Raw genomic sequence first — 55932 nt, forward strand, 5'->3', positions numbered from 1 at the left:
GTAGGGCTCTGGGCGTTCCTCCGCTTCACCCGGGCCGGCGAAGGCATGACCGCCGTGGGCCTCAATGAAACGGGCGCCCTGTTCTCGGGCTTGCGGACCCGCTGGTTCAAGGTAGTGGCCTTCGCCCTCTCCGGCCTGCTGGCCGGCGTCGCCGGGGTCCTCGTGATTGCACAGGCCGGCGCGGCGTCGTCCTTCGGCCTCGGAAGCGACCTCCTGCTGCCGGGCATCGCCGCCGCCATCGTCGGCGGAACCGCTATCACCGGCGGCATCACCAACCCGATCAACATCGTCTTCGGCGCCCTGACCGTGGCGCTCGTGCCGATCGGCGCGGCCGCCGTGGGCGTAACCCCCCAGGCGCAAAGCCTGGTCTATGGCCTGGTCATTATCGCCGCGGTGGCGCTTACCATGGGCCGGGGCCACAACGAAGTGGTCAAATAACACTGACCAACAGCCTCTAAAACAACTCCGTCCGCCGCAACGCCGCGGGGACGTCCCTACCCTTTCCGAAAGGCACCCCATGTCAGTCCTGAAATCCCTCCAGCCGCAAGAGGTGTTCTCATTCTTCGAAACCCTCGCCGGCATCCCCCGCGGCTCCGGCAACGAAAAGGAGGTCGCCGACTGGGTGGTCAACTTCGCCCGGGACCGCGGGCTGGAAGCCACCCAAGACGACCTGCACTGCGTCCTGGTCAAGAAGTCGGGCCAGCACGGACTGGAAGACGCTCCGCCGCTCATCCTCCACGGCCACCTGGACATGGTGTGCGAGAAGGAGGACGGCGTGGTACACGACTTCGAGCAGGACCCGATCGAGCTCCTCATCGACGGTGATTTCGTCACCGCCAACGGCACCTCACTGGGCGCCGACAACGGCATCGGTGTCTCCTACATCCTGGCCCTCCTCGATTCCAAGGACATTCCGCACCCTCCCCTCGAGGCCGTCCTGACCGCGATGGAGGAAAAGGGAAAGGTGGGAGCCGCCAGTTTCGACACGTCTAGGCTGACCGGCAAGCGGATGATCGACTTCAACTGGATCACCGACAAAGAAATCCTCGCCGGCTGCAGCGGTGACATCACGTTCACAGTGGACATCCCGGCCGAGTGGGAGCCGGCCCCGGCCACGCACCCGGAGGCCGTGCTGCTCAAGGTCCGGGGCCTGTCCGGCGGGCACTGCGAATTCGACATCCACCTCGAGCGCGCCAACGCCGTCCTGGTCCTGGCCCGCGCGCTCAACGCCCTGCTCTCGCAGTACGACGTGAAGATCTCGGATCCGCACGGCGGCGCCCAGAACAACGCCATCCCCATGGATGCACAGGCCATCCTGCTGGTGCGCCCCGAAGATGCCGAGGGCGTGCGCTCCGTCATCTCCGAGCTTGAGGCAGCGCTGCAGAACGAATACAGGTTGGCAGACCCGGACCTGCGCCTCGAGCTGGAGCCGGCGGAATCGCCGGAGCGGGTCTTTTCCTCTGCGGCTGCGGCGCGCTTCGCCCGCCTGACGGCGCTCGTACCCAACGGTGTCCTCAGCTGGAGCCTGACCGTTCCTGGCATCGTGGAAAGCTCGAACAACCTCGGTACCGTGCGGACCACTCCCGACGGCGCCCGGCTGATGTCCACGATCACAGCGGCAGTAACCTCACGCAAGCACGAGATCCTGGACCGCGTCCGCGCCCTTGCCGCCCTGGCGGGCGGAGGCGTCCGGGTGGAGGAATACGGGCTGGACGCGGCCGAATTCCCGTACCGGCCCGATTCACCGCTGCTGAAGACGGCGCGGGAAGCGTTCAGCGACGTCATGGGCCACGACGCCGACGTCCACGTCTCCCAGTGCAGCCTGGAACTTGGCATGTTCAGCGAGAAGATTCCCGGCCTGGACATCATCTCCATCGGCACCGAGCTGCACGATCTGCACTCCCCCAAGGAAACCGTCAACCACACCTCGGTGACCCGGGTATGGCCCCTCGTCAAAGAGGTCGTCTCCCGGCTGAAGTAAGCGTAGAAGGTAAGCGCGCACGGCGCGTGGCTGCAAGGGCCTGACCCCGGTATTGAACCGGGGTCAGGCCCTTGAGCTTTGTGGAGATCTTTGCCAGGAACCCCTGACCGCAAGGCGCATCAAGACAACGGACCGCCGCGGGGGAAGTGAGAGAGCGTTGGCTCAGAACCCGCCTTAGGTGAGAGAGCGTTGGCCCAAAACCCGCATTAGGTGAGAGAGCGTCCCGGGGTGGAAGAGCCGGATCACCCGTGCCGGCCCCCCTTCCGCCGCCGTCCTGTCTTGCTGTGTGGTCCCGCTTGCTGGCGTCCCGGCTCCGACGCCGTTTGGTCCAGCCGCACACACAAGAGGGAGGCCCGGGCAACCTTTCGGTTGTCCGGGCCTCCCTCGCCGCAGGTGGTGCAGGTCAGCTCGACTCCAGGTTCTCCCGTACGGCGGCCAGGAACCGGGCGCCGGTGGCGCCGTCGATGGCGCGGTGGTCGCAGGTGAGGGTGAGCCTCGCCCGCGGCCGCCAGGCGCCGTTGCCGTCGTCGGTGTGGACGAACTGCTGGCGCGTAGCGCCGACGGCAAGGATGGCAACCTGGGGCACATTGAGGATGGCATCGAAGCCGTCGATCCCCATCATGCCCAGGTTGGAGACGGTAAACGTACCGTCCGTAACGTCGTCCATGGTGAGCTTGCCGTCACGGGCGCGCTGGACGATATCCCGGCGCGCAGCGGCCAGGCCCGCGACGTCGAGTGACGCAGCATCCTTGATCACGGGAACCACCAGACCGGCCGGAGTGTCGACGGCCATGCCGACATTGACGCGCTCGAATTGAGTGACCGTCTCGTCGGCGTAGTGCGCGTTCAGCGCAGGATGCTCACGCAGTGCCGCCGCGCAGGCAGCGAGGATGGCATCGGTGACCGTGGCGCCGGGGCTGCGCTCCTTGACCAGGAGCGCAGCGCCCATGTCCGCCTCAACGGCAAGGTGGAAGGCAGGCGCCTCCCACGCGGCAACCATGCGCCGCGCGGCAGTGCGCCTGATTCCCTTAAGCGGGACGACAGTCCTGCCCTCTTCCTCGACAGTTGTCACCGTCCGACCTGGGCCAGGCCCCGGGCCTTTCCGGCGCAGCCGTACAGCTCCATCTTCTCGATGGTCGCCTGGATCATGCGCTCCCGGCCCTCCGCCATCGCGTCCTCAAGCTGCCGGTCCCCCTGCGACCAGACAGCCTCAATGCCCGAACGGAACGCCAGGCGCAGGTCCGTGTCCGCATTGAACTTGTGCACACCGGCAGCCATGGCGGCGCGGATCTCGTCATCCGGGACGCCTGAGGCGCCGTGGAGGACCAGCGGAATGCCTACGGCCGCCTCGATCTCCTTGACCCGCTGGATGTCCAGGGGCTGCGCGGTCGCCAGCGGAACACCGTGCACGATTCCCACCGAAATGGCGAGGAAGTCGACCCCGGTCTCCGCAACGAAACGCTCCGCCTCGGCGACGTTCGTGTAGTAGGACTGCCAGTCGACCTGCTGGTCGGCGTCGGGAATCTTCCCCAGCTCGGCCTCTACGGGAATGCCGAAGGAGTGGGCCACCTCCACCACCTTGCGGGTGGTGCGGATGTTCTCCTCGAACGGAAGATGCGCGCCGTCATACATGATGGACGTGAAGCCAAGCTTGATGGCCTCGAAGACTTCCTCCCACGGCCCGTGGTCCAGGTGGATCACGTATTCCGCGTCGGACTCCTCAGCGATGCGGCGCGTCATCTCGTAGGCCTTCTTGATGCCCATGTGCGGCACAATCGCCCGGCCCACCTGGAGGAAGACCGGGGACTTGGCACGTTCGGCGGCCCTGACGAGCGCCTCCGTGGTCTCCTCGTTGTGCATGTTGAATGCACCGACTGCGTACGCGCCCTCGGACGCTTCTTTGATGATCTGGCGTGGATCGACCTGTGGCATAACCGTTCCTCTTCCTTGCCCTGGACCGTCAGGCGGTCTCGATGTAGGCGATCAGGGTGCGGACGTCCACCGTTTCACCTTCGGGGACGACGATTTCGGCCAGGGTGCCGGTGGCCGGGGACTCCAGGGTCTCCTCGACCTTCTCAGCCTCGACTTCGGCCAGCGGCTCGTCCTCGGTGACGGTGTCGCCGACGCTCTTGAGCCAGGTGGTGATGGTGCCTTCGCTCATGCCCATTCCCCACTGGGGCAGCAGGACCTCAACTCGTGCCATGTTCTTTTTCTCCTTGCTTTGGTGTTCTTTTAGGGGGTGTCACATGCGCGGTGCGGGCGATGTGAGTTCGTTGTTCAGGGTGTTCGCCATGAGTCCCGTGACCCGGCGGACGGCGTCCTCGATCTTGGTCCGGTTCGGGTAGAGCTGCTTCTCGAGGGCGGGGCTGAACGGGATCTGGGTATCGGGCGTAGTGACGCGCATGATCGGGGCCCGAAGGGACTCGAACGCTTCCTCGGCCACGATGGCGGAAATTTCGGCCGCGGCGGAGCAGGTGCGGTGTGCCGGGTCGGCGATGACCAGCCGGCCGGTGCGCTGCACGGACCGGATCACTGCTTCGGAGTCGAACGGGACAAGGGTGCGCGGGTCGATGACCTCGACCGAAACGCCTTCCCCCGCCAGCGTTTCGGCTGCTGCGAGGGCTTCCGGAACGGCGCTGGAAATCGCGACGACGGTCACATCGTCACCGGTGCGGGCCACGTTGGCCTGGCCGAACGGGATCTTGTATTCCTCTTCCGGCACCTCGCCCTTGCTGCCCCAGAGCATGCAGGCCTCAAAGGTCAGGACCGGATCGTCTGAATCCACGGCGGTGCGCAGCAGGCCCTTGGCGTCATACGGGTTGGACGGAACGATGATCTTCAGCCCGGGAACGTTCATGAACATCGGGTAGGGCCGGTCCGAGTGGTGGGCGCCGGTGTTCAGGCCATAGAACATGGCCGAACGGAACACCACCGGGATGGACGCCTGGCCGCCGAACATGTACCGGTTCTTGGCGGCCTGGTTCACGAACTGGTCCATCGCCATGTAGAGGAAGCTCGAGTACGAGAGGTCGACGATGGGACGCAGCCCGGTCATTGCGGCGCCGATCGCGGCCCCGACGATGACTTCCTCGGAAATCGGGGTGTTGCGGATGCGGTTGGCCCCGAACATCTCCAGGAAGTCGCCCTTGTCCTTGCGCGACTTGCCGGCGCCGGTGGTGCCGTAAACGTTGGCTTCGACGTCCTCGCCAATAATGACGACCCGGTCGTCGGCCTCCATGGCCTCGCGCTGGGCTGCGCCGATGGCGCCAAGGTAGCTCATGACAGTCATGCGATTGCTCCGATCGGCTCGGTGTAGAGGTCTTTGAAGGCGACGCTGGGGTCCGGGTAGGGGCTCTCGTCCGTGAAGCGGACGGCTTCGTCCACCTCGGCCAGGACTTCCGCTTCCAGGGCGTCGAGTTCCTCGGCCGTGGCGATCCCTTCGCGCTCGAGGTACTGGCGGAACAGGACGATGGGGTCGCGTTCGACCCACGCGGCCTTTTCTTCGGCGTTGCGGTAGTCGGTGCCCAGGCGCAGGCCTTCGGAGTGCTCGTTGAACCGGTAGGTGACCACTTCCACCAGGGAGGGGCCCTCGCCCCGGCGGGCACGGTCGACGGCGGCCGTGACCGCTTCGAATACCGCGAGCACGTCCTGGCCGTCCTCCACCCGGACGCCCGGCATACCGAAGCCGGCGGCGCGATCCGCGATCACGCCGGAGGTCACCGTGTGGGCGGGGGTGGACAGCGCATACTGGTTGTTCTCGCAGAGGAACACCACGGGCAGGTCCCATACGCCGGAGATGTTCATGGCCTCATACAGGCAGCCCTGGTTCGCGGCGCCGTCGCCGAAGAACGCCAAGGAAACCTTGCCGTTGCCCAGCACCTTGCTGGAGAGTGCAGCGCCGGTGGCGATGGGAATCGAGGATCCGACAATGCCGGACTCTCCGAGGCTTCCGACGGCGAAATCGGCCAGGTGCAGCGACCCGCCCTTGCCCTGGCACACGCCCGTGGCCTTGCCCACCAGCTCGGCCATGAGCGGTCCCAGCGGGGAGCCCTTTCCGATCGGGTGGCCGTGGCTGCGGTGGTTGCCGGACATGTAGTCCCCGTCGCCGAGTGCCATACACGCACCGACCACCTGTGCTTCCTGCCCGATGCTGGTGTGCACGGTGCCAGGGATCTGGCCGCGCTTGACCATCTTGGATGCCCGCTCGTCAAACCGGCGGATACGCAACATGCGCCGCTGCATCTCCAGCAATTCCTGCGATGAAAGACCCATCACGGTTCCTCTCTGAGTAAATATTCAAGCTATGAATTCTAATTCTATTGGTGGGTAGCCGAACTGGCAATAGCTTTGGTCGTTCAAGCTGCCCCTACTTAGCGGGGATTCCCCTAGGAGCTCTTGAAGGGCTCCAAAAGGGCGTCGATGCGCGGCAGCACGAGGGTCGGCTGCCGCTCGGGAGGCAGCAGGCCCGCCATCTCCACCGTGGCCTCCCCCGTGAGGACCAGTGCCGAATCGATGCCGGCGTCCACCGCCATGGCGATGTCGGTCTGCAGCCGGTCCCCCACCATGACGCAGTCCTGCCCGGGCAGCCCCAGGACGTCCAGGGCGGTCTGCAGCATAACCCCGGCCGGTTTCCCGACGTTCGCCTCGCATTTCACCCCGGTGCACGCCTCGATGGCGGCGATGACGGCGGCCGCATCAGGCTCTCCGCGGCCCATCGGCATGGGGCAGTAGGCGTCTGGGTTCGTCGCCACCAGGCGTGCCCGACGGTGCTGCCACAGCGCGTCAAAGGCAATCTGGAGCTTGCGGTAATCGAAGCGCCGGTCATAGCTCGCCACCACCACGTCGATCTCCCGGGGATCTTCTGTGAGCCGGAAGCCGGACGAGCGGATGGCATCCTGGAGCGGCTCTTCGCCGATGACGAAAACTCCCGCCCCCGGAGCCTCCTTCCGCAGCCACGCAACGATGGTGACCAGCGGGTTCACAATGCGGTTGACGGGAGTGGGCAGGCCCAGCCGGGTCAGTTTGTCCGCGTACATCTGCGGGTTCTTCGTGGGGTTGTTGGACAGAAACAGTGTTTCCCGTCCGGCATCCCGAAGGCCGTGCACCAGCTCCGCGGCACCCGGCAGCAGCTCGTCGCCGAGGTAGATGGTGCCGTCCAGGTCGAAAAGGTAGCCTGCGTAAGCCCGCACGGGCCTGGCGGTCAGGGTGGTCGGCGCCGTCATCGGGTTGCCTCCGCAAGTTTGGCGAATACCGCCCGGTTGGCCGGATAGATATCGCGGTAGACGTCATAAAGCCGCTCATAGGCTGCGGCGGCGGCGGGCCGGGGCTCGTAGGACAGCCCGGTTCCGCTCATGGCCTTCGCGGCAGTGTCCACGGAATCGTGGATGCCGACGGCGGCCGCGGCCAGCATTCCCGCGCCGAGGCAGGTGCTCTCCGGGTCGCGCACCACGGACACGCTGCGCTGCATCACGTCGGCGATGATCTGGCACCATACGGGGCTGCGGGATCCGCCGCCCAGGGCAACCACCTCGGCCACCGGCTCTGCGAGCGCCTTTTCCGCGCCCGTCGTCAGGAGCCGCTGTTCGAACGCGAGGCCCTCAAGCAGCGCCCGGTACACGTGCGCCTTGCCGTGAATGCCCGCCAGGCCCACCAGGGCACCGCGCGCATTGTGGTCCCAGTATGGGGTGAGGGCACCTGTCCAGTACGGCAGCGCCAGCAGGCCTTCCGAACCCGGGGGCAACGCTGCCGCCGCGGTTTCCAGTATCTGCTCGGGGCTCAGCCCCAGGCCGAGTCCCTGGGCGTCGAGCCCGGAAAACTTCTCGACGAACCAGCCCAGGTTGATGGTCCCGCCGCCGATGAAGGTCTCAAGGGTATAGGCTCCCGGGACCGCGGCGGAGAGTGTCCTGTACTCCCGCGCATGGGAATAGTGGTCCGAGAAGGTCCCCGAGACGATCCCGCTGCCCAGGTTGAGGTAGGCCCGGCCGCCCGTGGTGGCGCCGGCACCCAGCTGCGCGCACTGCCCGTCCCCGGCGCCGGCCACGACGGCGACTCCCGACGGCAGGCCCAGGCGCGCGGCGGCGTCGTCCGTCAAATTGCCAAGGACGCTGCCGGGTGGCCGGAGCCCGCTGAGCTGACCGCGGTGGAGCCCCACCGCGGCGACCAGGCCGTCGTCGTAATCGAAGGTGGACATGTCCACCAGACCCAGCGGATCCGCGGAAGCCCACGAGGTGAGCCAGGCGCCGGTGAGGCGCTGGACCAGGAACCCGTGGACATCCACTACCTTGCCGATGCGTGCCATGGTGTCCGGTTCATTGGCCGCGAGCCAGTGCAGCTTGTACCAGGCCGGCGTGGGGTTGGCAGGCTTACCGGTGAGGCGGTGCACCTCGTCGGTGCCGAAGGCAGCCACCTCCGCGGTGGCACGGGTGTCGAGCCACAGCATTGCCGGCCGGAGCGGAATGCCGTCGTCGTCCAGGCAGACAAAGCTTTCCCGCTGATGGGTGATGCTGAGGGCGCCGATGCGGGAGGTGTCCACCGTCTGGGCTGCCCGCCGGATCGCTTCAGCCGAGGCAGTCCACCAGTCCTCCGCGTTCTGCTCGCCCCAGCCGGGCCGGGGCTGGCTGAGGCCGAAGGCGCAGCGCGCCTGCGAGAGCGCTTCACCGCGGGCGTTCCACACCACGGCCTTCGCGGCCGTGGTGGAACAGTCGACGCCGATCACATAGTCAGGCTGCATGGGTTCAGTTCCTTCCCGCTTCGGCAGCGGCGGCGGCGCGGGCGGCGCGCTCGAGCACCTCGTCCACGTCGGCGTCTTCCCACCAGCCGAGGAGCGTCAGCATGTCCACCACCGTGAAGCGGTTGCGCATCAGGGCGCAGTTCTCCACCGCCCAGCGGCCCAGTTCGGCGTCCACCGAGGGCTCGAGGCCGGACAGCGTGACGGCGGCGCCGGCGCCCGCGAGCGCCCCGGCGAGGGAGTCTGCGGGCCGGACGAGTCCGCGGAGTTCGTCCTGGACGTCCGCCCAGCCCTCCAGCAGCGCGCCGACGCGCGGGAGCCCGCGCCCGACGGTGTCCAGTTTGGCGGAGTAGTCGCGCCAGCATTCTTCGGCCACGCGCAAGGTCGGATCGACGCGCTCGAAGGCGGTGAGGACCTTGCGCCTGGCGGGTCCGTGGTCCAGCGCTGCCACGTCTGGGCGGGTGCCGGGCGCCGCGGCGAGCCTCTCGAACAGCATGTCCCAGGCGCTGGCGGCGATGACGGAACCGGCCCCCACCTGGGCGCCGTGGAAACCGATGGGCTCGTCGTGGGCGCCGTGGTACTGGTCGAGCATGTGGCTGATCAGGTGTTCGACGCCGGAAAGGACCGCGGTGGTCCCGGCGACGCCGGTGACGATGCCGCGCAGGGCCAGCGCGCGGGCGAGGGCGCCAACGGATTCCGGCTCCGCCTCCCGGACGCCGGCGCTCCAGCTTTCCAGGTCCTTGCCCACCATGCCGAGCAGGCGGACGGCGCTGGGCTTGTAGGTCGGGTCGGTGCCGACCAGGGAGGCGAGCTTCCAGTCCGCCGGGGCAACCAGCATGGACGTCATTTCACCGAACCCGGCACGGTTCATGGCTTCGGGCGCCTCTGCGATGACGTCTGTGTCGGAGATGACGGCGTCGGGCCAGCATGAGGGGATGGTGCGCTTCACACCGTCCCGCAGGACGACGGAGACGTCGTCGGTGTAACCGTCCACGGAGGCCGCCGTCTGTACTGACACCAGGACCGGCGTGGTTCCGGCAGCCCCGGCGCGCTGGACGGCCACCTTTGCGATGTCGCTGATGGTTCCGCCGCCGACGGCGACCACGGCATCCGCGCCAAGGACCACGCCGGCAGCCTCGTCCAGCACGCTGTCCACGACATGCAGTTCGGCGTGCCCGTCGTCGAGCACGGTCCGGACCACGGCGAACCTGGCCGCGAGCTGGGCCTGGATGAGGTCTTTGACGTCCTCCCCGGAGCGTACGATCCGGGTACGGTCCACCAGGAGCGAGACCCGGGGCCGCTGGCCTTCCGGCTGTGCCGGAAGGAGCCGGGTGACCTCGTCGGCCACGGCCGCGACGGCGCCGGGGCCGATGATGAGCTGCCGGAGTCCGCAGGGGGCGAGGGTCCGGTCGGGGTCGGCCTCGGCGAGCAGTTCCTCTATGGGCTCTACGACATAGGTGTCGGTGGTCATGATGTCCTCTCGGAACAGGGACGCGCCGTCAGGCGCCGTGTCGGGAGCGGCTGGCCCGGTCGGTCAGGACGGCGATGATGATCGCGACGCCGATGACCACCGGCTGCAGGTTCGGGGAAACGTTCAGCAATGACATGCCGTTGTTCAGGACGCCGATAATGAGGAGTCCGATGAAGGTGTTCAGCATGCCGCCGGAGCCGCCGGAGAGGCTTGCGCCGCCGATCACGACGACGGCAATGACGTTCAGGAGGTCGGCTGTACCGGCCGTGGGCTGGGCAGAGTCGAGCCGGGAGCCGACAATGACCCCGGCGAGGGCTGCGAGGAAGCCTGCCACCACGTACACGCCGATCTTAATGCGTGTGACGTTGAGCCCGGAGAGGCGCGCCACTTCGGCGTTCCCGCCGATGGCATAGAGGGCGCGGCCGGAAGGACGGAAGCGGAGCCAGTACGCCGCGATGAGGAACGTGGCCACCATGAGGAGGCCCTCAAGCGGGAGACCCAGGATGTCGTTGCTGGTGATGGCCAGGTACCACTCCGGGAAGCCGTTGATCGGGTTGCCGTTGGTGAGGTAGAGCGCCAGGCCGGCAGCTGCGGACATCGTGGCCAGGGTGGCCACGAAGGGCTGGATGCGGCCGTAGGTCGAGAGCACGCCGTTGATGAAGCCCACCGCGGCGCCGACGGCAAGACCGAGGATGACGCACAGCTCGAACGGCAGGCCGGCGGAACGGTACAGCCAGGCGCTGGTCATGAGCGACAGGGCCAGCGTGGACCCCACGGACAGGTCGATGCCGCCGATGAGGATGACCAGGGCTGCACCAACGGCCATGATGCCGATGTCCGCGTTTTGCGTGATCACGTTGGAGAGGTTGCGCCACGTGAGGAAGTACGGCGACATGATGGACAGCGCGACCATCACGGCGACGAGGCCGATGAGCGGCCCCGGCACGCGGCGGAGCACACTGGCGGCAACCCCGCCCGGGCCGCGGCCGGCTGCCCCGTCCCGCCTGCTGTCCGTTCCCGAGCCTTCCGGGGCCGGGCCTCCGCGTCCTGAGGACCTCTTTTGGATGGAGTGATCCGTTGTGGTTCGCATGGCTGCTGCTCTTTCTACTGCTGGGAACTAAGGGGGGAGGCCGTTGATTCCGAAGAGTGCACGGCGAGTGACATGACGGACTCCGGGGTCGCTTCGCCCCGGCGGAGGATTCCTTTTTGCCGGCCCTGCGACATCACCAGGACCCGGTGCGAGAGCCCCAGGACCTCGTCAAGCTCGGAGGAGACGACAATGACGGACATCCCTTCAGCCGCGAGGGAGCGGATGATTTCGTAGATGGCCATCTTGGCGCCGACGTCGACGCCGCGGGTGGGCTCGTCGATGATGAGGACCTTCGGATCCTTGACCAGCCATTTGCCGATCAGGACCTTCTGCTGGTTGCCGCCGGACATCGACTTCACCGGGAGGGCCATGTTGCCGCGGACATCGAGGCGCCGCGCCTGCGCCCCGGCGACGTCACGCACCAGCTTGCGGGTGATGAGGCCCTTCCGGGCGAGGTCGCGCTCCCAGGGAAGGGTTACGTTTTCCTCTGCCGTGCGGTCCAGGTTGAGGCCTTGGCCCTTGCGGTCCTCAGGAACCATCACCACTCCGGCGCGGATTGCCGACTGGGGGCTGCTGCAGGGAAGCTTGCGGCCCTCCAGGAGGACTTCGCCCGAATCCGGCCGGTCCACACCTGCGATGGCCCGGACCACCTCGGTCCGTCCTGCACCGACGAGGCCCGCAATCCCGAGGACTTCTCCGGCCGCCAGTTCGAAGTTGATGTCCGCGAACACGCCGCGCCGCCCGAGATCCCTGACCTCCAGCACGGTGGTTTCGCGGCTGGGCTGCGGCGGAACGTGCTCGTAGGTGAACTCGCGTCCCACCATCGCGTTGATGATCTTTCCCTTGTCCACGTCGCCCGAGCTCCAGGACTGCACCCGTGAACCGTCGCGCAGGCACACGATTTCGTCGGCCACCTCCCGGACCTCGTCGAGGCGGTGGGAGATGTAGACGACGCCGGCGCCCGCGGCCCGCAGGGCGCGGATCCGGTCGAGGACGTGCTCGGTCTCTGACTCGCCCAGGGAAGCCGACGGCTCGTCGAAGACGACATACCGCGGGCGGCGGCTGAGGGCCTTCGCGATCTCGATTTCCTGCTGCATGGCCATCGAGAGGCCGCGGACGGGGCGGCGGACGTCGAGAGCCACGCCGAGTGAATCCAGGACCTTCCGGGACTCGCGGCGGACAAGGTCCCAGTCCACCCGGCCGAAGCGGCGCGGGAGGCGTCCAAGGAAAATGTTCTCGGCAACGGAGAGGTCCTGGATGAGGCGCGTCTCCTGGTGGATCAGCGCCACACCCTGCCGGAGGGCCTCGGCGGGGCTGGACGGGGCGTACTCCGCCCCGTCCAGCCGCATGGTGCCGCCGTCGGGCTTCACCACGCCGGTGATGATCGAGCTGAGCGTGGACTTGCCTGCGCCGTTCTCGCCCACGAGTCCGACGACCGTGCCCGGTGCGACCCGGAAATCGACTGATTTCAGGACGGTCACCCCGGAGTAGGCCTTCATCAGGCCCGTGCCCTCGAGGCCGGCAGAAACTGGTTGAGTGGTCATGGCAGGATCACTTGAAGGACTGGGCGTCCGGGCCGTAGAAGTCCTCGACCTTGTGTTTGGTGACCGTTTCCTTGTTGATCAGCACCGTGTCCTGATACTGCTCCTTCGGGATGTCCTGGCCTTTGCCTTCGATGAGCGCGACGGCGTTCTGCACGGCGAGCTGGCCCATCATGTAGGGCTGCTGCGCCATGGTGGCCTGGGTCAGTCCGCTGGCCACCGCATCGAACATGGTGGGGAAGCCGTCGATGCCCACGGAGAAGATCTTCTTGCCCGAGGCCTTGGCTGCCTTGGACGCACCGAGGGACATCGCGTCGCTCTCGCCGAACACGGCCTTGAGATTGGGGTGCGCCGTGAGGATGTTCTGGGTGGCCTTGTACGCTTCCGTTTCGTCCCAGTTGGCGGTTTCCTCGGCGACGACCTTGATCTCCGGCGTCTCCTTGAGGGCCTTCTGGCACCCTTCCGTGCGCTGGATTTCCGCGGTGGAACCGAGCACGCCGTGAAGGATAGCGATCTCCCCTGAGCCGCCGATCTGCTCAAACATCCACGTGCAGAGCTCGTACGCGGCCTTGACGCTGTCCGTGGCGATGTAAGTGGCGAGGTCGCCCTGGCCGGATTCGGGCCGCTGGTCCACCGCAACGACGGGCACATCGGCCTTGTTGGCGGCACGGACGCCCGCGGCTGCTGCCGTCGAGTCCTGGGAGGTGAAGATCAGGGCGCCGATCTCCTTGGTCAGGAGGTCGTTGACCTGCTTGACCTGGGCGGAGGAGTCGTTGTTGGCGGAAGTGATGTTGACCTCGTAGCCGAGCTTCTTGGCTTCATCCTTGATGCCGGCCACCTCTGCCACGTAGAAGAGGGACTTCTGGTCCGCGACGGATACGCCGATCACCTTCTTCTCGCCACCGGCTGCGGGGCTCCCGCCGCCCGTGCCGCACGCGGCGAGGGAAAACGCGGTGAGGGCTGCCGTGAGGGCTGCGCCGCCCCAACGGAGCGTCTTGCTGGAAGTCATCTTTGTCTCCTCATGCCGAGCGACATCCTGTCGCTGAAATTTTTATTCAGTAGCTCAATTACTATGCATCTGATGATGAGGCCTAGATCACACCACTGTCAAGATGGCAGCGCGCCGGGGACTTGAGGCGACTGCAAGCAGGGTGGCCGGAGACAGAAAAAGGCGGGTGCCGCCGTCGTACGTTTGAAGTACGACGGCGGCACCCGCCTTTTTGCCGGCCGCTTACCCGAAGAGCGCGGCCACCCGGGTCAGTGTCTGGAAAATGCCGTAGGCGAGCGGGATCCCCACGAGGATCCACGCGATGGCGAGCTTCCCGGCGGAAACCTTGACGGGCGCCTGCGCGCCGGACGTGTATTCGGTACTCATTTTCAGGCCTCCAGTGCAGCTTCGGATTCCCGGCGGTCCGGGCGGGGTTCGTGGAACCGGTGGTCAACGGGCTTCACCATCAGGTTCGCCAGGAAGCCGATCACCAGCAGGGCCACCATGGTCAGCAGCGCCGGCTGGTAGGACGCGGCATCCAGCTCGCCCGGCTTGCCCTGCGCATCCAGGAACGCGTTGACGATCAGCGGACCGGCCACGCCGGCGGCGGACCAGGCGGTCAGCAGCCGGCCATGGATGGCGCCCACCTGGAAGGTCCCAAACAGGTCCCGCAGGTACGCCGGAACGGTGGCGAAACCGCCGCCGTAGAAGGAGATGATCACGAAGGCCAGCGCCACGTAGAGAACAGTGGTGCTGGAGCCGGCCAGCGCCAGCACCGTGTACAGCAGGGCGCCCACGCCCAGGTAGACCATGTAGATCCGCTTGCGGCCGGTGATGTCGGACGTGGAGGACCATACAAACCGTCCAGCCATGTTGCCGATGGAGAGCAGGCCCACAAAACCTGCGGCGACGGCGGCGCTGACTCCGGAGACGCCGTCGGACTGGCGGAAGAAGTCCTGGATCATCGGCGCTGCCTGCTCCAGGATGCCGATGCCGGCGGTGACGTTGCAGAACAGGACGATCCAGACCAGCCAGAACTGCTTGGTCTTGATGGCATTCTTGGCCGAGACATTCTCCGTGGTGACCAGCGCGGCCTTCTTGACCTTGGCGGGGTCGAAGCCTGCCGGCGCCCAGCCCGGCGCCGGGACTTTGATGGTGAAGGCGCCAAACAGCATGTACGCGAGGTAGATAACCCCGAGGGTGAGGAAGAGCTTGCCGACTGCGTCCCCGCTCGCCACCCAGCCTTGGGCGCCCGAGTTGGGATCGTACATCTTCAGCAGCGCCGTGGAGACCGGGCTGGCGATCAGCGCGCCGCCGCCGAAGCCCATGATCGCCATGCCGGTGGCCAGGCCCGGCCGGTCCGGGAACCACTTGATCAGGGTGGACACCGGCGAGATGTAGCCGATGCCCAGGCCAATGCCGCCCACGACGCCGTAACCCAGGTAGACCAGCCACAGCTGATGGGTGAAGATGCCCAGCGAGCCGATGAGGAAGCCACTGGCCCAGAACACCGCGGACGTGAACATGGCCTTGCGCGGGCCCTGCGTGTCCACCCATGTGCCCATGATCGCGGCGGAAAGCCCCAGCATCACGATCGCGATGGAGAAGATGACACCGATTTCGGTCAGGCTGGCCTCGAAGTGCTTCACCAGCGCCGTCTTGTACACGCTGGTGGCGTAGGCCTGGCCAATGCACAGATGGACCGCGAGCGCCGCCGGCGGGACCAGCCAGCGGTTAAAGCCCGGCGGGGCAATAGAGTGGTCACGGTCCAGTAATCCCATAGATGCTCCCGTTGCTTGATGACGTCACTGTCAGATGGATCCAGAGGCTTAAGACCCCTCTCGGGCCGGGCCTACCGGCCATCATCCGACAGATCATCAGCAAACGTACCATTGCCGCGCCGAGCGGTAGCGATTTTACGACGAACGGTTGCTGTCCGGTGCCGCACGTGGCGTGCGGCCCACGGGTTTCAGTTCCTCGGCCATGCGCAGTGCGTCATTGAAGGAGACTCCGTCCAGGCGCTCCACCAACCCCTTGGCCTGGCGGACCACTCTCCGCGTACGCGACGGCGCATCCTCCGCCACCGCATCCAGGACGGTGTTCAAGCGTTCCTGGGCCGCCGCGTCGATCGGCGCCGACTCGTTGCCAAGCCAGGTGCCGGCGTCCTGCAGTAAACCGTTCAGCGCGTCCTGGACCTCCGGCCTCTTCGATGCGAGCAGCGCCAGCGCGGGGCTGGCCGCCGTAAACTCCGCCCACCAGGCTCCCAGTCCGGGGAGCTCGCGGAACCTTCCTTCCCGGAAAGCGCGCATCGCTTCGAAGCTGTCCGCCTGTGCCGCCTTCTCCGGCCCGCCGGCGGCGCTGCCCATGAACAGCCTTTCCAGGCTGCAGTCCAGCTGCGGGAAACCCCGGAACACCCCGTGCAGTTCCCAGTCACCATCCCCGGACTCGTCGCCGGACCACCGCCGGTTGATGGTGATGGCCGGCGTGTCCACCAGCTCATCAGTGGTGGTGGTGAACGCCTCCGTGCCTATGCTGTCGTCATTGTTCCCAAAGCTGCCGTACCAGATGAGCTGCCAGCCGGACATGGCATTTTTTACCGCGGCACGCACCGAGGACGCTGCCGATTCCTTCACCACGTCCACCGCGTCCTTGATCTGCTGCGGCGTCGGTGCGGCCAGGGCGTGCTGGAAGCTGGCCGCCACCTTCACGACCGCGAGATGGACCGCGTCCACGAACGCCGAATATCCGGTATCGGCCAGGCTGTCCGGCCAGCCGTCCTCCTCCATCACTGAAACCACCACACCGGCAATAGCGGGAACGTCGTCGGCACCGAGCAACGAGCGCAGGCCTGCGTCGTTAATGGGGATGGGTTTGAGCTTGGTGGACCAGCGGCCTACGGCTTCCGGAATGGGCACGTCATCGCCGGCGTCCACGTCTGTATCGCCGAGGTTCCCGTGACTGCCGTTGCTGGACACGATCGTGGGTGACCCGATGAGGCCTGAGCCGGCCTCGACGGCGAAATTGTCGCCGTCGACCTTGAAGAACACGGTCCAGATGTACGGCTCGGCGTTTCCCCAGCCGTCGCCTTCATCGTGGCAGTGCAGCTCCTGCAGGACTGTTTCGAGGTTCAGTGTGGAGCGCACCGGACTACTCCCCCGTGCCGTCGCCGAGCGCCTGCTGGTCCTTGCCGTCCACGAGCGGCCGGTGCACGGGCCGGCGGATCTGCCGGCGGGCGGTCGACTGGACATGCGGCAGGTCTGCAGTGACGGTGAGTCCCGAAACGGCTGATCCCTCACACCGTCCAGAGGAGCTCAGCTGGCTGGTGAAGCACATCCGCCCGGCCCCGTAATGGGTGCTGCCGAAGATGCCGAAAGAGAAAGCCCACCACGTATAGAGGGTGCCGTTCTCACAGCCTTTCAAATGGCTGGCCAGGCCGTACCCGGTCTCCTCGACCCAACTGAAGTCATAACACCACTTGGTCACCTGGCGGGTACAGGTATCGAACCACTCCCACGGCCAACCGCCGGGGCACCAGTAGCGCTCGGTAACAACAACTTGCTGCGGCATTGCCGCCTCCTGAGACAAATATGCGCGCCTCCGGCGCCGGGCCTGCCGCCAGGGGGACGGCGGATCGCGCGCGTGTTGGATTACAGCCGGTTCCTGCGACGGAACCGCGGCAGGCGAAAATGCCTGTTCAGGAAGGCTGCACGCTGTTCGCAGCCCGTGCACGGCGGAATGCCGGCCAACTGTGTCATGTCTTTGACCGCATCGCCCAGTCCGATGGTCTCGCCACCGGTAATCCGAAACAGGGTTATGCGCCGGTCCTGCCAATGGCGTGATCTCGCGGGCCACTCGCGGAAGTTTTGCTGGACCATTGCCCATCCTTACGGACACCATGCGGGGTGGTTTTTTGCCCTCCGGCTACCGCCCCGGTTGAAATCTTCCTCGCGGCCGGAGGTCCCGTCAACAGTTTTTCCATCGATTTACTAAAGTCATCGCACACTCTTATTTAGGCCCACCAGCTTGCCCTACGGAAACACTTGCCATCGGGCTCAACGGTGACGGCCCCCAACCCCGCGCGGGCTCGCGGAGCGGGAACACGTACGCCCGGCAGTCCCTGCGCACAAGCGGCCCGGAGGCCCATAAGCGGCGGTCGCGAACACCGCCCAAGCAGTCCACGGCCGTTCATGCCCGACGGCGCCTGAGCTGGGCCGACACAGTTCCGGGACCGGACCCGCAGTGTGATAGTCGGTAGGTATGCTTCCTGAATCCAAGCCTTCCGTGCCGGCATCCGGCGCCGAAGAACGCAACGCCCGCATCGCCGTCACCCTGTTTCCCCTCCTGATTCTCGCCGGAGGAGCAATCGCCCTTGCGTCGCCGTCGTCCTTCACCGGGCTGGCGCTGTGGATCAGCCCCCTGCTGGGAGTGATCATGTTCGGCATGGGCCTGACGCTGACGCCGCCGGACTTCGCCATTATTGCCAAGCGGCCCGTGCCGGTGGTCATCGGCGTGGTGGCGCAGTACGCGGTCATGCCGTTCCTCGGCTGGCTGATCGCGGCGGCGCTGGGACTGCCGCCCGCACTGGCCGCCGGCGTCATCCTGGTGGGCTGCTGCCCCGGCGGCACGGCGTCCAACGTGGTGTCCTACCTGGCCAAGGGCGACGTAGCACTGTCCGTGGCGATGACCACTGTGTCCACCCTGATCGCCCCGCTGCTGACGCCGGTCCTGGCGCTGTGGCTGGCCGGGCAGTACATGCCCGTGGACGCCGGCGCGATGGCGTGGTCCATTGCCCAGATCGTGCTCTTCCCGGTGCTGTTCGGCCTGGTGATCCGGCGCTTCGCCCCCGGCCTGGTGACCAAGGCCCTGCCGGCCCTGCCCTGGATTTCGGTGCTCGCGATCACCCTGGTGGTCACCGCCGTCGTGGCCGGCAGCGCGAAGGCGATCTTCGCCGCAGGCCTGCTGGTGCTCGCCGCGGTGGTCCTCCACAACGGCCTGGGTTACGCGCTGGGCTACGGCGCCGCCCGGCTGTTCAGGCTGCCGGTCCCGTCCCGCCGCACCACCGCCATCGAGGTGGGCATGCAGAACTCCGGACTCGCCGCCGGACTGGCACGGCAGTACCTCACCCCGGAGGCCGCCCTGCCCGGCGCCATTTTCTCCGTGTGGCACAACGTCTCCGGTGCGGTGCTGGCAGCCTACTGGCGCCGCCGAGGCGCCCAGGCTGAGCGCACCGGCGAGCCGGCTCCGGTGGCCGTCACGGAGTAGGCACCTGCGTGCGGGTCAGCCCTCGCAGGCCACCCCGTCGCCGTCGCCGTCCAGGCCCGATCGGTAGCCGGGCGATCCGGCAATAAGTGGCGCCGCACCGGCGTCGTATACTGCCGCGCAGTTGGCGTAGTACACCGTCGCGGTCCCGGCGGCTGCCACCGACGCCGGCGCCAGCTGGCCCGGGCAACCGGCCAGGATGCCCGCGACCGCATCGTGTTCGGCCTGCGTGACCCACAGGCCGTAGCGCGCCTTGACCGAGACCTGCCGGGCCACGTATTCACAGCGGAAGTCCTTGTTGGACGGCAGCCAGGTGGCCGCGTCGCCGTCGCCCTTTTGCTGATTGGTGGGTCCGTCCGTGGCCTGGAGGTTCAGCGGATCATTGGCGAACGCGGTCCGCACCTCCGTGCTCAGCTGCTGCGCGCCCTTCTGCCAGGCGTCGCTGAGAGCCACCACGTGGTCGATCTGGACAGCGCTGCTGGTGGTGGTGCCGCGGACAAAGCTGATCAGGGTGCCGGTGTACGGGTCGGCGAGGGTGCCGGACTGGACCTTGCACGGGACGCTGTTGACGTACGTGATGTCCGTCAGGTCGCGGTTGAGGATGTCATTGCGTGTGTCGCAGCCGTTCTGGTCCACGTCTGCCCAGGTGGGCCCGAACAGCGAGCGCTCGTAGCCGGTCTTTGGCGCCCGGCCCTTGACGGGGAGGGTGGCCAGAAGGTCGGCGGCCTCGACCGCCTGTCCGGCGTCCGGCGTCGTGCTTTCCGCAAGCGCCGGCGCACCCGCACTGAAGAACCCCACGAACAGGGAAAGTACGACGGCGGCGGCGCCCCTTTTCGCGGTCAGCAGCGCGCGGGTGCCGGGCAGGGAGCGGTGGTTGGGCATGGCAGGTTCCCCCAGGTAGGTGCCGGAAAGTGGTGTCCGGCGCGGACGTATCCGTCCTGCGCCAGCGACGATCCTACTGGGGGTCTTCCTGCGAAACGGGCCGTTTTGGCCGCCCTTGTCGAATCCTTCCCGACTCCTGCGCGGATCCTGCGCTGTGCGGTATCCGCCGGCCGCCGAAAACGGCCCTGCCCCGCATAAGCGGTGCGGGGCGGCGCCGTTCATGTGGGGCAGGACCGGTTTTGGCGGTTAGCCCACGTCTGCGACGAAGGCCGCGCGGCGGGCGTCCAGCGCAACTGCGGTACCGCCGTCGAACGCTTCCGCGAACCTCCGGTAGGACATGACCAGGTGCCGGTACATCGCCTCCTCCGCCCGTGCGGGGTCGCAGGCACGGATGGCTTCGGAGACCTGGCGGTGCTCCTCGATGGTGATGGTGCCGTCAACGTCGGCCGGGTAGAGCCGGAACAGATGCAGGTGGCAGTGAGTCTGGCCGAAAGCGTTGTTGATGATGCCGTTGCCGGACGCGCCAAGAATGAGTTCGTGGAAGTGCGTATCGTGCGCCACCAGGTCCCGCCGGATGTCACCGCCCGAACCGCTGCGGGCGCGGAAGTCATCCAGTTCACCGTCCAGCCGCCGGGCAGGATTATCGAGCCGGTCCACGGCCGCGGCCCGGGCTGCCCAGGGCTCCACCAGGAGCCTGAATTCAAACAGGTCCCGCAGTCCGCCGGCGTCGAGCAGGGCCGTGGTGCTGTAGCCACGTCCCGAAGTCGCAACCACCAGGTTGTCCCCCTGCAGCCGCTGCAGCGCCTCGCGCACCGGGGTGGGCGAGACACCCAGTTCGCGCGCGACGGCGTCGATGCTCACCTTCGTCCCGGGCGGAATCCGGTTGTCCAGGATCCGGTCCTTAAGCGCCTCATACACACCCTGCGCCGGACGCTGCCTCCGCACCGCGTCTGAGATTGCCACGCTGCAACCTTTCTCAAGAAGTTCCACACCGCTCTTGCAATGTGACACCCATCATATATAGTTTTTTCACGAATCCTATATTTTTTGATTCGGAGGCAGCTGTCACGGCCTCCACCCCCACTCTTTCACTTTCACCTGGTTTTTCCGCGGCAGACCCGTCTGCCACCGCATCCATATCCCGTTCAAAGGAGAACCCCATGACCAGCACCGCACGCAAGATCCTGCGCGGAGCCCACCTGTCCGTCGCTGCCGCGGCGGCCCTAGCCCTCGCCGGCTGCGGCGTGGGCGGGCCGGTTGACGCCGGCAAGAAGCAGGAAGTTGCGGCAGCCGCCAGTGAGGGGCGCACCCTCAAGCTCGCCCACGTCTATGACGCTGCCCATCCCGTCGAAAAGTGCGGCGTGGCCACCCTCAAGGAAGAGCTGGCCGGAAGCGGCATCAACATCCAGAGCTATCCGAGCGGCCAGCTGGGCAGCGAAGCCCAGGCGCTCGAACAGGTGGCCGGCGGCGCGCTGGACATGTCTATCGCCGGCCCCTCCTTCCTTGGCGTATGGCACGAACCGGCTGCGGTGCTCGACGGCGCCTACCTCTTCGACGGCGTGGACCACTTTGCGCAGACCCTCGAAGGCGACACCTTGAAGCGGATCTACAGCGAACTCAAGGAAAAGTCGGGGCTGCAGGTCCTTTCCGGCTGGTACTACGGCACCCGCCACGTCACCTCTAACAAGCCCATCACGACCCCGGAGGACATGAAGGGCCTCAAGATCCGGACCCCGGACGCGCCGCAGTACATGCTCAACACCAAGATCATGGGCGGCACCGCAACCCCGATGGCGCTCGGAGAGGTCTACCTGGGCCTGCAGCAGGGCGTTATCGATGCCCAGGAAAATCCGGTCCCCACCATCGCCACGTCCAAGTTCAACGAAGTCCAGAAGTACATCAACCTCACCGGCCACCTGGTGCAGGCCGTCAACGTGGTCACCAGCGCATCCATCTATGACTCCCTGGACGAAGCACAGAAGACCGCCCTCGACGGCGCCATGGATGCTGCCTCCGCGAGCGTGCGCAAGTGCGTCGAAACGGCTGAGCAGGAAACTCTGGACAAGTGGAAGAAGGATGGCAGCATCACGGTCAATGAAAACGTGGACCGCGCCGCCTTCATGGAGCAGGCCCGCGAAGCCCTTCCCGGACAGGTGTCCTGGGGCGAGCTCTACAAGGAAATCCAGGCCAGCAAGTGACCGCCCAGCTCACCAATCCTGCGCCCCAGGCCCCCGCCGTGATCCCGGAGCATCCCGACCAGCCTGACTTCCTGGAATCCCGTAACCGGGCCATCCGGGCCCTGGTCAATGCCGAACGCGTCCTGGCGGCAGGCTTCCTGGCCCTGGTCTTCTTCCTTGTCCTGAGCCAAGTGGCCAGCCGCTACATCTTCGCCAGTCCGCTCACGTGGACCGAAGAGCTGGCCCGCTTCGCCCTGGTCTGGCTGACTTTCATCAGCGCCGGCTTCGTGATGGCCCGCAGGCTTCACGTCACCGTGGACCTGCTGGCCGCGAAGCTGGGCAAGCGTGCAGCACTGGTGATGGATTCCTTCGCCATGCTGGTGGTGCTGGCCGTTTCGGGCGCCATGGCCTATGCAGGCATGGAGTTCGCCCTCGCCGCCGCCCGGCTGAAGGCACCAGCCACCCAGTTGCCCATGTCCTGGGTGTACACGGCTGCGGCAGTCGGGTTCGGACTGATCTTCATCCACGGCCTGCTTAATACCTACGTCAACCTCAAGCATCCAGCGCAGGTGCCCGGCGCCATGGACAACCTTGAAAAAGAAGCCTTCTGAGGACCCGCCATGACACTTCCCCTCATGCTCGCCGCCCTGCTGGGGCTGCTTGCCCTCCGCGTGCCGGTGGCCGTCGCCCTCTTGGTGCCCGCCCTGGCCTATGTGCTCCTGGATCCATCCGCGACCCTGGGCATCGCCGTCCAGCAGACCACCTCCGGGGTCAACAACTTCGCCATCCTTGCCGTTCCGCTGTTCATCCTGCTGGGCAACGTGGCCAACGTCTCCGGCGTCTCGGACCGCCTCTATACCGCTGCCGTAGCCTACCTTGGCCACATCCGCGGCAGCCTGGGCTACGTCAACATCGCCACCAGCTTCGGCTTTTCCTGGATGAGCGGGGCGGCCATCGCTGACGCGGCCGCCATGGGCAAAATCCAGGTGCCGGCCATGAAGAAACGCGGCTACACCGAGGAGTTCGGCGTGGGCATCACGGGAGCTTCCTCCCTGATTGCACCGATGATTCCGCCGAGCATCCCCGCCATCATCTACGCCGTCACTGCCGGAGTGTCGGTGGGCGCCCTTTTCATGGCGGGCATCGTGCCGGCGATGATCCTGATCGGCTGCCTGTGCGTCATGGTCTGGTGGGTCACCCGCAAGGAGCACCATCTGGTGATGCCGCGCTCCAGCTGGGCCGAACGGGGCAAGTCGCTCCTGGGCGCCCTCCCCGCCTTCGGTGCCGGCGTGGTGATCCTCGGCGGGATCCTCAGCGGCATCTTCACTCCCACCGAAGCCTCCGGCATTGGCGTCCTGTACATCTTCGTCCTGGCGCTGCTCTACAAGTCCCTGACGTGGCGCAAGACCTACCGCATCCTGCTCGGATCAGTGGAGACCGCAGGATCCGTACTGCTGATCGTGGCCGCGGCCTCGCTGTTCGGCTGGGTCCTGGCCCGCGAACAGGCCCCGCAGCTGGCTGCCAACTTCATCCTGGGCTTCACGGACCATCCCATAGTGTTCCTGATCCTGGTCAATCTCCTATTGCTGGTGATCGGCTGCGTCCTGGAACCCACGGCAGCCATCCTCATCCTTGTCCCCGTGCTGGGTCCCGTCGCGGAAACGTTCGGCCTCAGCCCCATCCACTTCGGCGTGGTGGTTATCTTCAACCTGTTGATCGGACTGCTGACACCTCCCGTGGGCCTGGTGCTGTTCGTCCTCTCCAGCGTGACCAAGGTACCCGTCCCCCGGGTCATCAAGGGCGTCATGCCCTTCTTCATCCCCATGCTCGCCACCCTGGTGATCATCACTTTCGTCCCGGCGCTCAGCCTTTGGCTGCCCACGCTGCTCGGCTTCCACTAACCTCCCGAAAGGCGGACACCATGTCCAGAATCAGCTCCATCACCACCCAGGACCTCCGGTTCCCCACATCCCTGGAACTCGACGGTTCAGATGCCGTCAACGTGGACCCCGACTACTCCGCCGCCTACGTCACGATCACCGCGGACGACGGCGAAACTGGCCACGGCTTCGTGTTCACCTGCGGCCGGGGCAACGAAATCATCACCGCGGCCATCGAATCCTACGGGCGGCTCCTGGTGGGCCGGGACACCGACGACCTGGTCAACGACCTGGGCGCCGCCTCCCGCCGCCTGGTCCACGATTCCCAGCTGCGCTGGCTCGGACCCGAAAAAGGCGTCTCCCACATGGCCTGCGGAGCGCTGGTCAACGCCCTCTGGGACATGCGGGCCAAGCGCGAAGGCAAACCCCTGTGGTTGCTCCTGGCCGAAATGCCGGCCGAGGAGATCGTCAACGCCATCGACTTCACCCACATCCAGAACGCCCTCACGCCCACTGAAGCACTGGAAATCCTCCGCCGCGGCTCGGCCGGCAAGGAGGCCCGCATCGCGGAACTGCTGCAGCATGGCTACCCCGCGTACACCACCTCCCCCGGATGGCTGGGCTACAGCGACGAGAAGCTGGTCCGGCTCAGCAAGGAGGCAGTGGCCGACGGTTTCGGCCTGATCAAACTCAAGGTGGGCGGCAGCCTCGAGGACGACCGGCGCCGGATGCGCCTTGCCCGCGAAGCGGTGGGCCCCGACGTCCGGATCGCCATCGACGCGAACCAGCGCTGGGAGGTGGGGGAAGCCATCGACTGGGTCAACGGCCTGGCCGAATTCAACCCGTGGTGGATCGAAGAACCCACCAGCACCGACGACATCCTGGGCCATGCGGACATCCGCAAGGGCGTCTTCCCCGTCAAGGTGGCCACCGGCGAGGCCGTGGCCAACCGGATCGTCTTCAAGCAGCTCCTGCAGGCCGGTGCCATCGATGTGGTGCAGATTGACTCCACCCGTGTGGCCGGCGTCAACGAAAACCTCGCTACCCTCCTCTTGGCCGCCCGCTTCGACACCCCCGTGTGTCCCCATGCAGGCGGCGTGGGCCTGTGCGAACTGGTCCAGCACTTCTCCTTCTTCGACTACGCTGCCGTCTCAGGCACCACGGACAACCGCATGATCGAATACGTAGACCACCTCCACGAGCACTTCATGGACCCGGTAAGGATCGACGGCGGTCGCTACCTTGCGCCGCGGCTGCCCGGTTCCGGGGCTGAAATGCTGCCGGAATCCCGCGAACGCTGGACATTTCCCACGGGACAGGGCTGGCTGGAGATCGGCGACCGTGCCGCCGTCACCGCGGGGGCCGGCAAATGACCGGCACGGCGGGGACCCTCGCCCATTCGCCCAGCACGGCCGCCCAGGCGGAGCAGCAGATCATCGCCGCCCACCGAGCCTATGAAAAGTCCCGTGATGCCGAGCCGGCGGTCCGGGGGGCGTGGCTTGAGGCTATCGCCGCGGGTCTTGAAGCCAACGCGGACGAACTGGTGGTCCTAGGCATGGCGGACACCCACCTCGATGAAGGCAGGCTCCGGTTCGAGCTGCGCCGCACGGTGTTCCAGCTTCGGCTCATGGCCGCCGAAGTGCTCCGCGGCGAACCGCTGGGTGCCACCATCGACCATGCCGATCCGGACTGGGGCATGGGCCCGCGGCCGGACATCCGCCGGGTCAACGTGCCTCTGGGCGTGGTGGGCGTGTTTGGCGCGTCCAACTTCCCGTTCGCGTTCAGTGTGATGGGCGGCGACTCCGCTTCGGCACTGGCGGCTGGCTGTGCGGTGGTGCACAAGATTCATGAAGGCCATCTCCGGCTGGCGCTGCGGACCGGCGAGGTTGTGGCCGACGCGCTGGCCGGCGCCGGTGCCCCCGCGGGCCTCTTCTCCACCATCACCGGCCGCGCCGCCGCCGAACTGCTGGTTGATCATCCCCTGGTCAAGGCCATCGGCTTCACCGGCTCCACCGCCGGCGGCCGGGCACTGTTCGACCGCGCCAACCGCCGGCCGGAACCGATTCCCTTCTACGGCGAACTGGGCAGCATCAATCCTGTGTTCGTCACCGAGAAGGCCTGGGCCGCCCGGCGGGATGAGATCCTGGCCGGCTATGCAGCTTCCTTCACGCTGGGGATGGGCCAGTTCTGCACCAAGCCAGGGCTGATCTTTGTGCCGGAAACGGACACGGACGACGTCGGCACCGCCTTGGGCGGCTACCTCGCGGATAAGCCGCGGTTCCCGCTCCTCAGCCCCAAGCTCCGGGAAGGCTACGACGAGGCCCTTGCCGAAGTCGCGGGCAGCGAGGGCGTGAAAGTCCTGGTGCCCGGTGACCGGTCCGAGGCGCCCGCTCCCACGGTCCTCGCAACCACTGCAGAGGCCGTCAGGGCCAATCAGGAACTGCTGGCCCAGGAGATGTTCGGCCCTGCCACGGTTGTTATCCGCTACCGGCCCGGCACGGACCTTGCCTCCCTCGCGGAGCTGCTGGAAGGCCAGCTGACCGCCACGGTCCAGGCGGAACCGGACGAGGAACTCGCTGCCCTCACTACCGTGCTCCGCGAGCGGGCAGGCCGGCTCCTGTGGAACGCCTGGCCTACCGGGGTGACCGTCAGCTATGCCCAGCAGCACGGTGGTCCCTACCCGGCCACAACGGCGCCGGGCACCACCTCGGTGGGGACCGCCGCCGTCGGACGCTTTCTGCGGCCGGTGGCCTACGACTCCTTCCCTGAACCGCAGCTGCCGCCGCCCCTGCGCGACGCCAACCCGTGGGGGATCATCCGCCGGGTGGACGGCGTGTGGGAGCCGGCCGCGAAGGGCGGTAAGTGATGCCGCGCATGACGGACATCCTGCCCGCCGGATTCGCTGCCGGCCATTGGGTGGGCCGGGTCTGGGACCCTGCCACGGCAGGGCCGCGCGTGGTGATGGTGACGCCCGGGGCGGACGGTGACGCCGCCGTCGTCGACATCACCCGTGCCGCACCCACCGTGGCGGGGCTGCTGGACCATCCCGATCCCGTGGCGGTCCTGGACCAGGCGGAAGAAACCCAGCGCTGGCGGCTGGCGGACCTGGTGGCGGCATCCCGCGAGCATGACCCGGCGCGGCCGCACCTGCTGGCGCCCGTGGACCTGCAGGTGGTCAAGGCGTGCGGCGTCACGTTCGTGGACAGCATGGTGGAGCGGGTGATCGAAGAACGCTGTGCCGGGGATGCGTCGCGGGCGGCGGAGGTCCGTGCCCAGGTGGCGGAAGCGTTGGGAGGAAGTATCGGCGACCTGCGGCCGGGGTCCCCCCAGGCCGCGCACGCCAAGGACGTGCTGTTGCGGCAGGGCATGTGGTCGCAGTACCTGGAGGTGGGGATCGGGCCGGATCCGGAGGTCTTCACCAAGGCGCCGGTGCTGTCCTCGGTGGGATACGGTTCGCGGATCGGCATTCCGTCCTTTTCCGCGTGGAACAATCCCGAACCCGAACTGGTCCTGCTGGCCGATTCACGGGGGCGGCTCCGCGGGGCGACGCTGGGCAACGATGTGAACCTGCGGGATGTGGAAGGCCGGAGCGCACTGCTGCTGGGGAAGGCGAAGGACAACAATGCTTCAAGCGCGCTGGGTCCGTTCGTCCGCCTGTTCGACGCCGGCTTCACGCTGGACACGCTGCGCTCCGAGGAGATCACGCTTCGGGTCGCCGGGGCCGACGGTTACACCCTGGAAGGGTGTAACAGCGTCTCCCGGATCAGCCGTTCGTTCGAAGAACTGGCCGCGGCCACCTGCGGTCCGCACCACCAGTACCCCGACGGATTCGCACTGTTCACCGGGACCCTGTTTGCCCCTACCCAGGACCGGGATGCTCCGGGACTGGGGTTTACGCATAGGCCGGGCGACATCGTGACGATCAGCAGTCCGCATCTGGGTGCGCTGGTGAACACCACTGGCGTTGCCGAGGAGCTGCCGCCGTGGGACTTCGGCATCCGTTCGCTGTTCGGGTATCTCGCGGCGGAGGGCCTCGGCGTGAATCCGGCGGTCCCGGCCGCGCTCGCGTAGGGGCTTCCCCAGGCCGCCGAAAACGGTCCCGCCCCGCACAGGCGGTGCTCGGCAGCACCGTTCGTGCGGGGCAGGGCCGTTCATGCCGGACCTACGGCATCGACGAGATATTAAGGATGTTGCCCTCGCTGTCCAGGAACCAAGCCGCCTTCCCGAGGTCCGGGAGCGTGGCGATGCCGTTCTCGGTCTTCAGGCCCGGGAAGTCGTATTCCTCAAAAACGACGCCGCGGCCGCGCAGCTCCTCCACCTCGCGCTCAACGTCGCTGGTGGCCCAGCCCATCTGCGTGTTTTTCGCGGTGCCCGCGTTATCCGTCCGGTAGAGGAGGAAGCCGGAGCCGTTGCCGCAGCGGTACACCAGGTTGTCCTCGTCAATGGTGGTGGCGGGCTCCAGGCCCAGCTTGTCCCGGTAGAAATCCCTGGCCCGGTTGATGTCCTTGGCGGGCAACACGGGCATGACATCCAAATCTTTGAGCATGACGATTCTCCTTGCCGCATGTAATGGCGATGCTCTCCCCCGGTTCGGTCCCGCCGTCGCAGCGGCCCGGGCCGCGAGGCCACCCGTCGCGCCGTTTGCCGGGGCGGCCACTTACTTACGAGGCCATTATGGAACTGGAACCTGCCCCGGCGGAATAGGCGCTGGAATGCGGGTCAGAGAAGGACCACGTTGACCGGATCCTTGCCGTCCTGGAGGAGCCCGATCTGCGTCCGGATGAGCTTGACCATCCGCGGGAACATCGCCGAACTGGCGCCGCCGACGTGCGGGGTAATCAGCACGCCGGGCACGGTCCAGAGCGGGTGGTCCGCCGGCAGCGGCTCCGGGTCGGTGACGTCCAGGGCCGCGCGGAGCCTGCCCGACGAGGTCTCGGCCAGCAGCGCATCAGTGTCCGCCACGGGGCCGCGGGCCACGTTCACCAACAGTGCTCCGTCCGGCATCGCGGCAAGGAACTTCCCATCCACCAGCTGCTTGGTCTGGTCACTGAGCGGCACGCTGACCACCACGATGTCGTGCAGGGGCAGCTGCTCGTACAGCGAATCAATGCCGTAAATGGTCCCGGCAGCGTCCTCGCGCGCCCGGCTGGCCATCCGCGTGATCTCCGTTTCGAACGGCAGCAGCCGCGCCTCGATCGCCTTGCCCACTCCCCCGTAGCCCACCAGCAGCACGCGCCGGTCCGCCAGGCTGGGACGCTGCGCGTTGTCCCACACCCCGTCCGCCTGGTTCCGGGCAAAATCCGGAAGTCCCCGCTGGGCGGCGATCATCATGCCCACGGCAAGCTCCGCCGTCGACGTCTCATGGACGCCCGCCGCGTTGGCGAATACGCATCCGTCGGGCAGGACGTCCGCCACGCCGTCGTACCCGATCGACTGGCTCTGCACCAGCCCAACGTCCACGCCCTCCAGCGCGGCCAGCACAGACGGCTTGCCCATGTAGGGGGGCACCACCAGGTCCAGCCGGCCTTCGGGCGCGGGTCCGGACAGGTCCCAGAGGAGAAGTTCGACGCCGGAGACCGGCTCCAGCGCGTCCAGCAGGTTTTGTTCGGGCAGGCTGACCCGCAGCGGGGCGCTCACGCTGCCACCACCAGCTTCACCTCGGCTGCCCGCAACGCTGTGGCAATATCCCGGGGTGGCGGCGCGTCCGTCACCAGCACATCAACTGCGTCGAACGCTGCGAGCCTGGCAAGGGCATACCGCAGCATCTTCTGGTGGGTTGCCACCACCACTACCTGTTCAGCCGAGTTCATAAGGGCGATCTTAGTGGCGCGCTCAACGTCACGCTCAATATAAAACGCCTCGTCATGGATGCCACTGACCCCAATGAAAGCGGTCCGGGCCCGCAGGCCCGCCACAGCACTGACGGTCATCGGCCCGTTAAACGCCTGGCTGTCCAGCAGGAGTTCGCCGCCCAGGCAGATGGTCCGCGCCGCCGTCAACTGAAGGCAGCGCTGGATAGCCGGTGCCGAGTGGGTAATGACGGTCCCGGTGAAGGAGGTGGGCAGCTCCTGGGCGATCTGGTAGGCGGTGGTACCGGCGTCCAGGATGATGGCATCCCGTTCCCCGATCATCGATACGCAGGCGCGGGCCACCCGAAGTTTCGCTGCGGCGTCCTCCCGCACCCGTGCTGCAAAATCCGCGTTCTGGCCCTGCCCGTGAATGGCGCTGACGCCGCCGTGGACCACCCTGACCAGCCCCAGTTTGGCCAGCACGCGCGTATCCCGCCGCACCGTCATGTCCGATACCTCGAAGGACTCGGCGAGGTCGGCCGTGGACATGAATCCACGCCGACCAAGCTCCTCCACGATGGTGCGCTGGCGGGGTGTCAGCGTTGCTTCTTCCCGTGCGATGCTCATGGGCTCTCTCTCTTGCCTGTTTGCCGGACACCCCGCCTGCTTGGGTGTTGCAATTCCAACACGAATTTAGTTAATCACGTACCCCGGCAGTGGCGCCCGTAAGCTCAATGGGACGTCCTTCTACGATCGAGCGTTCGGCGGCGAGCCCTATCCGGACCGACTGCAGGCCGTCGGCGACGGTCACTTCCACCGGCCCCTCACCCAGGATGGCTTTGCGGTAGCCGAGGTGCTCGTAGTACGTGGAGCCGTGGTGGGCGCCGGCAGCAAGGACTGCCTCGTCGACGGGAACCTCATGCTTTTCCGGACCCAGCGGCGACCGCGGGCTGAACTCCACGGTTGCCTCGGCCTCGTCCCCCGGGATCCAGTGGTTGGCCGCTACGGGGATCAGGGTTTCGATCTTGGCCGCGTCACCCACGATGGAAATTCGTTCCTGGAACTTGGACCCTTCTGCGAACATGGACAGCTCCAGCATGGCACGCTTCCCGCCCTTGAAGTCGACAATCACGTAGGCGTTGTCCACCATGTCCGAAATCCTGCCCCCGTACACCTCATCCATGTGGTTTACATCGTGCCCGCCGCTGGCGTAGACCCGGGTGGGCTCGTCCTGCAGGATGAGGCGCATCAGGTCGAAGAAGTGGCAGCACTTTTCCACCAGGGTGCCGCCGGTCCGCTCGGCGAAGCGGTTCCAGGCATCCACCTTGTGCAGGAACGGGAAGCGGTGTTCCACGATGGAGAGCATGTAGATATTGCCGAGCCTGCCGTTGTGGGCTGCCTGGATGACCTCCTGTACCGGGGGCATGTAACGGTATTCCATGGCCACCCACACCGGCGCCGGGTAGTCAGCCGCCAGCCGCTCGAGTTCGTCCGCCTGGTCCGCGCTGACGCATACCGGCTTCTCCACCAGGACCGGCAGGTTGGTGCCGCTGGCAAAGATGTCCTTCAGGATCCCCAGGTGGGTGTCATTCGGGCTGGCAATGACCAGCGCGTCCACCAGGCCGGAGGCCAGGAGTTCCTGGTGCGAGGCGAAGCTCTGCACCTCATATCCGATCTCCTTCGCGGTCTCTTCCAGGGAGGACTGCTGGGGATCGGACACTGCGGTGATCCGGCTTCCGGGGATCAGGGCGAGGTTCCGGACGTGTTCGCGGGCCATGTGGCCGGCGCCGATGAGACCGTACCGGATAGTCCGGACCGATTCCGCAGTTGGCAATGACATGAGCTGCTCCGTTTCTCTACGTTGAGTGTTTGGGACCGCGGCGTTGCATCCCAAACATAACTATACAGAAAGTGTTGTTTTTCCAACATGGCGTGTGTATATTTTTTCAGTACCAGCCGGAACTACAACGAGGTGGAACGTGCCCCAACCGTCAACAGGAACCCTGCTCTTCGTAGGCTGCGCCACCCTTGACGCAATTGCCCTGGTCGAGGACTACCCCGCCGCGGACAGCCGCACCGTCGCCTCAGACTTCGCGACGGCGGGCGGCGGCCCGGCGGCGACTGCCGCCGTTGCTGCGGCGCGAGCCGGAGCCCGCACAGCCTTCGCGGGCGTCCTGGGTACCGACGAGGAAGGCGACCGCATTATCACCGGCCTCCAGGCAGAAGGAGTGGACACCTCCGCCGTCATCCGCGACCCGGATGTCAGGACCGGTGCCAGCGTCATCGTGGTCAGCAGGGCAGCCGAAAGCCGGGCCATCGTCACCCGACCCGTACCTCCGGTCAGCTTTCCGGCCAACAGCCGCTTCCACGAGCTGGCGGAAGCGGCATCCTGGATCCACGTCGACCACCTTGGCTGGAACGCCGTCGCGTCCCTCCCCGGGGGTCCTGCCGGACGGAGCATCAGCGTAGACGCAGGCAACCCCATCCCTTCCTTCAGCCCACGGGGGGTCGCCCTGTACGTGCCCACCATCGAAAGGCTCCGCGCCGAGTACGGTGACGGACTCGCCCCCGAAGCCCTCCTGCAGAAAGCGCTCGACGACGGCGCCTCCGCCGTCGTCGCCACCGCCGGCTCCGAGGGCGCCTGGGTCCTGGAACGCGGCGGCATGCCTGCCCATGTTCCGGCCACGCCGGCAGCCATTGTCTCGACCCTCGGCGCCGGCGATGTCTATCACGGTGCCATCCTGGCCGCGGTCGCAGCCGGCCTCCCACTCGTGGAAGCCGCCGCGTTCGCCGGCCGTACCGCCTCCGCCTCGTGCGCAGGACTGGACGGACGCTCCGCGATCCCCCGCCAGGCCATCACGCCTGCCCTTGCCTAACAAACCCGTTCATTCAAACCGTCCAGCTGAAAGAAGCAGCCCATGAGCCCTACAGACCTCTCCCCGCTCCAGCGTCCGTCCGGTGCGTTCGCGATGCTCGCCGTAGACCAGCGCGAAGCCATGCGCAACATGTTCGCCGAGCACACGGACCAGCCCGTCACCGACGAGGACCTCCGCACCTTCAAACTCGAAGCGGCACGGATCCTCAGCCCCTACGCCTCCGGAATCCTGATTGACCGTCAGTTCGCACTCGACCAGGCCATCGAGGCCGGTGTGGTCGACCCCGGCTGCGGACTGATCGCCTCAGCCGACCACTTCGAGCCGGCACATGGTGAACTGGTAGGCGAAGTGACCATCGACCGCCTCGTAGATCCGCACAAGTACAAGGCGCTGGGCGCGAAAGCGCTCAAGCTGCTGGTCCTCTACCGCCCGGATGAACCTGCCGAAGGCCGTGTGGCCATGGTCCGCGAATTCGTTGAAAGCTGCCGGTCCGCCGGCCTGATCAGCATCATCGAGCCGGTCTCCCGCAAGCCGCTGGCCGGCGGCGACTTCGACTGGAACGCCGGGATCCTGGCCGCCGCAAAGGAACTTGGCAGTCTGGGCGCGGACCTGTACAAGGCCGAGGTCCCCTTCAAGGGCCAGGCCTCCGAAGCCGAGGTCCGTGCCGCCTGCGCCGAACTGACCAAAGCCATCGACGGTCCCTGGGTGGTTCTTTCCTCCGGCGTCCCCGAGGACGTCTTCCCCGACGCCGTCCGGTGGGCCTGCCTGGAAGGCGCCAGCGGCTTCCTTTCCGGACGCGCCGTCTGGGCCTCCTGCATTGGCGCGCCCGACGTCGTCGAATCCCTGTCAACTGACGCCGTCCGGCGGCTCCAGCGCCTCTGCGCGGTAGTCGATGACGTCGTCTCTGCCCAGCGGGCCAACGCATAGGAGATTCCACCCCGGCGAACCAGCCACCAGTCCGCGCGAGTCCGGGCACCCCAGCAGTCAACCAAACAAGGCACAGCAAAACACTCAACGAGGAGATCATTGTGAGTCAGATTTCACGCCGCCAGGCCATCGCCCTTCTCGGAGCCCTGGGCTTCGGCGCCACCGCGGCAGCCTGCGCCGGCCCCGGCGGGTCCACCACACCGGGCGGGGCAACCGGTCCGGCCGCCCCCTCCGCCGGTGCAGTCACCGGCAAAGTGTCCTTCGCTCACTGGCGCGGTGAGGACAAGGCCGTGTTCGACGAGCTGATCAAGCGGTTTGCCGCGCTGCACGACGGCGTGGAAGTGGCCCAGGACATCTCCACGTCCAACGATTACAACGCCCAAGCCTTGCAGAAACTCCGTGGCGGCTCCATCGGCGACGCCTTTGCCACCTTCCGCGGTGCCCAGTTCAAGAACTTCACCGAAGCCGGGATCTACACGGAACTCAAGGACAGCAAGGCGGTGAAGAACTACCAGGAAAGCCTCTTGTCCGCCGGAAGGTCCGGGGAGAACCAGCTGGGCCTGCCGTACCAGGTGGTATTCCCGATGCCCATGGCCAACGTCGATTTGTTCGACAAGGCGGGGGCCGACCTTGCCCCGAAGGACTGGGATTCCTTCCTTGCCATGTGTGACGAGCTGGCCGGCGCCGGAGTCATTCCCATCTCCTGGCCGGGCGGCGACGTTGGAAACGGCGGGCAGCTGTTCAACAACATGATCGCCAACAACGCTCCCGTCGATGACATGTGCGCCCAGATCGAGCAGGGCAAGCTGAAAGTCACCGATGACTGGTTCATCAAGATGCTGAACCAGTACAAGGAACTGGTTCCGTACCTGCAGCCCAACGCCACCGGAACCGCTGTCGAACCCGCCCAGAACCTCTTCTCCCAAGGCAAGGCCGCCATGCTGGCCACTGGCTCGTACCACATTGCCGCGGTCCGCGGCCTGGGCGCCAAGTTCCCCATCGAGCTGGTATTCCCCAACACCTCGGACGGCACCGGCAAATACGAGGGCGTCTACAACGCCACCTTCATCCTGGGCGTCAACTCCGCAAGCAAGAACCAGGCAGCCGCGGCAGCGTGGATCGACTTCCTCTCCGAACCGGAGAACGCCGCCTACTACGCCAACCAGACGGCGCAGCACGTCTCCGTGAACAACGTGGAATACACCAACCCGGACCTGAAGCGCCTGAGCCCCTGGCTGGAGAAAAAAACGGCTCTGGCAGCCAGGTTCCAGTTCCAGAACCTGGATGTCCGCAATGCCGTGGAGGCGAGCGCGACGGCGGTCATCTCCGGCACCAGTCCGGAACAGGCAGCCGAAGCCGCTCAAAAGATCGTGGACGAACGGATATGAGCACGCACACAGGGCTGCCTGCTAAACGGAAGGCATCAGGCAGCCCACCGGACCCGATTCACGCAGGGAAGAAACGCCGCCGCTCCCCCACTCGGGTGAATCCGGCGCTGTATCTCTTCCCGCTTCCCGCCGTCGCCGTAATTGCCTTCTTCCTGGTGATGCCCACCCTGCAGGCCTTCCAGTACGCCCTTACGGACTGGAACGGCTTCTCGGCCGCCTTCAACTACGTCGGACTGGACAACTTTGTCCGGGCCTTCACCAATGACTCGCTGTTCACGAACGCACTGTCCAACAACCTCAAGTTCGTACTGCTGGTGGTGATTGCCCAGACGGTGTTCTCCCTGATCCTGGCGCTGCTGCTGACGAAGAACTCGCGGGGGAGTGTCCTGCTCCGTGCGTTGTTCTTCTTCCCCACCATTCTGTCCTCGGTATCCGTGGCGTTTATCTGGAAGTTCATCTACGATCCCAACTTCGGCCTGGCCAACACAGTCCTCAGAAGCGTGGGCGTGGACGGCGGTTCCTACCTAGGCAATGACGCCCAGGCACTGTACTGGGTGGCCGTCACCCAGGTGTGGTTCCACGCCGGGCAGATGATGGTGGTCTACATCGCCGGCCTGCAGGCCATCCCGCGGGAGCTCTACGAGGCCGCGGAGATGGACGGCGCCAATAGGTGGCAGCAGTTCACGTCGATCACCTGGCCATTCGTGGCGCCGGCAACGTCCATTGTGGTGGCCTACACCACGGTGCAGTCCTTCAAGGCGTTCGACCTGATCCTGGGTATCGCGGGCAACCCGCCGAAACAGTCCCTGGATATCCTCTCCACCCGCATCTACAGCACCTTCGCCAACTCGGAGTTCGGCTACGCAGCCGCCCAGTCGATCATCTTTATGGCGATGATCGCCCTGGTCACCTGGCTGCAGCGCCGGCTGCTCCGCCTCACCCCGAAGGGGGAATGACAGCATGCTCGCATCAATAACCCGCCGCGGAATCCTCGCGATCTACGCGGTCATCATCATCATTCCGCTGACCGTGGTGGGGTTCGGCAGCTTCAAGTCCACCCAGGAACTCTTCGCGGGTCCGTTCAGCCTGCCGCAATCACTCTCCCCCGCCAACTACGCGGAAGTGATCGGCGGCCAGGACCTCGGGTCTTCCTTCTGGAACAGCGTCATCGTCACAGCGATCTCAGTGCCGCTCACACTTTTCCTCGCCAGCCTGGCCGGCTACGCCGTCTCCCGGCTCCGCGGCTTCATGTCCTGGGCCATTTTCGGATTCCTTGTCCTTGGCATGGCCATCCCCGCCCAGGCCAACATGGTTCCGTTGTATGTCCTCTTTGGACGATTGGGGCTCCTGGACAGCCTGGCCGGCCTGGTCCTGGCGAACCTGGTCTCTACCCTGCCCATCGCCGTCTTCATCCTGGGCGGGTTCATGCGGACCCTGCCCAAGGAACTCTACGAAGCGTCGTCGATCGACGGCACCGGCCCGTGGCGGACCTACGTGTCCATCGCCCTGCCGCTATCCGCCCCGTCCATCGCCGCCGCAGCGATCTTCCTGTTCGTCATCCACTGGAACGAACTGCTGTATCCGCTTCTTTTCATCCAGTCCCCCGGCAACCGCACACTGCCCCTGGCACTGCTGAGCTTCCAGGGCGAGTTCCAGACGAACTACCCGCTGCTGTTCGCCGGCGTCATCATGGCCTCCCTGCCCGTGGTGGTGGCCTATGTCTTCCTGCAGCGGTACTTCGTTGCCGGCATCACGGCCGGAGCCAGCAAGGGATGAGCACCGCAACCACGGCGGCCAGCCCAGCCCGCCCCGTCGTACTGGACGTCCCCCAGCCCCACGAAAGGCACCATCCATGAACCTCACATCAGCCCGGCACCTCGTGAACGGCACCTGGCACACCGCGGGAACTGTCAAGGACGTGACAGACCCCGGCAGCGGCAGCACCGTGGGCGAGGTGGCCTGGGGCACCGGCGAGGATGCCACCAGGGCCGCGGACGCCGCGGCGCAGGCGTTCGGGTCCTGGTCCCGCACCACCGTCCGGCAGCGGGCAGACCTGCTCCGCAATGCAGCTGACCTGCTTGCCGAACGCCGCGACGAACTGGCCCAGACGCTGGCCCTCGAGGCCGGCAAGCGGCTCCCCGAAGCCCAGGGCGAGGTGGACTTTTCGGTGGAGTACTTCCGTTGGTTCGCCGAGGAAGTCCGCCGTTCCACAGGTACTGTCAGCCCGCCGGAGCTGCAGGGCCGCCGCCACCTCAGCAGCCGCAAACCGATCGGTGTGGCGCTTAGCCTCACGCCGTGGAACTTCCCGGTGTCCATCCAGGCGCGCAAGCTTGCCGCCATGCTGGCCGCAGGCTGTACCGTGGTGGGCCGCGTGTCCGAAAAGGCGCCGCTCGCCGCCACCGGGCTGTTCGAGGTCCTGCACGACGCCGGGTTCCCGGCTGGCGTGGTCAACCTGGTCCACGGCCCCTCCCGCGAGATCACCGGTGCCCTGATGTCCCACCCTGCCGTGCGGGCGGTCAGCTTCACCGGATCCACGGGAGTGGGCCGCCAGATCATGGCCTCAGCCTCCGCAAGGGTGGTCCGTCCGCTGCTGGAACTGGGCGGCAATGCGCCCTTCATCGTCTTCGAGGACGCGGACCTGGACGCCGCCGTGGAGGGTGCCGTGCTGGGCCGGCTCCGGAACACGGGTCAGTCCTGCGTGGCGGCCAACCGGTTCCTGGTGCAGGACAGCATCGCCGACGAATTCGCGGCGCGGCTGGGCGCGCGCTTTGATGCGATGAGCATCGGGCACGGCGTTCCGGACGACGGCACGCCCGTCCCGGACCTGGGTCCCATGATCGACGCCGAACGGGTGTCCGCCGTGCAGGCCCTGGTGGACGACGCACTGGAGCGCGGCGCCAGCCGGGTCACAGAGCGGACCTCAGTGCCCGGCCAGGGTGCATTCATGGCACCCACGCTGCTCACGGACGTCCCCGATGATGCCCCCCTGGTGACAGAAGAAGTGTTCGGCCCGGCGGCCGGCGTCGTGACCTTCTCCTCGGAGGAAGAGGCAATCCGAAAGGCCAACGCCACAGAGATGGGCCTGGCCGCGTATGTCTGGAGCAGCAGCCCCAAACGCGGCTGGGACATTCCCGAGCGCCTCGAGGCGGGCATTGTGGGCGTCAACGATCCCCTGCCGTCCGTTGCGTTCGCCCCCATGGGCGGCGCCAAACAGTCCGGCCTCGGCCGGGAAGGCGCAAGCCTGGGCCTGGAGGAATTCGAGGAGATCCAGTACGTGGCCTGGAGGCCGTAAGTGCTGACCACCGGACTGGTGCTGGGCGCCGTCGTCATGGGTGCCGGGATGCAGCGCGTCACCGGCATGGGCTTCGCGCTGGTGGCCGCGCCCTTCCTGGTCCTGCTCCTGGGGCCGGTAGAGGGAGTGGTACTGGTGAACGTATGCGGCGCCGTGACGGCGGGGGCCATCATCTTCCGGGTGGTGAAGGACATCGACTGGAAGCGGTATCTGCTGCTCACCGCCTCAGCACTGCTGGGCATCATCCCTGCGGCATTCCTGATCCGACTCATCCCCGCAGCAGTGCTGGAGATCGCCATCGGGGTGATTCTCGCCGTCGGACTGACCGTCCTGCTGGTCCTGAAATCCGCCACCTTGCCGGAGCGCCGGCGCTACCTCTTCACGGCCGGCGGCCTGAGCGGGTTCATGAACACGGCGGCTGGGGTGGGCGGACCGGCGGTCAGCATGTACTCCATCGCCACCCGGTGGCAGCACAAGTCGTTCGCTGCCACCATGCAGCCCTACTTTTTCACCATCGGCGCACTCTCGCTCATCTCCAAGGCGATCACCGCCCCCGAAACGTTCCCCATGCTGCCATGGGGAATGTGGGTGGCCGTTGCGGTGGCCTGCCTGGCCGGGCTGATACTGGGCGACGTCGCCGCAAAGTTCGTTCCTGCCCGCGCCGCACAGCTCCTCCTGATCATCCTGGCCTACCTTGGAGCGGCGGCGACCATTATCCGCGGCGTGCTCGACGCTGCCGGATAGCAACAGCACCACCACCGACACAACCCCTTCGCACCGCACCACAGAGAGGAAACAACAATGACGTGGCTGAACAGTGCCGCCCACGCACGATGGCTCGAGGCGGAAACCGACCGGCTGATCAATTTCGCCGCGGCTTCAAAGGTCCCTACGGGGTTCGGCTGGCTCGACAACTACGGCAAGGTGTTCCCCGACAAGCCGACCCATCTCTGGATTACCGCCCGGATGGTCCACAGTTTCTCCGTCGCCGCCCTCCTGGGACGGCCCGGCGCAGCGACCCTCGTGGACCACGGCATCGCGGCGCTCAACGGGGTGCTCCACGATAAGGAATTCGGCGGCTGGTATGCCGAGGTGGATGAAAGCGGTCCCGTAAACGACACCAAGTCCGGCTACCAGCACTCGTTCGTGCTCCTTGCTGCTGCCAGTGCCGTTGCGGCCGGACGGCCAGGTTCCCGCGAACTGCTCGAGGAAGCGCTCCGGATCGCTGACCTGAAGTTCTGGGACCACGAGGCCAACATGTGTTTCGACTCCTGGAACCGCGACTTCACCGAAACCGAGGCGTACCGCGGCGGCAACGCCAGTATGCACTCGGTGGAGGCGTACCTCATCGTCGCCGACGTAACCGGGGAGAACCGGTGGCTGGAGCGGGCCCTGCACATCGCCGAGGTGCTAATCCACCAGTTCGCGCGGAACAACAACTACCGGGTCTTCGAACACTTCGACCCGGCGTGGAACCCGATGCCGGAGTACAACACCGATGACCGGGCCAGCCAGTTCCGCGCCTACGGCGGAACCCCCGGTCACTGGGTTGAGTGGGCGCGCCTGCTCCTCCACCTCCGCGCCGGGCTCGAAGCCCGCGGCCTGGAGGTCCCCGCATGGCTGCTCGAGGACGCCCGCGGCCTCTTCGACGCTGCCATCCGTGACGCCTGGCAGCCGGACGGGAACCCCGGCTTCGTCTACACGGTGGATTGGGAAGGCAAGCCGGTGGTCACCACCCGCATCCGCTGGGTGCCCGCCGAGGCAATCGGCGGAGCGGCGGCCCTCTACATCGCCACCGGCGAACAGCAGTACGCGGACTGGTACGAGCGGATCTGGGACCATGCCCGCGACTGGTTCATCGACTACGAGCACGGATCCTGGAAGCAGGAACTCGACGAGAAGGGCAACGTCACCTCCACCGTCTGGTCCGGAAAGGCGGACATCTACCACCTCTGGCACTGCCTGGTGGTCCCGCGCCTTCCGCTGGCGCCCGGACTCGCTCCGGCCGTGGCAGCAGGCCTGCTGGACGCCCGGATCAGCGCACCCGGCCAGGCCAAGTAACCATGTCCATCAAGGAATCAATTGTCAATAACCCACCGGAAAGGACAGCCATGTCTGCCACCGCCCCCGAAGAAACCGTCCTGCATGTCTCCGCTGCAGCGGCGGCACCCGTGGACATCCGGCTTCAAGCCGGCCAGGCCGTAACCGTGAGATTGGATGTGGCCGGTACCTGCACGTGCCAGGCGGCAGGCCGGCCCGGTTCCTACACCGACACCGATTTCGGCAAACGGTAAAGCGCAGGCGGACCGGTGTGCGGTGCCCCGGAATGGCACGCGTAACACGGCTTAGCGGAGCGTCTGTCATATCCATGACAGACGCCCGGATCCGGTAAATTTAAGGGAGGAATTGTCCGGCCAGCCGAGCCGCGTTCCACCCCTCCCCTTGAATGGATCCCACCCCCATGTCTTCCGCGATTTCCGCGCCGGAACCTGCCCGTTTCCCGTACGCCGCGATGGCTGTCCTGGCCACCATTGCTTTCACTGCCATCACCACCGAACTCCTGCCGTCAGGGCTGCTGCCGCAGATCAGCGACGCACTGGGAGTGTCCGAGGCGGTGGCCGGGTACCTCGCCGCCGCCTATGCCGCGGTCATCGTGGTCACAGTCGTGCCGGCAGCGCGGCTGCTGGCGCGCATCCCGCGGCACGGGCTCCTGGTCGGGCTGGTGCTGACGTTCGCTGCGAGCAACGCCTGGGTGGGCCTGGCCCCGGATTTTACGACGGCGATGATCGCCCGCATGGTGGGCGGCCTGGCGCACGGACTCCTCTGGACCACCATGGCACCATACGTGGCACGGGTAGTGCCGGCGGCGAAGGTGGGCAAGGCGCTGGCGATCGTGTTCAGCGGCAACAGCCTGGGTTTGGCCGTCGGCGCTCCCGCGGGCACTGCGTTGGGCGCGCTCCTTGGATGGCGCGCAGCGTTCCTGGCGATGGCCGGGTTCGGCGTGCTGCTGGCCGTGCTGGCGTTCCTCGTGCTTCCCCGCGTCCACCGGATTGCCGACGCCGCCCGTCCCTCGCTCCGCCTGGCCATCGCGCAGCCGGGGGTCAAGTCCGTCGCCGTGGCGTGGCCGCTGCTGGTCCTGGCCCACTTCGCGCTCTTCACCTACATCGCCCCGTACATCCACGGCGCCCAACTGCCCGACTACGCCATCAGCCTCTCCCTCACGGTCCTCGGCGCGTCCGGACTGCTTGGGATCTGGATTGCGGGCCTCACCGTCGATTCGAGGCCGCGCCGTTCGCTCCTGATGACGACGGCGGCCATCGCCGCTTCCATGCTCCTGTTGCCGTTCGCGGTGGGTAACCTCGTGTTCGCGCTGGTGCTGATGGCCGTCTGGGGCGCCGGCCTGGGCGCGATCGGCATCTACAACCAGTCCGCGATCCTGCGCGCCGGCGGCCACTACAGCGAAGCGGCCAACGGGCTGACGGTGCTGACCATCCAGCTGGGGATCACGCTCGGTGCCCTCTACGGCTCGGCCGCCCTGGTGGCGGGTGGCCCCCTCCTGGTTCCCGCCGCGGCCGCCCTCCCGGTGCTCGGCGCCCTGGCCATCGCACTGGCCGGGAAGAAGCACGCCTACCCGCCCGGGCCGCGCGAGCAGGTCTGGCTGGAGCCGCGGCCCGTAGGGTCCGAAAACGTCAAGGCATGACAACCCCGTCAAATTTTTTCCAAAACCCGTAACCTCGATGACGCAATTTTCGATCCACTAAGTGCGGGGACATCCCGCGAAGTTGAACGCAATCCATAAAATTCGTCAACGGAGGGTCTCATGTCTTACTTCACCTTTTCAGGCAACAAGCTGGTTATGACCGCACTTGCGGCCGGTGCCCTGGCGGTCGGCGGCACGGGGGTCGCGGCCATGGCCGATTCGCACGACGGCCCGGTAGCGCCCATCGAATCGCCCACGCCGGAGCCCACGGACACTGTAACGCCGGAGCCCACCCCCACCGAGACTGAAACAGCATCGCCGGATCCGGAACCGACCGAGACCGAAACGGCCGAGCCTGAGCCCACCGGCGACCCGGAACCCACACCGGAACCCACGGAAACCGACGATTCTGATGCAGACGACCCGGAAACCGATGATCCTGAGGAAGGCCCCGCCGCCACCCCGGTGGGCCCTGACGTCACCGGAGCGGCAGCAGCCGGCCTGTGCAACGCCTTCGAACACGGCGGCCTGAACTCCACCTCCACCGCCTACACCGTCCTGATGCAGGTGGCCGGCGGCGACGAGGCCATCGACGACTACTGCGCCACCATCCCGGCACCGCAGGAGCGAGGCGAAGGCAGCATCGATGACGGTTCGGACAACGGCACCACCCCCGGTGAGGGCGACGGCATCGTCCAGCCGCAGAGCGTCGAGCTGCAGAACGAAGGCGCACCTGCCTCCAACGGAGCCAACGGCTCGCCCGGCTCCAGCGGCGGCGCCGGCCACCAGGGCAACAGCGCCAAGCACTCGCACCACGGCTAGGAGTAGCCTGCTTTAAGGAGCGCTAACGCCGTGCCGGGGGCGGACTTTCCCTCCCGGTGCGGCGCCATCCCACCGATGTCCCGCAGGGGTATCTGCCGCAGGGGGGCGGATGCAAGAGATCAGCGATGAGGCACAGGCGCAGCGCCAGTCCGGCGAGGGCGCCTTTTGTGCTGTGTACCGGGAGCTCGCCCCGGCGGTCCTCAGCTACCTGCGCGCCCGGGACGTCGAGGACCCGGAGGCCATGACCCAGGAGGTCTTCCTGGCCCTCTACCCGCAGCTGGACGGGCTCGACGGCGGCGCGCAGGGCGCCAAATCGCTCGCCTTCTCCATCGCCCACGCCCGCTACGTGGATGAGTATCGCCGCCGGGTGAAAACTCCTTTCAGTACCGGGTATGACCCCGATGCCGACCCCCGCCGTGCCGATTCGGCCGAGGACCAGGTGGTGGCCGCCGCCTCCACCGAGAACGTCAAGGAAATCCTCGGCACGCTGCAACCGGACCAGCAGGAAGTCCTGGCGCTGCGGATCGTGGCCGATCTCTCCGTCGAAACCACCGCCGAAATCATGGGCAGGAGCACCGGCGCCATCAAGCAGCTCCAGCGCCGTGCCCTCTGCCGCCTCCGGAAACTCCGTCCCTCATTGAAGGAAGACGCATCATGACCAGTGAACAGCACGGGCGGAACCGCCGCCTCGAGGACCAGCTCTACGTGGACGCGCTGCTCGCCGAAGCGGGCTTCGTCGCGGACGACGACGAGCTGCGGGACGCGCTGCTCCGGTTGCGGTCGTTCAGAACTACTGAAGTTCCGGTGCCGTGCGCTGAGCTGGCGGCGCTGATTCAGGGGTCAGGCGCGGGCGGAGCAGGTCCCGCCGGAACAGACGGGCCACTGGCGGAGGTGGTACCGCTCCCCGGGCGGGCCCGGAAACAGCCACGGAGGAAACGGGCCGTCCTCACCAGCCTGGCCGTGGCGGCGTCGCTGGGCATTGCCGGCGGCGCGGCCGCGGGAAACGAAACCGTCCGGCGCCAGGCAGCTGGCACCATCGACACGATCGTCCGATCCTTCGCCCCGCCGGCCCCGGTCCCGGTCCCGGCCGGCGCAGATCAAGTAACAACAGACCAATCCGGCGCAGATCGATCCGGCATGAATCAATCCGGCCCAGGTCGATCCGGGACAGGTCCGACACCGGGGCCCGAACAGCGGGCGGAAGCACCCGGCCCTGAGTCCGGCGTCAGGACTTCCGCGGCGGAGCCGTCCGGCGCGGAACCCGGGCACCCCGGGACAGCGCCTCGAATCAAGGACCCCGCCGAAGCGCCCGGCCACGCAGGGGCAGGCGCGGCCAAGGCAACCCCGGCGGAACCGGAACCCGCCGCGGCCAGACCAGTGCCGCCGTCGTCCTCCGTCCAGGAAAGGGACCGGAGGCCTGCGTACGGGACGGCACCGGGGGCACAGGACGGACCCGGTGCGCCACCAGCGGAGGCAGTCCCGGCGGCAACGGAAGAGCCGCAGCCGAGGGTCAGTCGCGGTATTTCGCCACGGTGAACAGGAAGGTCGTGTCCTCCTCGGCGTCCAGGCTGTGCAGGCCCGGCGGAACGATCAGCAGGTCGCCGGGCTTGCCCTGCCAGGACTCTCCCCCGGCGTTGAGCCGGATGCAGCCGCTGAGCACGTAGAGCGTGGCGTCGCCGGGATTCTTGTGCTCACTCAGCCGGGTTCCGGCTTTCATGGCCATCACTGACTGCCGCAGGATCTTTTCGTGGCCGCCGTACACCGTGTCCGCGGCACGGCCGTTGGTGGCGGCGAGCGCCGCGGTGAGCTGCTGACGGGCCAGGGCGGCGATCGATATCTTCTGCATGCGCCCAAGGCTACCCGTGTCTTGACCCTCCCGGGGCGCCGCCAGATACTGAAAGTACTGCCGCCGTCGAGCGCCGTACCCTGGCGCTTCCCCAATCCCTGAAGCCTGCCGGACCAGCGACGATCCGGCCTCTAGTGGCGAGGCCAGCCATGGACCAGACAACACCCTCCGCCGCAGACGGACAGGTCGCCGGGGTACTGAACGATCTGCGGCAACGGCTCGCGGGAACCCTATTGGAACCGGACGACCCCGGTTATGACGAAGCGCGCAGGGTGTGGAATGGCATGCAGGACCTTCGCCCGCGTGCCATCGCCCGCGCCGGCTCCATCGCGGACATTGATCCCGTCCTGGCAGCCGCCCGCGACTCCGGCCTGGTACTGGCTGTGCGGGGCGGCGGACACAACATCGCCGGCCACGGCAGCGTGGAGGGCGGCCTGGTGCTGGATCTGGGCGCGCTGCGCCGCGTCACCGTGGACACCGAAGCGCAACTGGTCACCGCGGAACCCGGTGCCACGCTGGCGGACGTTGACCAGGCGACGGCAGCCCACGGCCTCGCCGTACCTGTAGGGGTGATCAGCCAGACGGGGATCGCCGGACTGACCCTGGGCGGCGGCGTGGGGTGGCTGACCCGCAGCAACGGCCTGACGCTGGACAACCTCCACTCGGCGGACGTGGTCACGGCTACCGGTGACCACCTGCGCGCCGGCGCGGACGAGAACGCGGACCTGTTCTGGGGTCTCCGCGGCGGTGGCGGGAATTTCGGCGTCGTGTCGTCCTTCACCTTCAGGGCGCGGGAACTGCCGGCCCCCGTCCTGGGCGCCAACCTGTTCTACCGCCCGGAGCACTGGAAGGAGGGGCTGCAGCGCTTCGCGGCCTGGTCGACGGCCCTGCCGGAGGACATGAATCCCATAGTCAGCTTCCTTGTTTTTCCTCCGGAGTTCGACATGGGCGCCGCTCCGTGGATGATCATCGGCTGTGCCTGGGCGAACGCGGACCACCGTCCCGGGTTGGAGCTCATCGATAAGCTCCGCGATGCTGCACCGCCTGACCAGGATGAGGTGGGACCCGTGTCCTGGCCGGAATGGCAAAGTGCGATGGACAGCCTCTTTCCCAAGGGCTCTCGTGGCTACTGGAAGAACGTCTCCTTTTCGCGCCTCGACGATGAAGTCATCGACGTGGTGGTTGGCTTCGCTTCCGAGGTCGCCTGGCAGGGCACCGGAATCGACATCCACCTGCTGGGCGGAGCCTTCGCCCGCGTTCCGGAGGAGGCCACGGCCTATCCCAGCCGTGCCTCACGCTACCTGCTGAACATTTACGGGTTCTGGCCGAGCCCCGACGACGATGCGCGCCTGACCGCCTTCGCCCGTGCGGCGCACGGACGGATGCAGCCCTTCGCCGAACAGGGCGAATACCTCAACTTCCTGGGCGGCGAGGAACGCCCGGACGCCGGCGCAGCCCGCCTGACCTACGGGGCGGACAAGTACGAACGGCTGCTCAGCCTCAAGCGGCGGTACGACCCCGGCAATCTTTTCACCCGTAACCACAACATCGCGCCGTAGCCGTACGTTCCCGCCCGGTTGCCTCGCTCTGCACCCGGTTGCTGCCCGCCGGAATCCCCGGAATCACGGAGAACTCCCCGGCGCGGGAGTGGCTCCGGCCAGGCCAAGTGGGCGGGAGCGCACGGGGGCCCGAATTTCACCCCCGGCGCGGGCAGTTGATAGTGGTTAAGTAATGCGAGACCTACTCAATCCCGCCATGCCCTTCATCGCCGTGACCGTCGCGGTGGCCGCCGGACTGGTCCTGTCCTGGCTGCTGCGCAAGATCGTCCTGCAGCTCAACCGCAAGCGGCCCGAGCTCCGGACCGCCTCCCGGGTTGCCCGCCAGCCGCTGCGCCTGGCACTGTGCCTGATCGGCGTCCGCGCCGCGCTGGGGCTGACCGCGTCGCACGAAAGCTGGCACGCCGCCGTCGACCATTTCCTGCTCATTGGCCTGATCGCGTCCCTGGCCTGGCTCGCGGTGGCCGTGCTGCTGATCCTCGAGGCGGTGGTGCTGGACCGCTACAGCGTGGACGTGGCAGACAACCGCAGGGCCCGGCGGCTGCGGACGCAGACCATCCTGGCGCGGCGGATCGGCGTGGCCCTGGTGGTGGTCCTCGCCGCTGGCTCCGTGATGCTGACGTTCCCCGCCATCCAGGCACTGGGCGCCGGGCTGCTGGCGTCCGCCGGCGTGCTCTCCATTGTGGCCGGCCTCGCCGTGCAGACGTCCCTGGTGAACGTGTTCGCAGGCATGCAGCTGGCCTTTACGGACGCCATCCGGGTGGATGACGTGGTGGTGGTGCAGAAGGAATGGGGCCGCATTGAGGAGATCACCCTTACGTACGTGGTGGTGCATATATGGGACGACCGGCGCCTGATCCTGCCCTCCACGTACTTCACCACCACGCCGTTCGAGAACTGGACGCGCCGCCAATCGGCCGTCATGGGCACCGTGGAATTCGACCTCGACTGGCGCGCGCCCGTGGAGGACATGCGCGTCGAACTCCGCCGCGTGCTGGCGGACACCGACCTCTGGGACGAGCGTGTGGGCATCCTGCAGATCACGGATGCCACCGGCGGGTTCGTCCGCGTCCGCATCCTGGTCAGCGCCGCCGACAGCGCCGCCCTGTTCGACCTGCGCTGCCTCATCCGCGAAGCCATGGTCACCTTCCTGCAGCAGGGCCACCCCGAGGCGCTCCCCCACCAGCGCTGGGAAAAGTACGACGGCGGCACCCCCTCCCGCCGCACACTCCCCTTCCAGCGGGACGACTCGGCCCAGGACCCGCGCAGTCCCGACCGGGGCGAGTCCCAGCTCTTCACCGGGTCACTGGAGGCCGTGGAGCGTTCGCGCGCGTTCAGCGGGCCGGGCGAGGACGTGTTCGAGGACCGGGACAAGCACCTGGCGTCCCGCAACTGACCTGCGCCGATACGGCTCCGGTGGCGCCACCGGGATCCCCCTCTCCGGCGTGAAGGTTCTGTAGGGTCGTTGCATGGACGGCACTACCCTGGTCAATTTCCTGCTCGTGCTCTTCTTTGTCCTGCTGGGCGGGGTGTTTGCCGGCACGGAGATGGCCCTGGTGTCGCTCCGCGAGAGCCAGGTGCGGCAGATCGAGAAGTCCGGGGACCGGGGCGCCCGCATCGCGGACCTGGCACGGAACCCGAACCGCTTCCTCTCAACCGTCCAGATCGGGGTGACGCTTTCCGGCTTCTTTTCCGCTGCGTACGGTGCCTCCACCATCGCACCGGACGTCGAACCCCTGCTGGAGGGCCTGGGCCTGGGGTCCTCGGCAGAGCCGGTGGCGTTCATTGCCATGACGCTGCTGGTGGCGTACCTGTCGCTGGTGCTGGGCGAATTGGTTCCCAAGCGCCTGGCCATGCAAAGTGCCGTGGGATTCACCCGTGTGCTGGCGCCGCCGCTGAACCTCCTGGCCAGGATCATGCGGCCGGTGGTGTGGCTGCTGTCCGTGTCCACCAACGCCCTGGTCCGGCTGCTGGGGGGCGACCCGCAGGCCAAGCAGGCCAACGTTTCGTCAGAGGAACTGTGGGACATGGTGGCGGAGAACGACCTGCTCGAGGAACCCAGCCGCAGCATCCTCACGGACGTCTTCGGCTCGGCGGACCGGACGCTGCAGGAGGTGATGCGCCCGAGGACGGAAGTCTCGTTCATTGAGGGGGCCCGGACCATCGCGGACGCGCGCGCCCTCGTCCAGGACGGGCCGTTCTCCCGTTATCCGGTGATCGGCCGGACCCCGGATGACGTGTTGGGGTTCGTGCACATCCGCGACCTGATGCCGCGGGGCGCTGACCAGGACCGGTCCCTGGTGAAGGACATCGTCCGCGAAATCCTGCCGCTGCCCGGCACCAACCACGTCCTCCCGACGCTGGCCAGGATGCGGCGCACCGGCCACCACATCGCCTTGGTCGTGGACGAATACGGCGGCACGGACGGAATCGTCACCCTCGAGGACCTGGTGGAGGAACTGGTGGGCGAAATCTACGACGAGTACGACACCGGAGCCGACCACGAGGACCGCGTGGACATGGCCAACGGTGCCATCGACGTGGACGGCGGACTGATCTTGCAGGAGTTCCAGGCAGCCACGGGCATAGAACTCCCGGACGGGCACTACGAAACCGTTGCGGGGTTCATGATCGACCGGCTGGGCCGGCTGCCGAAGGCCGGCGACCGGGTGGAGGTTCCCGGCTATGTGCTCATGGTGCTGGCCATGGACCGGCTGCGCATCGCCCGGATCCGGGCGACCCCGCTCGCCGGCTCCCCCGGCGAAGCTGCGGAACCCGCGTAGGGTGCACCGCCGTCGTCCGCGGTTCTGCCTTGATGATTACCCTGCCGGCTGCCCGCCTGCTACTCCGGCCGCGGCCGCCACACCAGGAAGACCGCCAGCGTCGCCGCGCAGAGGACCAGCATGGCCGCCACCATCCGCGCCCAGCTGTCCTGGTGCACGCCCCCGGAAGCGAAGACGCCGATCATCACGGTGGCGGTAATCGCCCCGACATACCGGCACGTCTGGTAGATCCCGGCCGCCACCCCGCGCTCCTGCGGCCGGCTGGAGATGAACATGCCCTGGTTCGTCGCGATGCCCAGGACACCGTACGGCACGCCCATCAGCGCGGTGAGGACCACGACGACGGGAATCACCAGGGTGCCGGTGAGCAGCCACATCAGGGCGGCCACCAGCGTGAGGAGGACGACGCCGGCAATCAGCACCCGCCGCACGCCGAACCTTCCCATGGCGCGGACCGCCCACGGGGTGGCCACGACGGACATGGCCGCCAGCGGCAGCATCAGCAGGCCGACGACGGCCGGGCTGTACCCGCCGGATTCCTGGAGCAGCTGCGGCAGGCCAAAGAAGACGAAGTAGTAGACGCTGCTGAACACGGCGAAACCCAGGTACACCAGCATCAGCGGCCGGTTCCTGCCCAGCAGCCGCAGGTCCAGGAACGGCTTGCCGAACCGCAGCTCCCGCCAGGCGAAGAGCGCGGCGATGACCGTCCCTGCGGCGAGCATCCACCAGCGGAAGTCCGGCGCCACGTTCAGGGCGGCCATCATCACCAGCAGCAGCGCCGCGATGAAGGCCGCGATCCCGGGAATGTCCGAGTCCCGCAGCAGCTCGGCCACGCTGCCCCGCTCACGGGATCCGTCGGGCGGCGCGGCCTTCCGGACGATCAGCAGGGCCGCGAGTGCCAGGGGCACGTTGACCAGGAAGAGTGCCTCCCAGCCGACCAGGCCCACCAGCAGCCCGCCCACCACCGGGCCGACCGCGGCCGCGGAGGTGTTCGCCATCTGGATCCTCCCCAGCGGGCGGGCGGCTTCGACGCTGGCCCGGGCGGCGATGGCTCCAACCATTACCACGGCACTGGGATACGCGGCAGCGGTGCCCAGCGCCATGACGGCCCGGGCCACGCACAGGAGTGCGAAGTTAGGGGCGAACGGGGCCAGGGCACAGGTCACCGCGACCAGCCCCATGCCGAGGAGGAACATCCGGCGTGGCCCGAACCGGTCCGCCAGCCGGCCCATGACTGGCTGGCCGGCGGCGGAGGCGAGGTAGAACGCCGTGATGACCCACGTAACCCCGGCGACGTCGAGCCCGAAGTCGGCGCGCAGCACCACCAGGGCCACGGCGATCATGGACGAGTTCAGCGGGTTCAGGGCCGTGCCCAGGCTCAGGCCGGCGATGGCCAGTGCGGTCCGGGGCTTGTTGCTCACGGTAACAGTCTGGCCTACGCGGGGCGCCCGGGCGAGTTGATGACCCGTGCGCCCGATCCGTCAGCTCAGGTAGCCATTGGGATTCAGGACGTACTTGGTGGCGGCGCCGGCGTCGAATTCCGCGTAGCCTTTCGGTGCGTCCTCCAGCGAGATCGCCTTCGCGTTGACGTTTTTGGCAATGCTCACCCGGTCATGCAGGATGGCCATCATCAGCTGGCGGTTGTACTTCATCACCGGGCACTGCCCGGTTGTGAAGCTGAGCGACTTGGCCCAGCCGGTGCCCAGGCTAAGGCTCAGCGCACCCTTCTTCGCCGCCTCGTCGACGCCACCGGGATCGCCGGTGACGTAGAGGCCCGGGATACCTAGGGCGCCACCGGCCGCCGTGATGTCCATGAGGGAGTTCAATACCGTGGCCGGGGCTTCCTCCGCATCTTTTCCGTGACCATGACCCCGCGCTTCGAAGCCCACGGCATCGACGCCGCAGTCCACTTCCGGGACGCCGAGGATCTGTTCGATCTGTTCGCCCGGACCGCCCTTGGTCAAGTCAACGGTTTCGCAGCCAAAGCTACTGGCCTGCGCCAACCGGTCCGGGTTAAGGTCGCCCACTATCACGACGGCCGCACCCAGCAGCTGCGCGCTGGTCGCCGCGGCGAGGCCCACCGGTCCGGCACCAGCCACATAGACGGTGGAACCGACCCCAACGCCCGCTGTCACGGCGCCGTGAAAGCCGGTGGGGAAGATGTCAGAAAGCATGGCCAGGTCAAGGATCTTCTCCATGGCCCTGTCCTTGTCCGGAAACTTCAGGAGGTTCCAGTCCGCGTAGGGAACCAGCACGTAGTTCGCCTGGCCGCCCACCCAGCCGCCCATGTCCACGTAACCGTAGGCGCTGCCGGGCCGGTCCGGGTTGACGTTCAGGCAGATGCCGGTCTTGCGTTCCTTGCAATTGCGGCACCGGCCGCAGGCGATGTTGAAGGGCACCGAGCACAGGTCGCCGACCTTGATGAATTCGACGTCACGCCCCACTTCCACCACTTCGCCGGTGATTTCGTGGCCCAGCACGAGGTTCGCCGGGGCCGTAGTGCGGCCGCGGACCATGTGCTGGTCCGAGCCGCAGATGTTCGTTGCGACGGTCTTGAGGATCACCCCGTGCGGTACCGGGCGGCCCACGTTGGCCGGGTTAACCCCCGGACCGTCCTTCAGTTCAAAACTCGGGTAGTCAATATCGATAAGTTCGACTTCGCCGGGCGCCTTGTAGGCAACGGCTTTGTTCCCTGTCATCTGTCTCTCCTCTGGCCAGGCTGACCGTGTGCGGACAACCATGATTACTGGGTAGTGACTCTCCCCCACAGCCACAGCGCGAACAAGGCTTCAGCCGTTCTCTCCGGCGGGAGCGGGATGCTCTCACCGGGGCGGCAGGATGGTTGGCGGGGTCCGCCCAGTCTAGGCAGGGAAGCTCTACAGCGCCAGAGGTAGTAAGCCGGGCTTCCTTTCGACGCGCAGATTGGAATCCGACCCGCATATGCGAAGGCGCACCCCATATATGAGGTGCGCCTTCGAGGACCCGCGTCGCCAACGAATATGCGCGTCGAAAACAGCCGCGGCCGGAAGTTACTAAGCCATGCCCGGCTGCTCCCGCACCAGCCCGTACGGCACGGCGGGGTGGGCGCGGACCACGTAGCAACCGTCCCCCACGTCGGTGATCATGATGCCGGTGCCGTAGCGTTCGGCGGCGTCCCCGACAGTCCGGACCGCGTCGGCCAAAGCCTGCTGGAGCTGGGCCTTGTCCCGAACCCGGACCTCTACCATGCCGGCGCTTCGGGACTCCGGCGTCGCCCGCGGCACACCGGCGCGCGGACGGTCCCGCACGCTACTCACCTCCGGCCCCGCTGCCGGCCAGGCGCTCCGCCGTCAGCCCGGCCGCAGCCGCCCATGCCTGCGGCGAACCGGCGTGATGGTACGTGACCGGGACCGGGAAGTCCGTACGGGAGAACCCGCCGAACAGCTCCGGAAGGGTGTTGCCGAAGTGCGCGGCGGCGTCCCGCATGCCGTTGGCCACTGTGCGGGCCTCGTCGAGGAAACCGTAGGCGGCCATGCCTTCGGCGGCGAGCATGGTGTCGTGCGGCCACACGGACCCGTTGTGGTAGGACATCGGGTGGTAGTAGAACTGGCCCTCGGCGAGGGTGCGGATGCCCCAACCCGTGAAGAAATCCGGCTCGAGCAGGCGGGTGGCCACGGCGCGGGCGTCCGCCGGGTCCAGGATTCCGGCCCACAGCAGGTGGCCCGCGTTGGAGGCCAGCGAATCCACCTGGGTGCCTTCGCCGTCCACCGCGAGCGCGGGGAAATCGTGAACGTCCATCCAGAACGCCTGCCGGAAGCGGGCCTTCAGTTCGTCGGCCAGGACACGGAGGGTCTCCGCCCAGGCCGCGTCGCCCCACTGTTCGGCAGCCACCCGGGCGCATTCGCGCAGCCCCCGCCACGCGTAGCCCTGGACCTCTGCCAGGGCAATGGCACCCTCGGGCTGGCGGCCATCCGCTCCCGCCACGGCGTCGAACGAATCCTTCCAGCCCTGGTGCAGCAGCCCGTTGGGGTCCGGAGTGTAGCGGAGGAAGCCGGTGGCGCGCAGGCCGCCGTCCCCCAGCATCCAGTCCACGGCCGCGCGCGCCGGCGCCTCGAGCTCGCGCAGCAACGCCGGGTCCTTGACCTCGCCCAGTGCCATCAGGAACAGCGGCGTTGAATCCACGGTGCCGTAGTAGCGGCCGTACGGAACGGCGCCCAGCTGGGCCAGCTCGCTGATGCGGACCTCGTGGACCATCTTGCCCGGCTGTTCTACGCGGGACGGATCATCCACCGTCCCCTGCGTCGCCGCCATGGCCCGGAGCACATCCGCCAGGAGTTCGGGCCGCTCTGCCCGCGTCAGCAGCGTGGACAGGAGCGAATCCCGGCCGAACAGCGTCAGGAACCACGGAAGGCCGGCTGCGGGAATGGTCAGCTCCGGCTTGACCGGGCAGGGCATGAGCAACGAGTCCAGGTCGGTCAGGCACTGCCTGCGGAGCGCGCTCCGGCCAACGTCGGGTGCCACGCTGTTAAGCACGACGCCGGCACTGGCTGCCGCTCCGGCGGCACCTGCGGCTACGGCCGGGTTGGCCGCGGTGGACCGCGCGGCGATGGAGAGGCTCCGGGACTCGCCCGGGCCCACCGGCAGCTCCCAGGAAAGCACCGCGCCCACGAAGCGGTCCGCTGCCGGTTCCCGGCGCACTGACGGCGGGATGCTGGCCGTGACCCGGGTGCCCGCGGCGAAAGTACGCCCATGGTAGGTGTGCCGGTAGTCGAAGGTGAGGGAGCCGTCGTCGCCCACGTCCACGCTGCTGGCCGCGCCGCTGAGGTCGAAGGTGCGCCCGTCGGTCCGGACCGTGAACTGGTCCGCGAAGTCCGTTCCGGCCCGCAGTACCAGCCGCGCCGTAATGGGTTCACGGCCCAGGTTGCGGATGGAGAGGGTCTCGGTCAGGCCTGCCGCGTCCAATTCCTGGCTGCGGAAGACGAAGAGGTCATGGGTCTGGTTGCGGCGTGCCACGGGGCTGAGTGCCGTGTCGCGGCGGCCCGGGCTGCGGACTGTTCCGACGTCCCAGAAGGTGGAGTCGTCGATTTCCAGGATCCAGCGGGACAGCAGGCGGGTGTCCGCCACGTAGAGGCCTTCGGTTCCCTTTGCCGGTGCGTCGGCGGTGCCGACGCTGCCGTCCGCCGCGCCGCGCATCATGGCGCCGTGGGCCACCAGGACCGATACGGCTGAGGGAGGAGGAACAGCGGTCATGACGGGCTCCCGTGGTAAGTGGTTTCGAGGGCGAGGGCGGCGGTCCAGCTGAAGCTCCGCGTGCCGTGCGCGGCACCGGTCCAGGGGTCCACGTATTCCGGGAAGTCCTGTTCGGCGGCGAGCCGGGCGATATTGTTCCGGAGGAAGGCTGCCTTCTCGCTGTGGCCCTGCTGCTCCAGGGCAACCGAGACCATCCAGCTCATGTTGAACCAGGCCGGGCCGCGCCAGTACAGGGCAGGGTTGTGGTCCTCTGCGGTGGCATCGTAGCTGGGCACCATGAGGGCGTCGTTGCCCATGAAGCGCGGACCGTAGAGGGTCTCGAGCAGGGCGTCCGCGTGCGGCAGGTCTGTCAGCAGCAGCGGGATCAAACCGTTGACCGTGGCTTTGCGGACCATGGTTCCGTCGGTGACGTCGCGGGCGGAGTAGCAGCCGAGATCAGGCACGTAAAGGGCCTCCAGCGCGGCGCTGATCTCCCGGGCACGTTCCAGGTGCGGCCCGGCGGGCAGCCCGAGTTCGCCGGCGATTTCCGCCAGCGCCAGTTCCGACACCGCGAGGAGGGTATTGAAGAGCGGGTCCTCCATCAGGAACGGGTAGTCCGGATCGGCGTCGTCGCAGTTGTGGTCCCGGTAGCGTTCGGCCATCCAGAAGTACTTGCCGTACTCCTTCTGGCTGGGGCGCTCGCCGGCATCCGCGTGCTGCAGGTCCGGACGGTTCAGGACGGTCTTGCAGTTGCCGGGGATACGCTTCATCACGGTGTCCCACAGCGGGGAGTTGTCCGTGCCCGATTCCCAGGGGTGGACGATGCATGCCAGGCCGGAACCGCCGCGGTCGCGGCGGGTAGATAGGTATTCGTGCCAGTGCACCAGCTTGGAATAGTTCCGTTCCAGGAAGGAGCGGCGCCTTGATTCGGCGGGGTCCGCCTGGTGGATCTTCCAGACAGCCCAGGCGTGGTTGGGCGGCTGGACCAGGCCGGCGGTTTCCACGTGCCTGGGTGCGCCCGGAATCCGGCTGGACTGCCAGAATGAGGCGCCCGGCGCGTAGTCCTTGTCGCGGTAGGGATCGAAGATGATCTGCGGGAGCCGGCCGTCGTCCCACTGGCCTGCGAAGAGTGCGTCCATTTCCTGGCCGGCGCGGCGCGGCGACATCCGGCTGAGGCCGATCGCGATGAACGCAGAATCCCAGCTCCACTGGTGCGGGTACAGGCCCCCCGCCGGAACGGTGTGGGTCTTGCGCCAATTCGCTTCGAGGATGGCAATGGAGCGGGCGGCGATCTGCGCGGCACCCACCTCAGCCGCTGCACCCGGGTGCATGCCGCCGTCGTCCGTTGTTCCGGGGGTGTTCACAGGTACCTCCCCAGGAGGGCAGGGACGCGCGGGAGAACGTCCGACGCCGGCCCGGACAGCCGCGATTCCAGCGCCACAGTTCCCTGGTAGCCGATCGATTTCAGGGTGGCGCCGAACAGCGCCCAGTCGATGTTTCCGGCGCCCGGCTCGAGCCGGTTGGAGTCGCTGGCCTGGACGTGGCCAATGAAGGGGGCGGCGGCCTGGAGCGCGGCGGCCGGGTCGCTTTCCTCGATGTTCATGTGGTAGGTGTCCGGGGCGAGCTTCACGGAGTCCAGCCCGACGAGCTTCAGCAGGCGCACGCCGTCGGCAAGGCGGTTGACCATGTGGTCCTCGTAGCGGTTGAGCGGCTCAAGGTAGATCTCCACACCCTCGGACGAGGCGTGCT

Annotated in this window: 54 protein-coding genes (2 of these 54 only partly in view); 25 read left to right on the plus strand and 29 right to left on the minus strand. The window is 67.2% G+C overall.

The window, feature by feature from the left end; translation table 11 throughout:
* Window positions 1-438, plus strand: partial view of an ABC transporter permease gene (locus ACIQC0_RS02425; protein WP_377215113.1) — the 3' end only. The gene continues 582 nt to the left of window position 1, outside the view; only the last 438 of its 1020 coding nucleotides appear in the window; its start codon lies off the left edge, out of view; its stop codon occupies window positions 436-438.
* Between the two features lie 79 nt (window positions 439-517).
* Complete coding sequence (pepD, locus tag ACIQC0_RS02430; protein ID WP_400532428.1) at window positions 518-1981, plus strand: beta-Ala-His dipeptidase; 1464 nt, start codon at window positions 518-520, stop codon at window positions 1979-1981.
* 403 nt (window positions 1982-2384) lie between these two features.
* On the opposite strand, the gene ACIQC0_RS02435 is transcribed toward pepD, so the two are convergent.
* From ACIQC0_RS02435 to ACIQC0_RS02510, 16 genes are all read right to left on the minus strand, one after another.
* Window positions 2385-3053 (minus strand): 2-oxo acid dehydrogenase subunit E2, encoded by a 669-nt coding sequence (locus ACIQC0_RS02435; protein WP_377215111.1) that lies wholly within the window; start codon window positions 3051-3053, stop codon window positions 2385-2387.
* On the minus strand, window positions 3050-3913 hold the full coding sequence (locus tag ACIQC0_RS02440; protein WP_377215110.1) for a ketose-bisphosphate aldolase: 864 nt from the start codon (window positions 3911-3913) through the stop codon (window positions 3050-3052). The genes ACIQC0_RS02435 and ACIQC0_RS02440 overlap by 4 nt, the downstream gene beginning before the upstream one ends.
* Before the next feature lie 28 nt (window positions 3914-3941).
* Window positions 3942-4184, minus strand: a complete 243-nt coding sequence (locus ACIQC0_RS02445) for a biotin/lipoyl-containing protein (RefSeq protein WP_377215109.1) — start codon at window positions 4182-4184, stop codon at window positions 3942-3944.
* 39 nt (window positions 4185-4223) lie between these two features.
* Window positions 4224-5270: an alpha-ketoacid dehydrogenase subunit beta gene (locus tag ACIQC0_RS02450; RefSeq protein ID WP_377215108.1), complete on the minus strand. Its 1047-nt coding sequence runs from the start codon at window positions 5268-5270 to the stop codon at window positions 4224-4226.
* Window positions 5267-6253, minus strand: a complete 987-nt coding sequence (locus ACIQC0_RS02455) for a thiamine pyrophosphate-dependent dehydrogenase E1 component subunit alpha (protein ID WP_377215107.1) — start codon at window positions 6251-6253, stop codon at window positions 5267-5269. Before ACIQC0_RS02455 ends, ACIQC0_RS02450 begins: the two co-directional genes overlap by 4 nt.
* 113 nt (window positions 6254-6366) lie before the next feature.
* Complete coding sequence (locus ACIQC0_RS02460) at window positions 6367-7203, minus strand: HAD-IIA family hydrolase (protein ID WP_377215106.1); 837 nt, start codon at window positions 7201-7203, stop codon at window positions 6367-6369.
* Entirely contained in the window at window positions 7200-8711 is a 1512-nt protein-coding gene (locus tag ACIQC0_RS02465) for an FGGY-family carbohydrate kinase (RefSeq protein WP_377215105.1), read from the minus strand. The genes ACIQC0_RS02460 and ACIQC0_RS02465 overlap by 4 nt, the downstream gene beginning before the upstream one ends.
* A gap of 4 nt (window positions 8712-8715) precedes the next feature.
* Window positions 8716-10179 carry an iron-containing alcohol dehydrogenase gene (locus ACIQC0_RS02470; RefSeq protein ID WP_377215104.1) on the minus strand — a complete coding sequence of 488 codons (1464 nt, stop codon included), beginning with the start codon at window positions 10177-10179 and terminating at the stop codon, window positions 8716-8718.
* Window positions 10180-10207: 28 nt separating this feature from the next.
* Complete coding sequence (locus tag ACIQC0_RS02475) at window positions 10208-11269, minus strand: ABC transporter permease (protein ID WP_377215103.1); 1062 nt, start codon at window positions 11267-11269, stop codon at window positions 10208-10210.
* 14 nt (window positions 11270-11283) lie between these two features.
* Entirely contained in the window at window positions 11284-12813 is a 1530-nt protein-coding gene (locus tag ACIQC0_RS02480; protein WP_377215102.1) for a sugar ABC transporter ATP-binding protein, read from the minus strand.
* A 7-nt stretch (window positions 12814-12820) separates the two neighbouring features.
* Window positions 12821-13819 carry a sugar ABC transporter substrate-binding protein gene (locus tag ACIQC0_RS02485; RefSeq protein WP_377215101.1) on the minus strand — a complete coding sequence of 333 codons (999 nt, stop codon included), beginning with the start codon at window positions 13817-13819 and terminating at the stop codon, window positions 12821-12823.
* A 222-nt stretch (window positions 13820-14041) separates the two neighbouring features.
* Complete coding sequence (locus ACIQC0_RS02490; protein ID WP_377215100.1) at window positions 14042-14185, minus strand: hypothetical protein; 144 nt, start codon at window positions 14183-14185, stop codon at window positions 14042-14044.
* Between the two features lie 2 nt (window positions 14186-14187).
* Window positions 14188-15579 carry an OFA family MFS transporter gene (locus ACIQC0_RS02495; RefSeq protein WP_400532431.1) on the minus strand — a complete coding sequence of 464 codons (1392 nt, stop codon included), beginning with the start codon at window positions 15577-15579 and terminating at the stop codon, window positions 14188-14190.
* Window positions 15580-15714: 135 nt separating this feature from the next.
* Window positions 15715-16941, minus strand: coding sequence for a hypothetical protein (locus ACIQC0_RS02500; protein WP_400532432.1), 1227 nt, complete (start codon window positions 16939-16941; stop codon window positions 15715-15717).
* 4 nt (window positions 16942-16945) lie between these two features.
* A complete protein-coding gene (locus ACIQC0_RS02505) occupies window positions 16946-17365 on the minus strand; it encodes a hypothetical protein (RefSeq protein ID WP_400532433.1) in 420 nt (139 codons plus the stop codon).
* Between the two features lie 80 nt (window positions 17366-17445).
* Window positions 17446-17673, minus strand: coding sequence for a hypothetical protein (locus ACIQC0_RS02510; protein WP_377215096.1), 228 nt, complete (start codon window positions 17671-17673; stop codon window positions 17446-17448).
* Window positions 17674-18055: 382 nt separating this feature from the next.
* On the opposite strand from ACIQC0_RS02510, the gene ACIQC0_RS02515 reads away from it, so the two are divergent.
* Window positions 18056-19060, plus strand: a complete 1005-nt coding sequence (locus ACIQC0_RS02515) for a bile acid:sodium symporter family protein (protein ID WP_400532435.1) — start codon at window positions 18056-18058, stop codon at window positions 19058-19060.
* Between the two features lie 15 nt (window positions 19061-19075).
* Here the strand turns inward: ACIQC0_RS02515 and ACIQC0_RS02520 are convergent, their stop codons facing one another.
* Window positions 19076-19939 (minus strand): DUF1524 domain-containing protein, encoded by an 864-nt coding sequence (locus tag ACIQC0_RS02520; RefSeq protein ID WP_400532436.1) that lies wholly within the window; start codon window positions 19937-19939, stop codon window positions 19076-19078.
* A gap of 246 nt (window positions 19940-20185) precedes the next feature.
* A complete protein-coding gene (locus tag ACIQC0_RS02525) occupies window positions 20186-20902 on the minus strand; it encodes a GntR family transcriptional regulator (RefSeq protein WP_377215093.1) in 717 nt (238 codons plus the stop codon).
* Window positions 20903-21099: 197 nt separating this feature from the next.
* Here ACIQC0_RS02525 and ACIQC0_RS02530 point away from each other — a divergent pair, with 197 nt between their 5' ends.
* The 6 genes from ACIQC0_RS02530 to ACIQC0_RS02555 are packed head-to-tail and all read left to right on the plus strand — an operon-like array spanning window position 21100 to window position 28067.
* Window positions 21100-22137 carry a sialic acid TRAP transporter substrate-binding protein SiaP gene (locus ACIQC0_RS02530; protein ID WP_400532438.1) on the plus strand — a complete coding sequence of 346 codons (1038 nt, stop codon included), beginning with the start codon at window positions 21100-21102 and terminating at the stop codon, window positions 22135-22137.
* The gene (locus tag ACIQC0_RS02535) at window positions 22134-22727 is read left to right on the plus strand and encodes a TRAP transporter small permease (protein ID WP_377215091.1); all 594 of its coding nucleotides are present in this window, start codon (window positions 22134-22136) and stop codon (window positions 22725-22727) included. The genes ACIQC0_RS02530 and ACIQC0_RS02535 overlap by 4 nt, the downstream gene beginning before the upstream one ends.
* Before the next feature lie 9 nt (window positions 22728-22736).
* Complete coding sequence (locus tag ACIQC0_RS02540; protein ID WP_377215090.1) at window positions 22737-24017, plus strand: TRAP transporter large permease; 1281 nt, start codon at window positions 22737-22739, stop codon at window positions 24015-24017.
* A 20-nt stretch (window positions 24018-24037) separates the two neighbouring features.
* On the plus strand, window positions 24038-25369 hold the full coding sequence (locus tag ACIQC0_RS02545) for an enolase C-terminal domain-like protein (RefSeq protein WP_400532439.1): 1332 nt from the start codon (window positions 24038-24040) through the stop codon (window positions 25367-25369).
* Window positions 25366-26862 (plus strand): aldehyde dehydrogenase (NADP(+)), encoded by a 1497-nt coding sequence (locus ACIQC0_RS02550; RefSeq protein ID WP_400532440.1) that lies wholly within the window; start codon window positions 25366-25368, stop codon window positions 26860-26862. Before ACIQC0_RS02545 ends, ACIQC0_RS02550 begins: the two co-directional genes overlap by 4 nt.
* Before the next feature lie 8 nt (window positions 26863-26870).
* Window positions 26871-28067, plus strand: a complete 1197-nt coding sequence (locus ACIQC0_RS02555) for a fumarylacetoacetate hydrolase family protein (RefSeq protein WP_400532442.1) — start codon at window positions 26871-26873, stop codon at window positions 28065-28067.
* A 91-nt stretch (window positions 28068-28158) separates the two neighbouring features.
* Here the strand turns inward: ACIQC0_RS02555 and ACIQC0_RS02560 are convergent, their stop codons facing one another.
* The 4 genes from ACIQC0_RS02560 to ACIQC0_RS02575 form a co-directional block, all read right to left on the minus strand.
* Window positions 28159-28542, minus strand: coding sequence for a VOC family protein (locus ACIQC0_RS02560; protein WP_377215086.1), 384 nt, complete (start codon window positions 28540-28542; stop codon window positions 28159-28161).
* A 173-nt stretch (window positions 28543-28715) separates the two neighbouring features.
* On the minus strand, window positions 28716-29633 hold the full coding sequence (locus ACIQC0_RS02565; RefSeq protein ID WP_377215085.1) for a 2-hydroxyacid dehydrogenase: 918 nt from the start codon (window positions 29631-29633) through the stop codon (window positions 28716-28718).
* Entirely contained in the window at window positions 29630-30412 is a 783-nt protein-coding gene (locus ACIQC0_RS02570; RefSeq protein WP_377215084.1) for a DeoR/GlpR family DNA-binding transcription regulator, read from the minus strand. The genes ACIQC0_RS02565 and ACIQC0_RS02570 overlap by 4 nt, the downstream gene beginning before the upstream one ends.
* 70 nt (window positions 30413-30482) lie before the next feature.
* Complete coding sequence (locus ACIQC0_RS02575) at window positions 30483-31625, minus strand: Gfo/Idh/MocA family protein (RefSeq protein WP_400532444.1); 1143 nt, start codon at window positions 31623-31625, stop codon at window positions 30483-30485.
* A 139-nt stretch (window positions 31626-31764) separates the two neighbouring features.
* Between ACIQC0_RS02575 and ACIQC0_RS02580 the strand changes: the two genes are divergently transcribed.
* From ACIQC0_RS02580 to ACIQC0_RS02640, 13 genes are all read left to right on the plus strand, one after another.
* Entirely contained in the window at window positions 31765-32661 is an 897-nt protein-coding gene (locus ACIQC0_RS02580) for a carbohydrate kinase family protein (protein WP_400532445.1), read from the plus strand.
* Between the two features lie 42 nt (window positions 32662-32703).
* Window positions 32704-33588, plus strand: coding sequence for an aldolase (locus ACIQC0_RS02585; RefSeq protein WP_400532446.1), 885 nt, complete (start codon window positions 32704-32706; stop codon window positions 33586-33588).
* Window positions 33589-33689: 101 nt separating this feature from the next.
* Window positions 33690-34976, plus strand: coding sequence for an ABC transporter substrate-binding protein (locus ACIQC0_RS02590; RefSeq protein WP_400532448.1), 1287 nt, complete (start codon window positions 33690-33692; stop codon window positions 34974-34976).
* Between the two features lie 95 nt (window positions 34977-35071).
* On the plus strand, window positions 35072-35932 hold the full coding sequence (locus tag ACIQC0_RS02595) for a carbohydrate ABC transporter permease (RefSeq protein WP_377215079.1): 861 nt from the start codon (window positions 35072-35074) through the stop codon (window positions 35930-35932).
* Between the two features lie 4 nt (window positions 35933-35936).
* Entirely contained in the window at window positions 35937-36752 is an 816-nt protein-coding gene (locus ACIQC0_RS02600) for a carbohydrate ABC transporter permease (protein ID WP_377215078.1), read from the plus strand.
* A 76-nt stretch (window positions 36753-36828) separates the two neighbouring features.
* A complete protein-coding gene (locus ACIQC0_RS02605) occupies window positions 36829-38268 on the plus strand; it encodes an NAD-dependent succinate-semialdehyde dehydrogenase (protein ID WP_400532449.1) in 1440 nt (479 codons plus the stop codon).
* Window positions 38269-39012: a sulfite exporter TauE/SafE family protein gene (locus tag ACIQC0_RS02610; protein ID WP_400532450.1), complete on the plus strand. Its 744-nt coding sequence runs from the start codon at window positions 38269-38271 to the stop codon at window positions 39010-39012.
* Between the two features lie 57 nt (window positions 39013-39069).
* Window positions 39070-40329, plus strand: a complete 1260-nt coding sequence (locus ACIQC0_RS02615; RefSeq protein WP_377215075.1) for an AGE family epimerase/isomerase — start codon at window positions 39070-39072, stop codon at window positions 40327-40329.
* 50 nt (window positions 40330-40379) lie between these two features.
* Window positions 40380-40562, plus strand: a complete 183-nt coding sequence (locus ACIQC0_RS02620; protein ID WP_400532451.1) for a hypothetical protein — start codon at window positions 40380-40382, stop codon at window positions 40560-40562.
* Window positions 40563-40729: 167 nt separating this feature from the next.
* Window positions 40730-41968, plus strand: a complete 1239-nt coding sequence (locus ACIQC0_RS02625) for an MFS transporter (RefSeq protein WP_400532452.1) — start codon at window positions 40730-40732, stop codon at window positions 41966-41968.
* A gap of 120 nt (window positions 41969-42088) precedes the next feature.
* Window positions 42089-42790 carry a hypothetical protein gene (locus ACIQC0_RS02630; RefSeq protein ID WP_400532453.1) on the plus strand — a complete coding sequence of 234 codons (702 nt, stop codon included), beginning with the start codon at window positions 42089-42091 and terminating at the stop codon, window positions 42788-42790.
* A 109-nt stretch (window positions 42791-42899) separates the two neighbouring features.
* Window positions 42900-43448, plus strand: a complete 549-nt coding sequence (locus ACIQC0_RS02635; RefSeq protein ID WP_400532454.1) for an RNA polymerase sigma factor — start codon at window positions 42900-42902, stop codon at window positions 43446-43448.
* A complete protein-coding gene (locus ACIQC0_RS02640) occupies window positions 43445-44326 on the plus strand; it encodes a hypothetical protein (protein ID WP_400532455.1) in 882 nt (293 codons plus the stop codon). The genes ACIQC0_RS02635 and ACIQC0_RS02640 overlap by 4 nt, the downstream gene beginning before the upstream one ends.
* On the opposite strand, the gene ACIQC0_RS02645 is transcribed toward ACIQC0_RS02640, so the two are convergent.
* Window positions 44301-44636 carry a cupin domain-containing protein gene (locus tag ACIQC0_RS02645; RefSeq protein ID WP_377215069.1) on the minus strand — a complete coding sequence of 112 codons (336 nt, stop codon included), beginning with the start codon at window positions 44634-44636 and terminating at the stop codon, window positions 44301-44303. The two genes, ACIQC0_RS02640 and ACIQC0_RS02645, sit on opposite strands and share 26 nt — an antisense overlap.
* A 149-nt stretch (window positions 44637-44785) precedes the next feature.
* Here ACIQC0_RS02645 and ACIQC0_RS02650 point away from each other — a divergent pair, with 149 nt between their 5' ends.
* From ACIQC0_RS02650 to ACIQC0_RS02660, 3 genes are all read left to right on the plus strand, one after another.
* Window positions 44786-46195 carry an FAD-binding oxidoreductase gene (locus tag ACIQC0_RS02650; RefSeq protein WP_400532456.1) on the plus strand — a complete coding sequence of 470 codons (1410 nt, stop codon included), beginning with the start codon at window positions 44786-44788 and terminating at the stop codon, window positions 46193-46195.
* A gap of 172 nt (window positions 46196-46367) precedes the next feature.
* A complete protein-coding gene (locus ACIQC0_RS02655; RefSeq protein ID WP_400532457.1) occupies window positions 46368-47588 on the plus strand; it encodes a mechanosensitive ion channel family protein in 1221 nt (406 codons plus the stop codon).
* Between the two features lie 73 nt (window positions 47589-47661).
* The gene (locus tag ACIQC0_RS02660) at window positions 47662-48975 is read left to right on the plus strand and encodes a hemolysin family protein (RefSeq protein WP_400532458.1); all 1314 of its coding nucleotides are present in this window, start codon (window positions 47662-47664) and stop codon (window positions 48973-48975) included.
* A 59-nt stretch (window positions 48976-49034) separates the two neighbouring features.
* On the opposite strand, the gene ACIQC0_RS02665 is transcribed toward ACIQC0_RS02660, so the two are convergent.
* From ACIQC0_RS02665 to ACIQC0_RS02690, 6 genes are all read right to left on the minus strand, one after another.
* Window positions 49035-50396, minus strand: a complete 1362-nt coding sequence (locus ACIQC0_RS02665) for an MFS transporter (RefSeq protein WP_400532459.1) — start codon at window positions 50394-50396, stop codon at window positions 49035-49037.
* A 60-nt stretch (window positions 50397-50456) separates the two neighbouring features.
* On the minus strand, window positions 50457-51674 hold the full coding sequence (fdhA, locus tag ACIQC0_RS02670; protein ID WP_400532460.1) for a formaldehyde dehydrogenase, glutathione-independent: 1218 nt from the start codon (window positions 51672-51674) through the stop codon (window positions 50457-50459).
* Window positions 51675-52007: 333 nt separating this feature from the next.
* The gene (locus ACIQC0_RS02675; RefSeq protein ID WP_400532461.1) at window positions 52008-52262 is read right to left on the minus strand and encodes a hypothetical protein; all 255 of its coding nucleotides are present in this window, start codon (window positions 52260-52262) and stop codon (window positions 52008-52010) included.
* 1 nt (window position 52263) lies between these two features.
* Window positions 52264-54204: a glycogen debranching N-terminal domain-containing protein gene (locus ACIQC0_RS02680; protein ID WP_400532462.1), complete on the minus strand. Its 1941-nt coding sequence runs from the start codon at window positions 54202-54204 to the stop codon at window positions 52264-52266.
* Window positions 54201-55547: an MGH1-like glycoside hydrolase domain-containing protein gene (locus ACIQC0_RS02685; protein ID WP_400532463.1), complete on the minus strand. Its 1347-nt coding sequence runs from the start codon at window positions 55545-55547 to the stop codon at window positions 54201-54203. Before ACIQC0_RS02685 ends, ACIQC0_RS02680 begins: the two co-directional genes overlap by 4 nt.
* On the minus strand, window positions 55544-55932 hold the final stretch of the coding sequence (locus tag ACIQC0_RS02690) for a sugar phosphate isomerase/epimerase family protein (RefSeq protein ID WP_400532464.1). The gene runs 409 nt beyond the window's last position; the window shows 389 of its 798 coding nt (coding positions 410-798); its start codon lies beyond the right edge, outside the window; it ends in the stop codon at window positions 55544-55546. Before ACIQC0_RS02690 ends, ACIQC0_RS02685 begins: the two co-directional genes overlap by 4 nt.

Source organism: Pseudarthrobacter sp. NPDC092419 (assembly GCF_044755045.1).
GTDB lineage: Bacteria > Actinomycetota > Actinomycetes > Actinomycetales > Micrococcaceae > Arthrobacter.

What these genes read in the sequence shown, in the direction of transcription:
- ACIQC0_RS02460 (WP_377215106.1), bottom strand. Translation starts at nt 7,203, where the DNA reads ATGACGGCGCCGACCACCCTGACCGCCAGGCCCGTGCGGGCTTACGCA.
- ACIQC0_RS02645 (WP_377215069.1), bottom strand. Translation starts at nt 44,636, where the DNA reads ATGCAGAAGATATCGATCGCCGCCCTGGCCCGTCAGCAGCTCACCGCG.
- pepD (WP_400532428.1), top strand. Translation starts at nt 518, where the DNA reads ATGTCAGTCCTGAAATCCCTCCAGCCGCAAGAGGTGTTCTCATTCTTC.
- ACIQC0_RS02490 (WP_377215100.1), bottom strand. Translation starts at nt 14,185, where the DNA reads ATGAGTACCGAATACACGTCCGGCGCGCAGGCGCCCGTCAAGGTTTCC.
- ACIQC0_RS02655 (WP_400532457.1), top strand. Translation starts at nt 46,368, where the DNA reads ATGCGAGACCTACTCAATCCCGCCATGCCCTTCATCGCCGTGACCGTC.
- ACIQC0_RS02540 (WP_377215090.1), top strand. Translation starts at nt 22,737, where the DNA reads ATGACACTTCCCCTCATGCTCGCCGCCCTGCTGGGGCTGCTTGCCCTC.
- ACIQC0_RS02550 (WP_400532440.1), top strand. Translation starts at nt 25,366, where the DNA reads ATGACCGGCACGGCGGGGACCCTCGCCCATTCGCCCAGCACGGCCGCC.
- ACIQC0_RS02470 (WP_377215104.1), bottom strand. Translation starts at nt 10,179, where the DNA reads ATGACCACCGACACCTATGTCGTAGAGCCCATAGAGGAACTGCTCGCC.
- ACIQC0_RS02480 (WP_377215102.1), bottom strand. Translation starts at nt 12,813, where the DNA reads ATGACCACTCAACCAGTTTCTGCCGGCCTCGAGGGCACGGGCCTGATG.
- ACIQC0_RS02495 (WP_400532431.1), bottom strand. Translation starts at nt 15,579, where the DNA reads ATGGGATTACTGGACCGTGACCACTCTATTGCCCCGCCGGGCTTTAAC.
- ACIQC0_RS02630 (WP_400532453.1), top strand. Translation starts at nt 42,089, where the DNA reads ATGTCTTACTTCACCTTTTCAGGCAACAAGCTGGTTATGACCGCACTT.
- ACIQC0_RS02485 (WP_377215101.1), bottom strand. Translation starts at nt 13,819, where the DNA reads ATGACTTCCAGCAAGACGCTCCGTTGGGGCGGCGCAGCCCTCACGGCA.
- ACIQC0_RS02585 (WP_400532446.1), top strand. Translation starts at nt 32,704, where the DNA reads ATGAGCCCTACAGACCTCTCCCCGCTCCAGCGTCCGTCCGGTGCGTTC.
- ACIQC0_RS02620 (WP_400532451.1), top strand. Translation starts at nt 40,380, where the DNA reads ATGTCTGCCACCGCCCCCGAAGAAACCGTCCTGCATGTCTCCGCTGCA.
- ACIQC0_RS02520 (WP_400532436.1), bottom strand. Translation starts at nt 19,939, where the DNA reads ATGCCCAACCACCGCTCCCTGCCCGGCACCCGCGCGCTGCTGACCGCG.
- ACIQC0_RS02465 (WP_377215105.1), bottom strand. Translation starts at nt 8,711, where the DNA reads ATGCAGCCTGACTATGTGATCGGCGTCGACTGTTCCACCACGGCCGCG.
- ACIQC0_RS02625 (WP_400532452.1), top strand. Translation starts at nt 40,730, where the DNA reads ATGTCTTCCGCGATTTCCGCGCCGGAACCTGCCCGTTTCCCGTACGCC.
- ACIQC0_RS02575 (WP_400532444.1), bottom strand. Translation starts at nt 31,625, where the DNA reads ATGTCATTGCCAACTGCGGAATCGGTCCGGACTATCCGGTACGGTCTC.
- ACIQC0_RS02570 (WP_377215084.1), bottom strand. Translation starts at nt 30,412, where the DNA reads ATGAGCATCGCACGGGAAGAAGCAACGCTGACACCCCGCCAGCGCACC.
- ACIQC0_RS02475 (WP_377215103.1), bottom strand. Translation starts at nt 11,269, where the DNA reads ATGCGAACCACAACGGATCACTCCATCCAAAAGAGGTCCTCAGGACGC.
- ACIQC0_RS02660 (WP_400532458.1), top strand. Translation starts at nt 47,662, where the DNA reads ATGGACGGCACTACCCTGGTCAATTTCCTGCTCGTGCTCTTCTTTGTC.
- ACIQC0_RS02445 (WP_377215109.1), bottom strand. Translation starts at nt 4,184, where the DNA reads ATGGCACGAGTTGAGGTCCTGCTGCCCCAGTGGGGAATGGGCATGAGC.
- ACIQC0_RS02455 (WP_377215107.1), bottom strand. Translation starts at nt 6,253, where the DNA reads ATGGGTCTTTCATCGCAGGAATTGCTGGAGATGCAGCGGCGCATGTTG.
- ACIQC0_RS02440 (WP_377215110.1), bottom strand. Translation starts at nt 3,913, where the DNA reads ATGCCACAGGTCGATCCACGCCAGATCATCAAAGAAGCGTCCGAGGGC.
- ACIQC0_RS02680 (WP_400532462.1), bottom strand. Translation starts at nt 54,204, where the DNA reads ATGACCGCTGTTCCTCCTCCCTCAGCCGTATCGGTCCTGGTGGCCCAC.
- ACIQC0_RS02450 (WP_377215108.1), bottom strand. Translation starts at nt 5,270, where the DNA reads ATGACTGTCATGAGCTACCTTGGCGCCATCGGCGCAGCCCAGCGCGAG.
- ACIQC0_RS02600 (WP_377215078.1), top strand. Translation starts at nt 35,937, where the DNA reads ATGCTCGCATCAATAACCCGCCGCGGAATCCTCGCGATCTACGCGGTC.
- ACIQC0_RS02640 (WP_400532455.1), top strand. Translation starts at nt 43,445, where the DNA reads ATGACCAGTGAACAGCACGGGCGGAACCGCCGCCTCGAGGACCAGCTC.
- ACIQC0_RS02650 (WP_400532456.1), top strand. Translation starts at nt 44,786, where the DNA reads ATGGACCAGACAACACCCTCCGCCGCAGACGGACAGGTCGCCGGGGTA.
- ACIQC0_RS02560 (WP_377215086.1), bottom strand. Translation starts at nt 28,542, where the DNA reads ATGCTCAAAGATTTGGATGTCATGCCCGTGTTGCCCGCCAAGGACATC.
- ACIQC0_RS02530 (WP_400532438.1), top strand. Translation starts at nt 21,100, where the DNA reads ATGACCAGCACCGCACGCAAGATCCTGCGCGGAGCCCACCTGTCCGTC.
- ACIQC0_RS02555 (WP_400532442.1), top strand. Translation starts at nt 26,871, where the DNA reads ATGACGGACATCCTGCCCGCCGGATTCGCTGCCGGCCATTGGGTGGGC.
- ACIQC0_RS02605 (WP_400532449.1), top strand. Translation starts at nt 36,829, where the DNA reads ATGAACCTCACATCAGCCCGGCACCTCGTGAACGGCACCTGGCACACC.
- ACIQC0_RS02635 (WP_400532454.1), top strand. Translation starts at nt 42,900, where the DNA reads ATGCAAGAGATCAGCGATGAGGCACAGGCGCAGCGCCAGTCCGGCGAG.
- fdhA (WP_400532460.1), bottom strand. Translation starts at nt 51,674, where the DNA reads ATGACAGGGAACAAAGCCGTTGCCTACAAGGCGCCCGGCGAAGTCGAA.
- ACIQC0_RS02515 (WP_400532435.1), top strand. Translation starts at nt 18,056, where the DNA reads ATGCTTCCTGAATCCAAGCCTTCCGTGCCGGCATCCGGCGCCGAAGAA.
- ACIQC0_RS02545 (WP_400532439.1), top strand. Translation starts at nt 24,038, where the DNA reads ATGTCCAGAATCAGCTCCATCACCACCCAGGACCTCCGGTTCCCCACA.
- ACIQC0_RS02615 (WP_377215075.1), top strand. Translation starts at nt 39,070, where the DNA reads ATGACGTGGCTGAACAGTGCCGCCCACGCACGATGGCTCGAGGCGGAA.
- ACIQC0_RS02505 (WP_400532433.1), bottom strand. Translation starts at nt 17,365, where the DNA reads ATGCCGCAGCAAGTTGTTGTTACCGAGCGCTACTGGTGCCCCGGCGGT.
- ACIQC0_RS02510 (WP_377215096.1), bottom strand. Translation starts at nt 17,673, where the DNA reads ATGGTCCAGCAAAACTTCCGCGAGTGGCCCGCGAGATCACGCCATTGG.